We start from the raw sequence: 57,671 nt of genomic DNA, 5'->3' as shown, positions 1-57,671 counted from the left end.
CAGGACTTAGTTTTTCTCCATTTATCGCTACTAAATCTCCCTTTTGGAAATCAAGTTCTATAATTTCACTTTCATTTGGAGCGTCTTTTGGGCTTTTACTCCATCTCCACATATCTTCTTGGGGTGCGTGTGCAGGATCTTCTAAAACAAGTCCTTCATAAGAAATATGAAGTAAATTTGCGTCCATAGAATAAGGAGATTTTCCTTTTTTCTTAGAAATATCAATACCGTGTTTTTGTGCATAAGCAAGGAGTTTTTCACGACTGTTTAAATCCCACTCACGCCATGGAGCGATGATTTTTAAATCGGGATTAAAAGCAAGATAACCAAGTTCAAAACGCACTTGATCATTTCCTTTGCCTGTGGCACCATGACTTACCGCATCAGCACCTGTTTGCAGGGCAATTTGTGCTTGAGTTTTTGCTATAAGTGGTCTTGCTATACTTGTTCCTAAAAGATATTCTCCTTCATAAATCGCATTGGCTCTAAACATAGGAAATACATAATCTTTAACAAATTCATCTCTTAAATCTTTAATGAAAATATTTTCTTCTTTTATACCTAAAGAAAGGGCTTTTTTTCTTGCAGGTTCGAGTTCTTCGCCTTGACCAATATCTGCTGTAAAAGTTACAACTTCACAATTATACTCATCTTGAAGCCATTTTAAAATGATGCTCGTATCAAGCCCCCCAGAATACGCTAAAACTACTTTTTTTACTTCATTTTTCATAAGATATCCTTTGCTAAAATAGATTTGAAAATTGTAAAATTGTATCCAAATTTCATTAAAGAAAAGTTTTTACTTGCTATTTTCTTAAAAAATAAAGCAAAGGCGTAAGCAAATTTTGTTCCAAAAATTGATTTTTTTTGCTAAAATTGCTTTTATGAGAGTAGATAAATTTTTAAATGTAGTTAATATCACGAAAAGAAGAGCTATTTCTGAAGATATGTGTAAAAGTGGTATAGTGGGGATTAATGGCGTTATTGTTAAAGCGAGTAAAGAGGTTAAGGTGGGTGATATTATCACTTTACATTTTATTGAATACACTCAAAAATATAAAGTCCTAGCTATACCTAGCACGAAAAGCATTCCTAAAAATGCACAAAATGAATATGTGGTAAAATTATGAAAGAATTTATTTTAGCAAAAGATGAGATCAAAACGATGCTTCAAATAATGCCTAAAGAAGGTGTTGTTTTGCTTCAAGGAGATTTGGCTAGCGGAAAAACAAGCTTGGTGCAAGCTTGGGTTAAATTTCTTGGTCTTGATGCAAGGGTAGATTCTCCAACTTTTTCCACTATGCAAAAATATGAAAATCATGATATTTGCATTTATCATTATGATATTTATCAAGAAGGTTTAGAAGGACTTTTAGCGAATGGTTTATTTGAAAATTTTTTTGAAAAAGGTTTACATTTGGTTGAATGGGGCGGTGAAAATTTGAAAAAAACTTTAATGAAATTTGGAATTTCTACTATCCAGATTAAAATTAGCATTAAAGACGACAAAAGAAAGTATGAAATTTATGAGTAAATTAGAAATTGTAAATTTAGAAAAAATTATTAAAAAAACTAAGATTATACATGGAATTTCTTTAGAGGTTAATAGCGGAGAGGTTGTAGGACTTTTAGGGCCAAATGGCGCAGGAAAAACGACAACTTTTTATATGATATGTGGACTTATTTCCCCAAGCAGTGGAAAAGTTCTTTTAGACGGTTTAGATGTGACAAAAGATCCTTTAAACAAAAGAGCTAGATCAGGGATAGGTTATTTACCTCAAGAAAGTAGTATTTTTAAGGATTTAAGTGTAGAAGATAACCTGCTTTTAGCGGCTCAGATTTTTTATAAAGATAAAAAAATTTTACATGATAAAGTTGAGCAAATGCTTGAACTCTTAAGTATAGAGCCTATTCGTTTAAGGAAAGGTTTAAGTTTAAGTGGAGGTGAAAGAAGGCGTTGTGAGATCGCTAGAAGCTTGATGTGCGAACCTAAGTTTTTGCTTCTTGATGAGCCTTTTGCAGGTGTTGATCCTATAGCAGTGGCTGAAATTCAAACTTTAATTAAAGAGCTTAAAAGATTGGGGATTGGGGTTTTAATTACCGATCATAATGTGCGTGAGACTTTGGCTATTTGTGATAGAGCTTATGTTATAAGATCAGGTTCTTTACTTGCTAGTGGGAATGCTGATGAAATTGCAACCAATAAAGACGTGAAAAAGTATTATTTAGGAGCGGAGTTTAAACTCCTTGATTGATGTTAAAGCAAAAAATCACCCAAGCACCCAAGACTAAAATTTCTCAAACTTTACGCTCTTGGTTGCCGATTTTACAAGTAAATATAGAGGATTTAAAAGAAAATTTAGATAAATTTGCTGAGGATAATCCTTTCTTAAATGTTCAAGATTCGATACAAACTCATGATAAGGGTAAGAATTATTTTGATTTATTTTATAAACATAATGTAAATTCGGCTTTTGTGGATAGTAAAGGACTTGCCAAAAAAAGTGTTTATGAGCTTTTAAATGAACAGATTCTTCCTCCTTTGTTTCCTACAAACAAATCTCAAGAACTTGCAAAAAAAATTATAGAATGCTTAAATGAGGAAGGATATTTTGAATACGATGAAGAATTTTTAAAAGAGTATTCCTTAGAAGAAATTGAGCGAGTAAGAGCAAGATTTAAATTTTTAGATCCTGTAGGAGTAGGAGCTAAAGATTATAAAGAAGCGTTTTTATTTGCTCTTGAAAATATGGAGTTGGATGAAGATATTGATGAATTTTGTAGAATGTTAATTATGGATTTTGAAAATATGCAAAACTATACTAAAGAGCCTTTATATAAAGAAGCATTAGCTGTACTTAAGCGCTTTAGTACTCCTCCTTTTTTGGAATATTTTGAAGATTCTCGTATAATTGTTCCTGATATTTTTGTTTATAAAGAAAATGGTGAAATTAAAGTAAAAATCAATGATGATTATTATCCTGAAATTTCAATCCAAACTGATGGTTTAGAGCATGATTTTTTAAGTCATTACATCAAAGAAGCAAAAAATTTAGTCGATGCTCTAGCGATGAGAAAAGCTACTCTTTATAAAATAGGGCTTATGATAGTAGAATATCAATATGATTTTTTCATGGGAAAAGAGATAAAACCTATGACTTTTAAGGATTTAGCACTTGATTTAGAACGTAATGCTTCGACTATATCAAGAGCTGTGGCAAATAAATATTTAAGTTGTGAAAGAGGACTTATTCCCTTGCGTGATTTTTTTGCTTTTGCTCTTGATGAAGAGGGAGAGACTTCAAATGTAGGTGTTAAAGAATTTGTGGCAAATTTAGTAAAGAATGAAGATCGCAATAAACCTTTAAGCGATAGTAAAATTTTAGAATTAATCAAAGAAGAATTTAAGGTCGATATCGGACGAAGAACTATTACAAAATATCGCAAACATCTTAATATAGCAAGCTCTACAGATAGAAAAAAAATATATGAACTTGAAGGATAAAATTCTATCAATCTATCAAACCCATTACGCTTGTGTTTTATATTTAAATTTAATTTAAATAATTTAAAAAATTGTTATTTTTATTTTTATAAATATTATTCTTTAATTTAAAAATGTGATACAATAATAACTGTTTTTAAATATCAATTTTCAAAGGAGTTAAAATGGACTTTTTAACAAGCCTTAGTGAGGGAGGGCAATTTGCAATCCAAATCATTATCGTTTTAATTTGTCTTTTTTACGGTGCAAAAAAAGGCGGTATAGCGCTTGGTTTACTTGGTGGTATAGGTATTTTAATGCTTGTATTTGCTTTTCATATAAAGCCTGGAAAACCAGCCATAGATGTTATGCTTACAATTTTAGCGGTGGTGGTTGCGAGTGCAACTTTGCAAGCAAGCGGTGGTTTGGATGTTATGCTTCAAATAGCAGAAAGAATTTTAAGACGCAATCCTAAGTTTTTAACAATATTAGCGCCTTTTGTAACCTGCTTTTTGACCATACTTTGTGGAACAGGACATGTGGTTTATACTATTATGCCTATTATTTATGATATAGCGATTAAAAATGGTATTCGTCCTGAGCGTCCAATGGCAGCAGCTTCTATATCATCACAAATGGGTATTATTGCATCTCCTGTATCTGTGGCTGTTGTGAGTTTGACTGCTTTGCTTTTAAATGCTAATCATAAATTAGCAGGTTTTGATGGTTATATCAATCTTCTTCAAATTACCATACCTAGTACATTATTTGGTGTATTGTGTATAGGAATTTTTTCTTGGTTTAGAGGAAAAGATTTGGATAAAGATGAAGTATTTCAAGAAAAACTTAAAGATCCTGAATTTAAAAAATATGTTTATGGGGATTCTAAAACACTTTTAGGTGTTAAACTTCCAAAAAGCAATTGGGTTGCAATGTGGATTTTCTTAGGAGCTATTGCTTTAGTAGCTTTATTGGGTGTATTTGATTTTTTGCGTCCAAACTGGGGACAAGTTGTAAAAAATGGCATTCCTCAAGTAGATGCTTTAGGTAACCCTAAAATGGATGTTTTATCCATGGTTTCAGTTATTCAGATGTTTATGCTTTTAGCAGGTTCTTTGATTATCATCTTTACTAAAACAGATGCAAAGAAAATCGGCTCTAATGAAATTTTTAAATCAGGTATGATAGCGCTTGTTGCGGTTTTTGGAATTTCTTGGATGGCTGATACTATGTTTGCAGTTCACACTCCTATGATGAAAGCAGCGCTTGGGGATATAGTAAAAGAGCATCCTTGGACTTATGCTGTAATGCTTCTTTTAATTTCAAAATTTGTAAACTCCCAAGCAGCAGCTATTTCGGCTTTTGTTCCTTTGGCTTTAGGAATTGGTGTTGAACCTGGTGTAATTGTTGCCTTTGCGGCTGCTTGTTATGGGTATTATATTTTACCAACTTATCCAAGCGATTTAGCTACTATACAATTTGACAGATCAGGTACTACTCACATCGGTAAATTTGTTATCAATCATAGTTTTATTTTACCAGGTCTTATAGGTGTAATCACTTCTTGTATAGCAGGATATTTTATTGCTATGGCAGCGGGTTATCTTTAACAATTTTTAGCAGGATTTTTCCTGCTAAATTTTTCATTTGTCTTTTTATTTAATATAGATAAAAATTATAAATAAATCATAAAATTAGTATTAATCAAAATATAAGCTTAACAAGGATAGAATAAATCCTATTTTGAATCAATGAGAAAGGGCTATCCTATGGATGTTATCTTTGCTTTGCTTCTGCTTTTAGCTTTTGGTAGTTTATGGTTTTTTATCCGTTTTTGTGAAATTCAAATTAGGACACGCGGATGATATTTTTACTAGTTTTAAGCTTAATACTTGCTCTTTATTTATTTTATGCTCTATTGTATCCTGAAAAATTTTAAAGGAAAAATATGCTAGAAATTTTAATAACACTGATTATAGCTTTTATATTAGCTTTAATTTTTGGAAATTATCTTTATAAAATTGCAAGCTGTAAAAAAACTATTTTTGATTTTATTTTTAATCCAATTGATAACTTAATTTATAAAATTTGTGCGATTGATAGAAAAAATATGACTTGGCAAAAATATTCTTTGCATTTAATTGCTTTTAATGCCTTAGTGGCTATTTTTTCTTTCGTGATTTTTTATTTGCAAGATAAACTTTTTTTAAATCCCAATTCGATAAATTCTATGAAAGGGGATTTGAATTTAAATACTGTAATTAGTTTTATTACAAATACAAACCTTCAGCATTATAGTGGAGAGAGTGCTTTAAGTTTGCTTTCGCAAAATACAGGCATTTTACTTGCTATGTTTGTTTCAAGTGCAAGTGGATATTCTGCTTGTATGGCTTTTTGTCGTGCTTTATGTGGCATGCAAATGGGAAATTTTTATGAAGATTTTACGCGTATTATTACGCGTTTGATGTTGCCTTTAAGTTTTATTTTGGCTGTAATTTTTATCTCTGAAGGCGTAGTGCAAAACTATCACGCAAATTTTAGCGTGCTTACTTTAGAAAATAAATTTCAAAGTATTGCCACAGGTCCTGTTGCAGCTCTTGAGTCTATAAAACATTTAGGGACAAATGGGGGTGGTTTTTTTGGTGCTAATTCAAGCATGCCTTTTGAAAATCCTACTTCACTTACAAATTTTTTACAAATTTTATCCATGATGCTTATTCCTAGTGCCTGTGTTGTAGCTTTTGGATTGATGGTTTATCATAGAAAAGAAAGACAAGGTTTTGCTCTTATGGGAAAAGAAGGGGGAGTTATTTTTGGTGCAATGGGGATTATTTTTATCATTTCTTTGCTTTTAATTTATTTTAGCGAAAAAATGTCAAATCCAAATTTGGATTCTTTGGGTTTAAATGCAAATTTGGGAAATTTAGAAGGTAAAGAAATAAGATTTGGCACAGATGGTTCGAGTTTATTTAGTGCTGTAACTACTGCTTTTACTACAGGAAGCGTCAATAATATGCACGATAGTTTAAATCCTTTAAGCATCAGTGCTACTTTGTTAAATATGATGTTAAATGTAGCTTTTGGTGGCGAAGGAGTAGGGCTTATGAATATGATTATTTATGTGCTTTTAACCGTGTTTATTTGTGCATTAATGATAGGCAGAACTCCAGAATTCTTGGGTAAAAAAATAGAAAGCGCACAAATGAAGCTTATAGCTTTGGTAATTCTTATCCATCCTTTATTAATCCTTGTTTTAAGTGCATTAGCTGTTGTTTTTGCAAAAGATAGTATAAGCAATCCTAGCTTTCATGGCTTGGCTCAAATTTTGTATGAATTTAGTTCTTCGGCAGCAAATAATGGTTCAGGACTTGAAGGTTTAAAAGATGATAATTTATTTTGGAATTTAAGTACAGCTTTTGCTATGTTTTGTGGGCGTTATTTGGTTTTAATAGCTCAGCTTGCTATAGCTGGATCGCTTTTGGCTAAAAATACACAAGAAAATACTGCAAATTCTTTAAAAACGGATAATTTAACTTTTATGTTTGTGCTTGTTTGTATTATATATATTTTTGCTGCACTTACTTTTTTTCCAGTGCTTACTTTATCAAGCGTTGCAGAATATTTATCTTTATGGCATTAAGGAGAGTCAATGTCTAAAAAACAAAATAAACTCATTACAAAAGAAATTTTAAATAATGCCATAAAAGGAGCATTTTTAAAATTTGATCCACGCTTTATGATAAAAAATCCTGTTATGTTTATGGTGGAAGTTGGATTGATTCTTACTTTGATTTTAAGTATTTTTCCTACTTTGTTTAATGGAAATTCTGATGAAAGAATTTATAACATCTTAATCACTTTTATTTTATTTGTAACCTTGCTTTTTGCAAATTTTGCAGAAAGTATTGCAGAAGGAAGGGGTAAAGCCCAAGCAGCTACCTTAAGACAAAGTAAAAAGGATTCTAAAGCTAGACGCATAAAAAGTGATGGCAGTGAAGAAATGCTTAATTCTAGCGAGTTAAAAATAGGTGATATAGTTTTAGTTAAAGCAGGTGAACTTATACCTAATGATGGAGAAATTATAGAAGGTGCTGCAAGTGTTGATGAATCAGCTATTACAGGTGAAAGTGCTCCTGTTATGCGTGAAGCGGGCGGTGATTTTTCTTCTGTTACAGGTGGGACTACGGTTTTAACTGATTTTTTAAAGATTAAAATTTTAGTTGGAGCTGGGGAAAGTTTTTTAGATAAAATGATCAATCTTGTAGAAGGTGCTGCGCGTCAAAAAACTCCAAATGAAATTGCTCTTAATACTCTTTTAATTGTGCTTAGTTTGAGTTTTTTGGTGGTGGTTGTAAGTTTATATCCTTTTATGCAATTTTTAGGCGTGAGCTTGCCTATTTCGTGGTTAGTAGCATTGCTTGTATGTCTTATTCCTACCACTATAGGCGGGCTTTTATCAGCTATAGGAATAGCAGGTATGGACAGGGTAACGCGTTTTAATGTGATCGCGCTTTCAGGCAAGGCTGTTGAAAGTTGTGGTGATGTTGATACTATGATTTTAGATAAAACAGGAACGATTACTTTTGGAAACCGTTTGGCAAATGAATTTTATGAAGTTCAAGGTATAAGTAAAGAAGAAATGATTAAAGCTTGTGTTTTATCCTCTTTAAAAGATGAAACTCCAGAAGGTAAAAGCATAGTTGCATTGGCTCAAAAAATGGGTTATGAGTTAGAAGGTAATGATATTAAAGAATTTATCGAATTTAGCGCTCAAAATAGAATGAGCGGTGTGGATTTGCAAGATAATACAAAAATTCGCAAAGGTGCTTTTGATGCTATAAGAGCTTATATAAGCGAAATGAATGGAAAAATTCCTAGCGATTTAGAAACTAAGGTAATGGAAATTTCAAATCTCGGCGGCACTCCTTTGGTAGTGTGTAAAAATGAAAAAATTTTAGGAGTAATTTATCTAAAGGATACTGTAAAACCAGGACTTAAAGAGCGCTTTGATGAGCTTAGAAAAATGGGCATAAAAACTTTAATGTGTACTGGAGATAATCCTTTAACAGCAGCTACTATAGCCAAAGAAGCAGGGCTTGATGGATTTATAGCAGAATGCAAGCCTGAAGATAAAATAGAAGCCATTAAAAAAGAACAAGCTCAAGGTAAGATAGTAGCCATGACAGGAGATGGAACCAATGATGCTCCAGCTCTTGCACAAGCTGATGTAGGTATAGCTATGAACTCAGGAACTCAAGCAGCCAAAGAAGCAGCCAATATGATAGATCTTGATTCTAATCCTACTAAAATTTTAGAAGTAGTTGAAATAGGAAAAGGTTTGCTTATTACTAGGGGTAGTCTTACAACTTTTAGCATGGCAAATGATATTGCTAAGTATTTTGCTATTTTACCTGCTATGTTTAGTGTGGTTTTACCTCAAATGCAAATTTTAAATATTATGCATTTGGCTACCCCGCAAAGTGCTATTTTATCAGCACTTATTTTTAATGCTATTATTATACCTTTGCTCATACCTATTGCTATGCGTGGAGTTAAATTTAAGCCTATGAAAAGTGAGTATTTGCTTTTAAGAAATTTGAGTATTTATGGTTTAGGTGGTATGATAGCACCTTTTATAGGGATAAAAATAATTGATATTCCTACAGCTTGGATACTTAGAATTTTAGGAGTGTGATATGCTTAGAACTTTGCTTAGTTTTTTTGTGGTAATGCTAATATTGTGTACTCTTATTTATCCTTTTGCTTTAAATACAGTTGCAAAATTTATTTTTCCTTATCAATCAAGTGGAAGTTTAGTGGATAAAGAAGGTCGTCCGACTTTGGATATAAGCAAAGCGGTAGGTTCAAAGCTTTTGGGTCAAGATTTTAATAAGCCTTATTTTCTACATTCAAGAACATCTGTGTCAAATTACAATACAAGTGATACAAATGAAAGCAGTGTAAGTTCAGGTGGATTTAATTATGCTATGTCAAATCCTGCTTTGAAAGAGCGTGTGCAAAAAGATTTGCAAAAATTTTTAGATGAAAATCCGCAAATTACAAAAGAACAAATTCCTTTGGATTTGTTAAGCGCTTCAGGATCAGGTCTTGATCCTCATATCAGTCTTCAAGCAGCCCTAGTGCAAATTCCTAGGATAAGCCAATCTTCAAAAATCACCAAAGAAGAACTAGAAAAAATCATTCAAGAAAATACCGAGTCTAAATTTTTAGGGATTTTTGGGGAAGAAAAGGTTAATGTTTTAGCTGTTAATATAGCTATTGCTAAAGCCATGAAAAAAGAATAAACATGCAAAGACAAAGTCCTGAACAAATTCTTAAAAAACTTGAGGTTAAAGCCAAGGAAGAAGAAAAAAACAAACTTGCAAAATTAAAAATATTCTTAGGTTATGCTGCAGGTTCTGGAAAAACTTATGCTATGTTAAGTGAAGCTAGAACTTTAAGGGATAATGGAGTTGATGTTGTTTTAGGCTATATAGAGCCTCACGATAGACCTGAAACAATGGCTTTAACACAAGGTTTTGAAAGTATAGCTAATCTTGAAATTCCTTATAAAAATATAGTATTAAAAGAGTTTGATTTAGACGCTACCCTTAAGAGAAAACCTGCTTTGGTTTTAGTAGATGAGCTTGCGCACACTAATGCTAAAGGCTTGCGTAATGAAAAGCGTTTTCAAGATATAGAAGAACTTCTAAAAGCAGGGATTGATGTTTATACTACTTTAAATATACAACATTTAGAAAGTTTAAATGATTTAGTCGCTAATATCAGTAAGATAGAAGTTAAAGAGCGTATTCCTGATCGTATTTTTGATGAGGCTGATCAGGTTGAACTTGTTGATATTGAACCTAATAAGCTTTTAAAAAGAATGCAAGATGGTAAAATTTATAAGGAAAAACAAGCTAAACTAGCACTTGAAAATTTCTTTCGCCAAGAAAGACTTATAGCTTTGCGTGAGATTGCCTTAAGAAGACTTGCTTCAAGAGTGAATTTAAGAGCAAGTGAACAAAGGCTTATTAATGATGATTTAGCTTATCATACTGGAGAGCATATTTTAGTTTGTATTAATGCTTCAAATGCAAAGGTTATTCGTGCAGCTGCAAGACTTGCTTTAGCTTTTCATGCTAAATTGAGTGCGCTTTATATAAAAAATCCCAATATTAAAGAAGAAAAAGCCTTAGAAGAAAATATAGAACTAGCTAAAAGTTTTGATGCTGAAATCATTAGCGTATATGATGATGATATAGCAAGACAAATTGCAGAGTATTCAAGCCTTAGCAATGTTTCTAAAATTGTTTTAGGTAAAAATAAAGATAAAAAAAAGTTTAAAGAAGAGATTTTTGAAGCTGTTGCTAAAAAAGCACCCAATATTGATTTATATCTTGTTAATGAAAATCAAATTTCTACTCCTAAAATACGAAGTAAAAAAGGTTTTGATTTTTTAGGTTTTTTAAAAATCACAGGAGTTTTGCTTTTAGCAACTTTTATAGCTTTTGTATTTCATAAATTTAATACTCAGCCAAGTAATATAGTTATGATTTTTATTTTAGCAGTTTTTGCTTCTTCTTTTATTTCTGATAATAAAATTTTCGCCTTTTATTCTTCTTTGGTAAGTGTCTTGATTTATAATTTTTTCTTTTTAGAGCCTATTTTTAGTTTTAAAGTTCATGATAGTGGAAATATTATTACTTTTACAACTATGTTTATAGTTGGATTTTTAACAGCTGTTTTTACTAGAAGATTAAAATTGCAATCTAAAGAACTCACTAAAAGAGCTTATAGAACAGCTATTTTGCTTGAAAATAGTGAAAAGTTAGCAAGAGTAAAAAGCAAACAAGAGCTTTGGGAACAACTTGGAAATCAAGCTTTAAAATTATTAAATTTACCTATTATTATTTATCCTATAAATAAAAACAATATTTTATCGAAACCTTTGTTGTTTTTTAACGATGATAAGCAAATGTTAAAAAATTGTTTTAGTGCTGATGAGATTGCTATTGCTCAATGGGTTGCAACAAATAAAGAAAGAGCAGGTGTTTGCACAAATACCCTGCCTAATGCCAATGCTATGTATTTACCTATAGAAGATGGGGAAAAAACTAAAGGGGTCATAGGTATAGTTTTAAAAGAAAAACGTCCCTTACAAGACTTTCAGTATGAAATTTTAAGTGCTTTACTTAATGAGGCGGGAGTTAGAACAAGGGATATATTTTTATTATAAATCCCTTAATTTATTAATCTCATCTCTAATTGCAGCAGCTTTTTCAAACTCAAGTGCTTTTGCTGCTTCAAGCATTTGCTTTCTTAATTCCTTGACAAGTTTTGCTCTTTCGCTAGCAGGCATTTTTTCTAGTTTTTTACCTTTGCGATAAATTTCGCCTAAATCCTCTTCATTTTTCAAGCTTTCTTCAATATGGCGTTTGACTGAAGCTGGCGTGATATTGTATTTTTTATTATAAGCCATTTGAAGTTTGCGACGTTCATTGGTGGTATCCATAGCTTCTTGCATGGATTTTGTGATTTTTTTGCAAAAAAGCAAAACCTTACCATTGACATTTCTAGCTGCTCTTCCCATGGTTTGGATTAAACTTGTAGTACTTCTTAAAAAACCTTCCTTATCTGCATCCATAATGGCAATGAGTGAAACTTCAGGCAAATCAAGTCCTTCTCTAAGTAAGTTAATGCCAATTAGCATATCAAAAGCACCGCTTCTTAAACCTCTTATGATTTCATTGCGTTCTATAGCATCGATATCTGAGTGCATGTATTTGACTTTTATACCAAGCTCTAAATAATACCTTGTAAGTTCTTCAGCGAGTTTTTTAGTCAGTACGGTTACTAAAACTCGTTCGTTTCTTTGTATGACTTTTTTAACCTCGTCAAATAAAATTTCAACCTGATTATCACTATCTTTTAATTCTATCAAAGGATCAAGCAGTCCTGTAGGACGCATGATTTGATGAAAGATATTTTCTTTACTCAGTTCAAGTTCTAAAGGTGCAGGTGTGGCTGAAACAAAAAGAAATTGGCAATTTTTATGGATAAATTCATCAAACATTAAAGGACGATTATCCAAGGCTGAAGGCAAACGAAAACCATAATCCACCAAGGTTTGTTTTCTGCTTCTATCTCCTGCAAACATACCTCTAAATTGCGGTAAAGATACATGACTTTCATCGACTATAACAAGAAATTTTCTATCTTTAATCGCAAAATAATCAAAAAGTGTATAAGGAGTATCGCCTTCTTTAAGTCCTGTTAAATGCCTTGCATAATTTTCAACGCCTTTACACATTCCTGTGCTTGTAAGCATCTCAAGATCAAATTCAACCCTTTGTTTAAGGCGTTGATATTCTACGAGTTTATTTTCATGTTCAAAATAAGCAAGGCGTTCGTTAAGTTCTGCTTTTATGTCTTTTATCGCTTGTTTTAGTCTTGTTTCGCCCACGCTAAACTGGCTTGTAGGATAGAGTATGAAGCGTTTTAAATCTTTGCCTTTTTTATTTTCTAAAACATTGTAATGATACATAGCATCAAGCTCATCACCAAAAAATTCAAGCCTTACTACTTCATCTTCATAATAAGCTGGATAAATATCTATAATATCTCCTTGAACTCTAAAATCCGCACGATCAAAAAAATTATCATTTCTTTTATAACCCATATCTACAAGTTTTTTTAAAAGTTCTTTTTGTGAAATTTGCATACCTAGTTCAAAGATTAAAACCATACCTATGTATTCATTTGGATTACCAAGTCCATAATTTGCTGAAACACTAGCTATGCAAACTACATCTTCATAACTTAAAAGTGAAGCAGTAGCACTCAGTCTTAAACGCTCTAAGTCTTCATTAGTAGAGCTGTCTTTTTCTATGAAAACATCAGTGCGTGGGATATAGGCTTCAGGTTGATAATAATCATAATAAGATATAAAATATTCCACATGATTTTTAGAAAAAAAGCCTTTAAATTCGCTATAAAGTTGTGCGCAAAGGCTTTTGTTGTGACTCATGATAAGAGTGGGTATATTAAGTTCTTTAATGATATTTGCCATGGTAAAGGTTTTTCCACTTCCTGTAACGCCTAGTAAGGTTTGATATTTGTTGCCTTTTTTTATACTTTTTACTATGCCTTTTATGGCTTCTTGTTGATCGGGACTGGGTTTAAATTCGCTGGTAAGTTCTAACATTTTTCTACTTTATTTTTATTTTTGAAAAAATTTTAAAAGAAAATGCTTTAATTAAAAATTAATTGACAATAAAAACCTAAATTTAAATTTTTTTCTGCTACAATATCAAATAATATTTTCCATAAATTACAAATTTCTTAAGAAGGCAAAAATATGTTTGATGAAAAAATAATCAATACTATGACAGATAAAGTAAATGAATTAATTGAAAAATATAACGAAGTTTGCGAAGCCAATGAGGCTTTAAGAAATGAGCTTGTAAGCGTCAAAGCACAAAATGAAGCAAAAAGTAATCAAATCATGCGTTTAGAAGAAGAACTTAAATCTCGCAATATAGAAAGCGAAGATATTTATAAGAAAATAGAGGCTGTTCTTGGCAGATAATCTAAAACAAGTTATTGTTAATGTTAATGCAAAAGATTTCATTGTTAAGTGCAGTGAAGAATTTGCAAATTTTTTAGAAGATGATATCGCTTTGATTTCTGGCGGTACTAAAAAAATAGAACTTAAACGCTTTGTAGATGCATTTGTTAAAAAAAGTTATGAAAATTATATTTTAGAAAGAGAACTTAAGAAACTAATAAAAGCAATCAATGAAGAACTCCCGACAAAATGAATAAAGCTTTTACTCTGCTTGAGCTTGTTTTTGTGATTTTGATTTTGGGAATTTTATCAAGCTTATCTTTATCTTTTATCAATACTACAAAAGATGAGGTTAAAATTTTAAAATTAAAAATGGACTATGAAATGCTAAGCTCGGCTCTTGCTTTAATGCGTAGTCAAATGAGACTTAAAAATTTAAATTTTCCAGAAATTTTAGATAATGCGCAAAACAATCAAGCCAAAGAAAAACTCTTTTATTGTTTAAATGATTGTGATTATTCTTTGCTTGATACGCCTATTTATTCTGATTTTAAATCTTGGATAAAAATAGGTAAAAATCACTATAGATTTGCATTAAACGCCAAAGAGATGGTTGAATTTATTTATGATTCTAAAGAAGGTTTGTTAAAGTGTATAGGAAGTTCTAGATGCAAAGATTTGATATAAGATATTATGAACTTGCAATTTGTGGTTTGTATTTGGATAATTTAACTTTTCATAGTTTTGATGAAATCAAACCTTTAACACAAGTATTAGTGGATTTAAAAACTAAAAAAAACCTTAAAGCTATCGTGCTTAAAGAATGTCAAAAACCTGATTTTAAAACCGTAGAAATTAAAGAAATTACAGGGTATTTTCTAACTCCTTTGCAATTTGAATTAGCAAATTTTATTGTTTATTATTATGCTTCAAAACTTGGTTTTGTTTTGGGATTTTTTGAAACTAGTCCTAAGTATGAATGTCAAAAAATGTTTTTTAAAGATACCCCTAAGCTAAGCAATCAACAACAAAATGCCTTAAGTTTTCTTCAAAAAGAAAACAACTCCTTGCTTTTTGCTGATACGGGTAGTGGCAAGACTGAAATTTATATTTCTTTGATAAAAGAGTGTTTGGAACAGGGTAAGCAAGCTTTGCTTTTGATGCCAGAAATCGCACTTACTCCACAAATGAAAAAGCGTTTGGAAGTGTATTTTAAGGATAATTTTTTCCTGTGGCATTCTAAAATTTCAAAGAAAAAAAAGCAAGAATATTTAGAGCGTTTTTGCAAGGGAGAAGTGCTTTTAGTAGCGGGTGCAAGATCGGCTTTGTTTTTGCCTTTTAGAAATTTAGGACTTATTGTAGTAGATGAAGAACATGATAATTCTTACAAGGCTTCTAATCAGCCTTTTATCAATGCAAGAGATTTAGCACTTTTTTTGGGTCAAAAAAATAATATTAAAGTGGTTTTAGGTTCTGCAACCCCATCTTTGACGAGTTTTTACAAACAAAAAAGTTTTAGACTAAAAGGAACTTTTTTTGAGAGCAAAAAACATTTTTTATATGATGAAAATGAGCTTGGTATAACACCTATGCTTTTAAGCGAATTAGAAAAAAGTTTAAAACATCAAAAACAAGCTATAGTGTTTTTACCTACAAGGGCTAATTTTAGGCAAATCATTTGCAAGGATTGCGGAGAAACGATAAAATGTCCTTTTTGTTCTATTGCTATGAGTATGCATAAAAAGAAAAATGTTTTAAAATGTCATTATTGTAATTATACTTCTTTAATAGAGCAAAATTGTCCAAGTTGTAAAGGAGAAATGTTAGAAGCTAGAAAAATGGGGACTGCTGAACTTTTAGAGCTTTTGCAAAATGCTTTGCCTTTAGCAAAAATAGCAAAATTTGATAGCGATGAAATCACAAGCGTTAAAAAGCTTAATACTATTTTAAAAGACTTTAATGAAGATAAGATCGATATACTTATTGGCACCTCTATGCTTGCTAAAGGGCATGATTATCATAGTGTGGATTTGAGTGTGATTTTAGGGCTTGATGAATATTTGTTGCGTCCTAATTTTAGAGCGAGTGAAGAAACTTTAGCTTTAGCTATGCAAGTTGCAGGCAGGGCAGGGCGTAAAGGCGAAGCAAGAGTGCTTTTGCAAACAAAAAATAGAGCTTTTTTTGAAAGGTATATAGAGAATTATGATGCTTTTTTAAAAGATGAGTTAGAAAATAGAAAAGATCTTTACCCCCCATTTAAACGCCTTTTAAGAGTTCTTATAGAAGATAAAGATCAAAAAAGTGCACAAAAACTTTGTGAAAAATTTGCTTCTCAATTTAAAAATATCAAACAGGTAGAATTGGTAGGCTATGGAATTTGTGGAGTTGAAATGCTACATGGAAAATATCGTTTTTATTTATTACTTAGAAGTGAAAATCATAAAGTTTTAGTGGCAATTGAAAATTATATTTTGCAATTTAAAAATGTAAGTGCAGATATTGATCCTATTGATTTTGTGTAAGTAAGATAATTATTTATCTTTGTATATCTTTTCAAATTCTTTATAATATTTCCAAGAGTCAATAATATGAGGATGTGTTTGTTTTAAATGATTTAGTTCATTTTCAAATATATTAAAAAAAGTATAAATAAGTGATTTATTTTTTATAAAATAATCTATTACATCTTTTTCTTTCATCATTTTTGATTCTGTTTCATCTATGGTTATTTTAATTTGATATAAAAAATCATACAAATAATGTTTAATTGTTGAAAATAAAAGATTGTTTTGTTCTAATTGTTTAAAATCATTTTTATCAATATATACACCCATATCATTACATAGGTCGTTTTTTATAATTTCTTGTATTATGTCTATTTTTTCATGATTGATATGTTTTCTGTCTAAAATTATGGGAATGCTAGAAGTTTTATCAATATTGAAATTTTTATTATTTTTAGGAGTATTAAGATAAAAGGTGTTATTAATATCTTTAGAATTTGCATAGAGTGTGATAGGAAAAAGATAGCGAATATAACCTCTAAATTCTTTAATTTTAAATAAATCTAATTTATCTTTATGGGGGGGGGTAAAATTAAAATTTATAGCAAGTAAATTCATAGTATCGAAGGCCTTTGATTGGCGGATTTCTTCCATATCAAGATAGTATACATTGTCTTTGTTAAAATATTTTAATAAATAAGAGATGATAAAAACTCCTTGTTGTAGTTCGTTTATATCGATTTTAATTTTATGATTTTGATGAGTAAGATAGTCGATATAATAACGCCAATCATAAGTTAGATTAAATTCAGAGGGATAGTTTCTTAAAACTTTACTCCAATCTCTTCCCCAGTTATGCTTTAAAATTCCTATTGGATCGCGAACTCCGCAAATAATTTTAGAGTTAAAATCCAATAAAGATAGATATTTATCAAAATAAGGTAGATTGATTTCTGATATATTAATAGCATATTGAGTAATCGTATTGTCATTTAGACACATGTAATTAAGACAATATCTTTCTTTGGCATCAGGTGGTAAAACCCAGGAGGCAAAACAAGTTACATCGCAACATTGATTAAGGTATCTTAAAAATGCTGCTGCTCCAACGCCATGTGGAGAAATATAGATAAATTTATAGTGTTTAGGTAGGGGTAAATTTAAATCCCAGGCTAATTCTGCACAATGTCGACTAGCATCTATTTCTATAAAATTAGGATTGATTAAAGGTGGATAAGGATGTTTTATTGATAAATATCTATTCTTAAATTCGCTAGAATTGAGCCAAGTGCAAATTATTTCAATATTTTCCAAAACAAAGGTAAAAAATTTTTCATTATTCGAATTTTTTAAAGCTTGTAAAAGAATTTGAGCTAGGGTTGGAGTTAGGTTATTGTTTATATAGAGTAAAAGATTTTGCATATAACCTCTTTTAATTGTATTTAATTTATATATAATTCATAAATATTTAAATGTCATGAAATTTAAATATATTATCAAAAATAAACTTTAATTAAAGCAATAAAAAGTTAAAATTTGATATTAAAATTTTTCAAAGAGTGAAGTTATGGAGTATAAAAGATTTAAAACCAGACAAATCAAAGTAGGAGATGTTTTAATAGGCGGTGATGCACCTATTTCAGTTCAATCTATGCTTTTTACTAAAACAAGAGATATAGAAGGTTCTTTGGAGCAAATCAATCGTCTTTATTTTGCAGGAGCAAATATAGTGCGTTTGGCGTGCTTGGATATGGCTGATGCAAGGGCTTTAAAAGAGATTAAAGCTAAAAGTCCTTTGTCTTTAATCGTAGATATTCATTTTAATCATAATTTGGCTGTATATTGTGCTGAATTTATTGATGGAGTGCGTATAAATCCTGGCAATATAGGTTCTAAAGAAAATATCAAAGAAGTGGTAAAAGCATGTAAAGAACGGGGTATCCCTATACGTATCGGTGTAAATCACGGCTCCATAGAAAAACAATTTAGTGATAAATTTGGCTATGGTGTCGATGCTATGCTAGAAAGTGCGATGTATAATATCAAGCTTTTAGAGGATTTAGACTTTTTTGATATTAAAATTTCCATGAAGACTTCAGATGCTCAAAAAACTATAGAAGCTTATGAGAGATTAAGACCGCTTTGTGATTATCCTTTTCACTTAGGGGTGACTGAAGCAGGAACTAAATTTCATAGCACTGTAAAAAGTTCTATAGCTTTAGGAAATTTACTTCTTAAAGGTATAGGCGATACTATGCGTGTTTCTATGACGGGTGAGCTTGAAGAGGAAATTCGTGTAGCAAGAGCGATTTTGCAAGATAGTGGAGTGCAAAAAAGCGGAGTAAATATCATCTCATGTCCAACTTGCGGTAGGATTCAAAGTGATTTGTTAAGCGCGATTAAAATCGTAGAAGAAAAAACCAAGCATATAAAAGAACCTTTAAATATCAGTGTTATGGGTTGTGTAGTAAATGCTTTAGGTGAAGCTAAGGGCGCTGATGTGGCTATAGCCTTTGGGAAAAATCAAGGGCTTGTTATAAGACATGGTGAAGTTGTAGCCAAATTAAAAGAAAGTGAACTTGTAGATAGATTTTTAGCTGAAGTTGAAGATGAGGTTAAAAGTAGGGCTGTAAAAGAATAAAAGCCAAGAGGCAAGGTTTAACCTTGCTTTTAGAATGGCCATATCGCTTCTATAACTTTGCTACCCCAAGGTTTTCTTGTGCTTCTATCCACTTCACCTTCTGTTTTATAAAGAATTTTAGCATCTGCTATATATTTACTATCTATAGTATTGTCTTGACCGATGTCATAAGGACGAATAACACCGCTTAATTGTATGATTTGTTTCTCTCCGTTGATTAAAAGCTCTCTTGAGCCTTCGATAAAATAATTACCATTTGATAAAATTTTAATTACACGCGTTGAAATTGTAGTATTGAAACTTTCATTTCTGCTTTGTGAGCCTGTTCCTGTGTACTTGTTTGAACTATTGGTTTGAAAGCCTATATTAGAATAAGCATTGACTTTATTAAGAGCATTGGCTACCACTCCTGAACTTCCTGTTAAAGCACCTCCGCCTAAATTTGAGGTATTAGTTCTACTTGTTGCTTTATTAGCTTGTGTGCTTTGAGTGGTACTTTCTTGTATAACAACTGTAACTAAATCATTTACATTCATAGCTTTTTTATCTGAAAATAAAGGATTATCCCCTTTGCCAAAAAGTGATCCTGGTGCACTTTCTACATTATTACTTTGTTTTGGTGCAAGTTCTTCTACATAAGCAGGTGGTTTCATTGAAATTTGCGGATCAACCGTTGCAGAACAACCAAAAAATGCAAACGGTAACACATAAAATAAAACTTTTTTCATTTTCGTCCTTTAAAATATGAATTTTTATTTTTCTTTGTTAAAATTAGAAAAAGCAAAGAGTGTTCCACATTTATAAATTTAAGGAGAAAATGATGGCAAATCTTTATTTGATGAGATCTAGAAGTGATGAGTTAAATACTATTATTAGTACAAATTTGCTTAAAAATTATAGCAAAATTTACAAAAATATCGCAATTTATTGCCCTGTAATATACATACATCGCGTCCCTGTTTTGCAAGGTTGGTTGGAAGAATTTAATATCAATCAAACTGTAAAAAGCGCTTATGGTTTTACCTTTAGAGAGGCAATGGAGGAATTTAGCAAAGATCCTCATAATTTTTTTAATGTTATTTTAGAAGAATATGAAGAGTTAAAACGCAAATACGATTTTGTGCTTGTAAATAGCTTTTGCGAATTTGGAATACTTGATGGATTTGATCTTAGTATAAAATTGGCTAAAAATCTTAATACCCCTATCGCTGCTATTATTAACGATGAAGATAAACTTATAGCTCAAAAATATTTCGATCATGCCCTAGATGGTCGTAATTATGTTTTGATTAATGAAAAATTTAATTTTGAAGAAGTGCAAAAGCTTGAAGAGTATGATTTTATAACTCCGCATCGTTTTAAATATGAATTGATTAAACAAAGCGTAAAAAATAAAAAAACTGTTGTTTTGCCAGAAAGTAATGATGAGAGAATTTTAAAAGCTACTGAAATTTTATTAAAAAGTAAAGTTGTTGATCTTATTTTATTGGGTGATGAGGAAAAAATCAAACAAGATGCTGCTAGATTAAGTCTTGATTTAAGTACTATACAAATTATGAATCCGCTCAATTCAGAATATAATCAAGAATTTACTTCCATTCTTTATGAGGCAAGAAAATCTAAAGGAATGAGTTTAGAAGAGGCTAAGATGCTAGTTCAGGATAAAACTTATTTTGGAACTTTGCTTATACATACTGGAAAAGCTGATGCTATGGTTAGTGGAGCATCAACTACTACGGCTGAAACAATTCGCCCTGCATTGCAGCTTATTAAAACCAAAGAAGGTATTAGTTCTGTTTCGGGAATTTTCTTTATGGGGCTTGAAGATCAAGTTTTAGCTTTTGCTGATTGTGCTGTAAATCCAAGTCCAACTGCTGAACAGCTTGCAACTAGTGCTTATGTAAGTGCTATGACTGCTAAATCTTTTGGACTTGAACCAAGAATAGCTTTGCTTTCTTATTCTAGTGGTGATAGCGGTAAAGGGGAAAGTGTAGATCTTGTAAAAGAAGCATTAAAAATTGCTAAAGAAAAATACCCTGAGTTAAATATAGATGGTCCTATGCAGTTTGATTGCGCTTATGATCTAAAGACTGCGGCAAAGAAAATGCCAAATTCTAAGATAGCAGGCCATGCAAATGTATATATTTTTCCTGATCTTAATGCAGCAAATATTTGTTACAAAGCAGTTCAAAGAACCGCTAATGCTTTAGCAATCGGTCCTATTTTACAAGGTCTTAAAAAACCTGTTAATGATTTAAGTCGTGGATGTTTGGTAGATGATATTGTAGATACTGTTATTTTAAGTGCTATACAAGCTCAATAGAAAGGAATAATAAATGAAAATTTTAGTTTTAAATTCAGGTTCTTCATCGATTAAATTTAAATTTTTTGATAATAAAATCGTTAAAGCCAGTGGCTTAGTAGAGAAAATCGGAGAGCAAAATTCAAAAGTTATATTAAAAAATGTTTTAAATAATGAAAGTTTTGAAAGAGAATTAACAATAAATAATCACGAAGAAGGACTTAGTATAGTTAATGAGCTTTTTAAAGAATCAGGAATTTTAGCGGATTTAAATGCTCTTGATGGCTGTGGTCATCGTATAGTTCATGGGGGAAGAAATTTAAGTGAGCATTGTTTAGTAGATGACTATGTTCTTAAAGAGATAGATAGGGTTAGTATTTTTGCTCCTTTGCATAATCCTGCCCATTTAGCAGGTATAAAAACAATGATTAAAGCTGCACCTAGTGTTGCTAATGCAGCTATTTTTGATACAGCTTTTCATCGCACTATGCCTGATTTTGCTTATATGTATGCTTTGCCTTATGATTTTTATGATAAGCATAATATTAGAAGATATGGTTTTCATGGGACTTCCCATGCTTATGTTAGTTCTAGAGCGGCAAAATTTCTTCAAAAAGATCAAGATGAATTAAATGTTATCTCTGCTCATCTTGGAAATGGTGCAAGTGTATGTGCTATAGAAAAAGGTAAGAGTGTGGATACTTCTATGGGATTTACTCCGCTTGAAGGACTTATTATGGGAACGCGTTGTGGGGATATAGATCCTGCTATTTTACCTTTTATAAGTCATGTCAAAGGTTTAACTATAGAAGAAATAGACACACTGATGAATAAAAAAAGTGGAGTATATGGAATTTGCGGTTATAATGATTTTAGAGATATAGAAAGAGAGATAGAACAAGGTAATGATAAAGCACGCTTGGCTCTTGATATGTTTTGTTATCGTCTTGTTAAATATATAGGATCCTACTTTGCCGTGTTGCCAAAAACCGATGCTATTATTTTTACAGGTGGTATAGGAGAAAATGATAGTTTGGTTCGACAAAAAGTATGTGAGAGATTAGCTCATCTTGGTATCGAGTTAGATTTTGAACTTAACAAACAAAGGATTTCGGGCGAAAGAATGATAAATCATGCAAATTCTAAAGTTAAAGTGCTTGTTATTCCTACAGATGAAGAATTAGAAATCGCTAGAATTACAGAAGAATTAATAAGCAATTGAAAGAGGTTTATATTTAGTAAAAATTAATTTTCTTTAGATAAAATTTTAATTAAAAAATAAAGCATGGATTATGAAAAAATTTAAAGAATTTAGCCTTCGTTTTTTATTTAAAGTATCAGAACAACCTGTTTTAGTGAAGGATTTATTAGAGGCAAATGCACTTTTTAATGACGGTATGCTTGTAGATCCTTCTAAGCTAAATTTTAATTTCAAAATTCTAAATTCTTATATTTATTTTGGTGTTTTTTGTGCTGTGGTTTTGTTACCATTGCTTTTAATTACTCATTATTTTTTAACAAAACTTGACTTTCATATAAGCATAGTGAGTGCTGTTATGGTTACTGCTTGTGTATTTATAGGATATGATATTTTTAAAGTTTATACTCGCAAAATAATCTCAAAAAAAATAATACAAAAAGCCTGGGCTTTGCATTTCCCTTATTTTGCTTATGAAAAATACTCTATAATGGCAGGTGAAATTTATAAGGAAGCCTTAAAAGAGGAAATTCCAAAAGCAAATTTAGAGCAGTATGTTTTAGATAAGATTATTCATTCTAAATAGTCTAAAATTTGATTTTGGAATCGCATATTTTCAAGCCTTCTTTTTAAATCTTTATTTTCTTCGTTTAAAACGCTTTCTTCTGTTCTTAATGTAGCAATTTCTCTACTAAGATAATAAATTTGATTTCTAATATAAATTTGTGGAGCAAATAAAAATAACGCAAAACTAACAAGTAAAGCCGCAAAAAGAAGATGATTGAAATTTAGGTTTCTATCTTCTTTGGTGGCATTAGAGTAGCCTTCTAATAAAACATTTTTTGCCTTTTGAGCATCTTCATCATTTTGTTGTTTTTCTTGGGCTTGATTGGATGGTTTTGGAAGTTCTTGTTTATTTTCTTGTGGTGTTATCTTTTTTTGTAAATTTTCCAAACTTTGTTTAATATCGGGTTGTTTTTTAATATCAGGTCGTTTTTCTATAGTTTGGGAATTTTGTATTTTAGGCTCAGTTTTTTGAATTTTTTCTATAGATTTTATAGATTCTTTTTTTTCTTTTTTATCTTGGATAAGGTTTTGATCATTTTTTATTTGAATTTTTGGTTTGGTTTGAATATTTTTTATCTCGTTTATTTTTTTTCTTCCAAACGAAAAAATCTTTTTAGTTTTTTTATTTTCTTCTTTTTTTCTTTCTTTCATTTTGGAAAAAATTTTTTTAGCAAGAGATTGCTTTTCTTCTAATTTAACATTGATCAGATCTTCTTTTAAATATATATTTGATTTTTTAGTATGTTTTGACTCATACTCTTCATCGAGTTCTTCTAAGAATTTATTAGGAGTCTTTTTTTTAAAACGACGTCTTAAAATATCATCGCTAGAAATTTCATCTCTTAAATCATCATCAAGCGGTTTGCCTTGATTTATGGCGCGAGAAAATTTCAGCATTTTTTGGCGTATGTTTTGGCGTTCTTTTATAAAATCATCTTCTAGCATTATTTATTGTCCAAATTATTAAAATAAAAAGCCCGCATTTTAGCACAACTAGAGCGAGAATTTTTTAAAAGTTCTTCCTTGCTTGCACTTATAGCTTTTTTGGTTATTATTTGCCCTAGGCTATGGTTATTTCCACATTCGCAACGCATTATTTTTTCATCACAAATGCAGTTTTTTGACCATTTTTTGAAAAAATTTTTTACTATTCTATCTTCCAAAGAATGAAAACTAATGATTGTTAAAATGCAATTTTTTGGTTTTAAATTTTCCAAATGCCCAAGAAAATCTTTAAGCACTTTAAGTTCTTGATTTACTTCTATTCTAATGGCTTGAAATGCTAAAGTGGCTTTGGAAATTTTTCTATGATTTTGTTTGCCTTTTCCTATGATTTGATAAAGTTCCTTGGCGCTTTTGATTGGATTTTTACTTCTTTCTAGGCAAATTTTTTCAGCAATAAAATGTGCATCGTGCAATTCTCCATAGTCTTTAAAAATGGAAGTTAATTGCTCTTTTGTATAAGTATTAATAATCTCATAAGCCGATATTTTGGAGTTTTGATTCATTCTCATATCCAAAAAGTCAGAATTTACACTAAAACCTCTTTCGTTATTATCGAGTTGAAATGAAGAAACTCCAATGTCTGCTAAAATACCTCTTAATTCTTCTTTATGTGAAATTTTTTCTAAAACTTCACTAAAATTACTTTGTATAAAAGTTATCCTATTGTGAAAATCTTTAAGACGTTTTTTAGAAAATTCTAAAGCTTGTTGATCTTGATCACAAGCAATGAATTTAAGATCAGGATGATTTTTAAGCAAAGCTTCACTATGTCCGCCAAATCCTAAAGTGCAGTCTAAAAAATAACCTGTTTTAAGATTTTTAAAAATCTCTTGAACTTCATTAAGCAAAACTGGGATATGAGGAATTTCCAAAATCAATCCTAATAAATTTTTATAAGCTATAATTATAACTAAATTTCATTGTAAAAATCATAAAATTTAAAGAACAAATATTTTTTGGTAAAAATTTTATAATTAAACTCCACTTAAACACTTCTACGATACAATATCTAGTTTAAATTTAATCAAGGAATGATATGCTTACTTGGATGCAACATCACAAAAAATATCTTGTTGTTACTATATGGGTTAGTACTATAGCTTTTGTTGGCGCCGGCTTTTTAGGTTGGGGTGCTTATGATTTTAATCTCAATAGAAGTTCTAGTGTTGCAACCGTAGGAAATGAAAAGATAGGTTTTAGTGAATTTGATACTAGATATAGACAAATTTTAAGTTATTATAATCAAATTAGCAACGGTGCTTTAACTCCAGAAAATGCTGAGCAACTAGGCATTAAAAATATAGCCTTAAGCTCCCTTGTTGAAGATAAGCTTTTGTTAAATTTTGCCAAAGATTTGGGTATTGGCGTAAACGAGAATGAAATTTTACAAAAACTTGCAAATACTAGAGAATTTCAAGATCCTACAGGGGATTTTAACAAAACAATTTATTATGAACTTTTAAATGCCAATAATTTAACTCCAAAAGATTATGAAACACAACTTGCAAATGAAGTAATTACTGATAAACTTAATCAAATTTTTAATATTCCTAGCAAAGATGAGGAATTAAAAATGTTAGCTTCTAGTTATTTCATGCAAGATGCCTTAAGTATTGCAAAAATTGATTATGACAAAAAAAATATTAAGATTAATGAAGAGGATTTAAAAAAGCTTTGGAATGAACATAAAGAAGATTATAAAACTAAAAAAATATATGAAATTTCAACTTATTTTTTGCCAGTTAGCAATGAGAAAATTGACGACAAAGAATTAGAAAAATTTTATAATCAAGATGAAAATAAACTAAAATATAAAGATTTTGCAGGTAAAGTAATGGATTTTCAGTCTGCTAAAAATGAAGTTGCTAAAGATTACGCCTTAATGCAACTAAAGAATGTGGCTAATGCTAAATTTTTAGATTTAAAAAATGGGAAAGATAATTTTCAAAAAGATCAAAATATTAGTGAATCTGATGTTTATTATCCAATTGATCTTTTGAATAAAGCTAAAAATGGAGATGTTTTACGACCAGCACCTTATAATAACGGATATATCATAGTTAAACTAAATAAAGTAGATCCTATAAGAAATAAAACTTTTGAAGAAGCTAGAGAAGAAGTTTTACCTATGTATTTAAGCGAACAAGCTAGAAAAAATTTAGAAGAAAAAGCTAAAAATAGTTTAGTAAATTTTAAAGGCGATGATATAGGCTTTGTAAGTCGAGATAGTTCTCGCGAGAGTGTAAAGGTTAGCGATAAAATATTAAACGATTCTGAATTTGCTTATTTTTTAATGAATGTATTTAATACTGATCAAAATAGTTCTTATGTGGTCATTAATGACAATAAAGCAATATTATATAAAATAAATAAACAAAAATTAGATATGAACTCCGATAAATTTGAACAATACAAAACTATGCTTGAACAAAATTTGCAAAATTTAAAAGCAAATGAGCTTAAGCAAGAACTTGTTGATGAACTTAAAAAGATATATCCGATAAAAATTTATTATAAAGGGAATTGATTTTGAATATATTAGGAATTGACTTAGGCTCAACCCAGACTTGTGCCATTATTGCTCAAAAAGATGAAGATGGATTAAAAATTATTGGTTTTTCCAAGTCGAAAACCAACGGGGTTAAAAAAGGTGCCATTACCAATATAGAGCTTGCTTCTAAATCTATTGAAGAGGCTGTTAGAAGTGCTGAGATGATGAGCGGAGTTCATTATGATAAGGTTGTGGTATCTATATCAGGTGCTTATACTAAAAGCGTTGATAGCATAGGTGTTGTTAATATTCCAAATCATGAAATAGGCATTAAAGAAATTCATCGTGCTGTAAGTACAGCTAAGCATACTGCCAATCTACCAAGTGGTTATGAAATTATCCATGTTTTGCCTTATAATTTTAAGGTTAATGATCTTGAACATGTTGATGATCCTTTGGGAATGAGTGGCAATCGTTTAGAAGTTTCAACCCATATAGTGATTTCACAAGAATCTCATATTAAAAATCTTAAGAAAGCAGTTGAATTAGCTGATTTAAGAGTGGATAATATAGTTCTTTCAGGATATGCTTCAGCTATAGCTTGTTTAGATGATAGCGAAAAGGAATTAGGTGCTGTTTTGATTGATATGGGTGGAGCGATTTGCGATATGGTTGTTCATACTGGAAATTCAATTAGATATAATGATTGTTTGCAAATTGGCTCGATTAATATCACCCAAGATTTATCAATGGCATTGCATACACCTTTAAAAGAAGCAGAAAAAATCAAGCTTAATTATGCAGCTCTTTCGCAACAGCCTAATACCCTTATACAAATTCCTTCAATGGGTGATGAAAGAAAGGTTAATGAAGTTTCTTTGGATATTATTTCAAACGTAATTTATGCAAGAGCGGAAGAAACTTTGATGATTTTGGCAAAAATCTTAAGTGATAATCGTTATGCCAATGCTATAGGCGGTGGAGTTGTTTTAACAGGTGGAATGACTAAGTTAGCAGGTATTGATGAGCTAGCTCCTGCAACATTTGATAATCGCTCAGTTAGACTGGCTACTGCAAGAAAAGATTTGATTACTGGTTTTAGTGAAATTTTTAATGATCCTGAAAATACTTGTGCTATAGGACTTTGTTTATATGGAGCAGGGTATTTTACGCCTTATGAACTTGATTCTAATGAAAAATTAAGATATAAAGGGGAAATTGAAAATTTTAATCGTCAAATTAAACAAGATATTGTTTTGCAAAAAGATACAGAAAGTGAAATAAAATCTGATTTTTTTGATGAAAATTTGCAAGAAAATGATACAATTGCAATACAAGAACAATTAGATTTTAAAGAGCCAAAAGAAAAAAAACCTAGCGTTTTTTCAAATATCTGGCATAAAATTATGAATCAATTTTAACAAGGAGAAATTTTTATGAGTGAATTTTTAGTAGAAGAAATGCAACATAATAAAGGTGCAAAAATTAAGGTTATAGGCTGCGGTGGCGGTGGCGGTAATATGATCAACCATATGGTTAAAATGGGATTAAATGATCTTGATTTAATTGCAGCAAATACTGATGCACAAGCTATTTCAATTTCATTAGCAAAAACTAAAATTCAACTTGGCGAGAAAAAAACTAAAGGTTTAGGCGCTGGTATGCTTCCTGAAGTAGGTGCAGAAAGTGCTAGAGAAAGTTTTGAAGAAATAAAAGCAAGTCTTAGTCAAAGTGATATTGTATTTATTGCTTCAGGTTTTGGTGGAGGTACTGGAACGGGTGCCACTCCAGTTATTGCACAAGCAGCTAAAGAGATTGGAGCTTTAACTGTTTCTGTTGTAACTATGCCTTTTGCATTCGAAGGAAAACAAAGAAAAAAACTTGCTGAAAGCGGTCTCCTTGAGCTTAAAAAAGAAAGTGATTCTATTCTTGTAATTCAAAATGAAAAATTATTGAGCATTATTGATAAAAAAGCAGGCATTAAAGATGCTTTTAGATTGGTTGATGATATTTTAGCTCGTGCTGTAAAAGGTATGGTGTCTATCTTGCTTGATAATGGAGATATTAATGTTGACTTTGCGGATGTAAGAACCATCATGAGTCATCGCGGACTCGCGCTTATGGGTGTTGGTAGTGCTAGCGGTGAAAATGCTATAGAAGAGGCTCTTTCAAACGCTATAGAATCTCCTTTGCTTGATGGAATGGATATTAAAGGTGCCAAGGGAGTTATTTTACATTTTAAAACAAGTTCTAATTGCTCTTTGTTTGAAATTTCGGCAGCAGCAAATAGTATACAAGAAATTGTTGATGAAAATGCTAAGATTATTTTTGGTTCTACTACAGATGATAGCATGGAAGATAGAGTTGAAGTAACTATTATTGCGACAGGGTTTGAAGATAAAGATACAGTAGCTAAAAAATCTACCGAAGAAGCTCAAGCTTCTAAGAAAAATCCTTATTTAAGTCTTAAAAAGGTAAGCGGTGGTTACGATGAAGAGATAATGGCGCAAATTGAAACACCAACTTTCTTGCGTCGTCAAATGGATTAAAATTGATTTTTAAAGCAAGATTGAGTCAAATCTTGCTTTTTATAGTTTAAAATTCTCTCCTAATAATCTTTCAAATATTTATTTTTCTTTGTTTTTAAAAGTTGGAACACTCTTTGCTTTTATAGTTATAAAATCTTAAATTTATAGGTGAAAATATGCAAAATGGATATTATCAAGCAACTGGCGGAATGGTAACTCAGTTCAATAAACTTGATGTGATTACTAATAATCTTGCCAATATTAATACAAGCGGATACAAAAGAGATGATGTGGTTATTGCAGATTTTAAAAGGATTTTTAAAGAAACTCAGGATGAGTTGCCTATAGAAAATCACACAAGAGATGCATCTCGTTTTGTAAATACTACAATAGATGGAATCCCGCAAGTTTCTCAAGAATATACGGATTTTAGCCTAGGTTCTTTAAAGGCCACAAACAATCCTTTGGATTTGGCAATGACTAGAGAAGATGCTTTTTATTTGGTTCAGACCAAAGATGGAGAAGTAAGATTAACTAAAGATGGAAATTTTCAACTTGATGATGAGGGTTATTTGGTAAATAAGCAAGGATACAAGGTGTTAAGTAGTGATTATTTTAATAATCCTCAGAATGCTGGCATACGCATTCCTAATGGTGCTGTTCAAATTAGCGTTGATAAAAACGGAAGCATTGAAGTTGATGGAGTTCAAAATGCAAGATTATTTGTAGCGCAAGTAGATGATATAAGAGCTTTGCAAAAAGATGGAGATAATGTCTATAAAATAGATGATCTAACCCGCATTAGAGATTTGGAAAACTCCAATGCTATTCGCCAAGGTTTTTCTCAGGGATCAAATGTTAATCCAGTTACTGAAATGGTAGGACTGATTGAAGCAAACAGAATGGTAGAAATGTATCAAAAAGTTATGACAGCTCATATGGATGACTTAAATCAAGAAGCTATCAATAAGCTTGCAGCTGTTAAATAATTTAAAATAAAATAAAAAAAGGATTAAAAATGATGAGATCACTTCATACTGCTGCTACGGGAATGGTAGCGCAGCAAACACAAATTGATGTTACTTCAAATAACATCGCCAATGTTAATACAGCAGGTTTTAAGAAAAGTCGCGCAGAATTTGCTGACCTTATGTATCAAGTTATGAAGTATGCAGGAACTTCGACTTCGGCTACTACTCTTTCTCCTTCGGGTATAGAAGTGGGTGTGGGTGTGCGTCCAACAGCGGTAACTAAAGTTTTTACTGAAGGAAATTTAAAATCAACAAGTACTGATGGTCTTGATATGGCTATTGCAGGTAATGGGTTTTTTCAAATACAACTTCCTGATGGCACTATAGGATATACTAGAAATGGGCAATTTACAAAAGATAATGAAGGTAATATTGTAAATTCAGATGGTTATAGACTTTTACCTGAGATGACAATACCTGAAGGCGCAACAGCAATTAATGTTGCTACAGATGGAACCGTTTCTGTAATGCTACCAGGGGAGCAACAAGAAACTCAAATTGGCCAAGTGGAGCTAGTTCAGTTTATAAATCCAGCGGGTCTTCATTCTATGGGTGATAATCTTTATCTTGAAACAGGAGCAAGTGGTGCACCTGTTGCGGGTATAGCAGGACAAGATGGGCTTGGAACAATAAGACATGGATTTATAGAACTTAGTAATGTTCAGCTTGTTGAAGAAATGACGGATCTTATCACAGGACAAAGAGCTTATGAAGCGGGTTCTAAGGCAATTACAACAAGTGATGATATGCTAGGAATTGTAAATCAACTTAAGCGATAGTTGATATAAAATAAATATTTTTAATTCTTTTTTAATTTAATGGCGTGTTAAACGCCATTAAATTTTTTAGCAAGAGTAGCAAGTTTTAAATTCATAAGCAGTTGGACGGGCTTCTACTGGCCAAACTTGTGTTTCAAATTTTAAATGCTGATAGTCATCTATAAAAATATCGCTCATTACAGGTTTTAAATAAGAATTATGTCGAATTAAAGCTTCTAAACTTCCTCTTAGAGTATGCGGTAATTGCTCTATCCCTTTTTCACGTATTTCATCCAAAGTAAGATCAAATAAATTTTCATCCATAGGACCCACAGGAATGGTTTTATTTTTGATTCCATCAAGACCTGCCATTAAAAGACTAACAAAAGCTAAATAAGGATTAGCAGTGCTATCAGGGAAGCGAATTTCTATACGAGCTGAATTTTTACCTATGCCATAAGGAACGCGACAGCTTGCTGATCTGTTTTGACAAGAATAAGTTAAAATACAAGGAGCTTCAAAGCCAGGAACTATCCTTTTGTAAGAGTTGGAACTTGGATTTGTAAAAGCTGCGACACTTCTAGCATTTTTTAAAATTCCACCTATATAATTTATAGCAGTTTGACTAAGTCCACTGTATCCATCTTTATCGTAAAATAAATTTATCCCATCTTTCCATAAGCTCATATGAACATGCATACCATTGCCATTATCTCCGTATAAAGGTTTTGGCATAAAAGTGGCAGTTTTGCCGTTTAAATGAGCTACCATTTTTACAACATATTTATAAATTTGAACATTGTCAGCTGCTTCTACAAGCGTGCCAAAATTTACTCCTATTTCAGCTTGTCCTTGTGCAACTTCATGATGATGAACAAAAGTCTTAAGGCCTACTTTTTCAAGGGTTTGAACCATTTCAGAACGAATATCTACTAAAGAATCAATTGGCTGAACTGGAAAATATCCACCTTTGTTTCTTGGCCTGTGTCCAGTATTGTAGCTATCGGTAAATTCTCTATCATCATTCCACTCTCCTTCTTCGGTATCAACTTCATATTTAGAACAATGAGTAGTATCAACTATTTTTACACTATCAAAAACAAAGAATTCATTTTCTGGTCCAAAGTAAGCAGTATCAGCTATGCCACTATTTTTAAGGTGTTCCATTGCTTTTTTTGCTATGCTTCTTGGACATTTTTCATACATTTGTCCTTTGTAAATATCATACACATCACAAAATACTATGATAGTAGGATCAGCCGTAAAAGGATCTAAAAAAGCACTTTGAGCATCAGGTTTTAAAATCATATCTGATTTTTCTATAGGTTGCCATCCATGAATTGAGCTTCCATCAAATGGAATGCCAGTTTGAAATGTTTTTTCATTGATTGCATGAAGATTATAGGTAATATGATGCCAAGTTCCTATCATATCTGTAAAACGAAAATCAACAAAAAGCACTTCATTTTGTTTGCAAAATTTGAAAAAATCATCTATATTATTAACAAATTTTCCCATATTTTTACTCCTTTACGTAATTAAATTTATAAAATTATATCATAAAATTTTTAATTAAGATTTAATTAATATATTTTTTTTAATAAATTTAAAAATTTAATTTAAAAAGATTAAAAAATAAAAATTTATATTTTTGTTTTAGATAAAATTGATTATAATTTTGAGCAATTATTGAAAATCTAGATTTAAAAAAGGGAAAAAAATGACTCAAGAAGAGCTTGATGCTTTGATGAATGGTGATGTTGATCTTGATTCAGAGACAGAAGCAGAGATAAAAACCGAAGAATCGAATACCGAAGAAGATGCTTTGATGTTAGAAGATGTCAAAATAGCTGATTACAAACCTAATCCTAGTGTAGTATGGCCACCACCCCCACCAAATCAGGAGCATAAAGTTGTACATCAGTTAGATGATGTTACAAAAGATAGCGAGCTTAAAGCAACGGAAATGATGGATAAGCTTGAAAGTATTAATAATTTTTTTGCGGATTCTGAAAGTTTACTCAAAGAAATAAATAAAGCAATAGAAAAAAATATTGATATTTTTTCTAAACTTAATGAAAAATTTCCTAATGTGGAAAGTTTCAGTGAAGCTTTAGAATTAAACAATCAAGCTAAAAAAAGTTCTAAGGAGATTGTCGGAAATCTTCAAAGCGGACAAGATGAAGTGATGATGGCAATGGATGCAATGCAGTATCAAGATATACATCGTCAAAAAATCGAACGTGTTATTAATGTAATGCGTGCTTTAAGCCGTTATATGAGTTCTTTATTTGAAGGTAAAATTGATGATAAAAAACGTGTAAGTTCTGCAGTGCATATTGAAGGTGATAGTACTGCTGATGTTGTAAGTAATGATGATATAGAAGCTTTAATTGCAAGTTTAGGGCAAAAATGATCATTCCTGAAATAGTAGCTCCTGCAGGAAATTTCACAAAATTAAAAATTGCTTTAGCTTATGGCGCAGATGCGGTTTATGCGGGTGTGAATAATTTTTCTTTAAGATCGCGCACTGCAAGAGAATTTAATTATGAAAGTTTTGAAGAAGCTATCAAATATACTCATGAGCGTGGTAAGAAAATTTATGTTACTTTAAATGGTTTTCATTTAAGCTCTCAAATTGAAGGCTTAAAAAGACATATATTAAAATTACGTGAGATGAAACCCGATGCTTTTATTGTAGCTTCTGTTGGAACTATGCGTCTTGTTAAAGAGCTTGCACCTGAAATTTCTTTACATGTTTCTACTCAGGCGAATATTTTAAATTATTTAGATGCTCAAGTTTATAAGGATATGGGCGCTAAAAGGGTTGTAATTGCGAGAGAATTAGGGCTTAAAGATGCTAAAGCTTTAAAAGAAAATTGCGATATTGAACTTGAAGCCTTTGTGCATGGTTCTATGTGTTTTGCTTATTCTGGGCGTTGTTTAATAAGCTCTGTGCAAAGTGGAAGAATGAGTAATCGTGGATCTTGTGCAAATGATTGCAGATTTAATTATGAGCTTTATGCTAAAAATCCAGAAAATGGTACTTTATTTCGTTTAGAAGAAGATGAAAATGGTACTCATGTTTTTAATTCCAAAGATTTAAATCTTTGTTCTTATATAGAAAAAATCATGCAAGAAAATTGTATCAGTGCTTTTAAGATAGAAGGACGCACCAAAAGCGAATATTATGTTGCGCTTACAACAAGAACTTATAAAATGGCTATACAGGATGTTTTAGAGGGTAAGTTTGAGTCAAACAAGTATGAAAAAGAGATTGCTACGCTTAAGAATCGTGGTTTTACAGATGGCTATCTTGTTTCGCGTCCTTTAGAAAAAACCGACACACAAAATCATAATACAAGCATAGAAGAAGGTTCTTATCAAGTGCATGCTATAAGCGAAGATGGAAGCTTTTTTAAATGTAAAGGGAAAATCGTTTTAAACACGCCTTATGAAATTTTAGCTCCTTTAGGCGATGTGATTCAAACTTGCGATAATGAACTAGGTAAAATTTATCAAAAAGAGGATAAATATTTTATAGAGTTTAAAAAACTCATTGCTAAAAACAATAAAGAATTTAGTGAAATTCATAGCGGCAATGAACATGAAATTCAATTACCAAGTAAAATCAGTGCATTAAGTTTTTTAAGAAAGGAAATATAGATGAATTTTGTTTCTATTTTAATGGGAAGCAAGAGTGATTATGAGACTATGAAAGAGGCTGCTAAAACTTTAGAAAGTTTTGGGGTAAAGTATGAACTTATTATCTCATCAGCTCATCGTAGTCCAAAAAGAACAAAAGAGTATATTGCAAATGCTGAAGAAAAAGGTGCGAAAGTTTTTATAGCAGCAGCTGGAATGGCAGCGCATTTAGCTGGAGCTGTTGCAGCTTATACAACAAAACCTGTTTTGGGAGTGCCTATGTCAGGAAGCAATCTTGCAAGTATGGATTCTTTATTTTCTACGGTGCAAATGCCTAGTGGAATTCCTGTAGGAACTTTAGCTATTGGTAAGGCTGGAGCAATCAATGCTGCTTATTTGGCTATGCAAATTTTAGCTATTTATGATGTTGATTTAGCACAAAAGCTTAAAGAAGATCGTCTTGAAAAAGAAAAAAAACTTGTATCTGATTCAAAAGAAGTAGAAGTTTTATTATAAGGGATAAAAATGCAAACCTATCTTGAACTTGAAGAATTTTGTAAACTTGTGCATTTAAATGAAGATGTGGTTAAGGGTATGATGGCTAATGGGGCTTTAAATTTTAAAGAAGAAGAGGGTAAAATTTACATCGAAGCTCATCAAGGTACTTTTAGTGTGGTGCCTAGTGCTGCAAAATCTCAACCTGCAATGGTAAATTCAATGACTTTAGCAGGGGAAAGTTTTGTTGAAAAAACAATAGGAACTATTTTAAATTTACATGAAAAAGTTTTAGATGCTAAAGATGAAACACTTGAAGCATTAAAAAATGAGAATAAATTTTTAAAAGATGCTCTTTATTCTATGCAAGAACTTTATGATGAAGATAGAAAAACTATAGAAACCTTAAACAATGAGCTAAAACATGCGCGTGAAGAGATAGAATTTCTCAAGCGTAAATATAAATTAATGTGGAGTAAAACCGCAGAAATTTTTGGAGCTAAGACAGAGCCTGATTTGGAAATGAATAAAAATTTAGAAAAACCTATTGAAAATATGGAACAATAAAGAGAGATACAATGACTTTTTCACAAATGATACTTAATTTACAAAATTATTGGCAAGAGCAAGGTTGTGCGATTATGCAACCTTATGATATGCCAGCAGGTGCAGGAACCTTTCATCCAGCAACTTTTTTAAGAAGTTTAGGAAAAAAACCTTGGGCAGCTGCTTATGTAGCTCCAAGTAGAAGGCCTACTGATGGACGTTATGGTGAAAATCCTAATCGCTTAGGTGCTTATTATCAATTTCAAGTTTTGATTAAACCTAGTCCTGATAATATCCAAGAATTATATCTTAAAAGTCTTGAAAATTTGGGTTTTGATTTAAAAAGTCATGATATTCGTTTTGTTGAAGATAATTGGGAGAGTCCAAGTTTAGGTGCTTGGGGTTTAGGCTGGGAAGTATGGCTTGATGGTATGGAAGTTACTCAATTTACTTATTTTCAGCAAGTTGGCGGTATAGCAGTAGATTTAGTAAGTGCTGAAATTACCTATGGTCTTGAAAGAATAGCCATGTATCTTCAAAATGTTGATAATGTTTATGATATAGTTTGGAGTGAATTTAATGGAGAAAAAATTAAATACGCAGATGTGCATAAGCAAAGTGAATATGAATTTAGTAAATACAATTTTGAAGTAAGTGATGTTAAAATCTTGAATGAGCAGTTTGAAAATTCTTACAAAGAATGTAAAAATATTTTAGAACAAGGACTAGCTTTACCTGCTTATGATTATTGTATGCTTGCTGCACATACTTTTAATCTTTTAGATGCAAGAGGAGCAATTTCTGTAGCACAAAGACAAGATTATATGTTAAAAATTCGTGAGCTTTCAAAAAATTGTGCTGAAATTTATAAGAAAAATTTAAATGAAACTGAGTGAAATTTATAATTTTTTAGATCAATTAAGTCCTTTTAATACTCAAGAATCATGGGATAATAGTGGAATTTTGCTTGGAGATAAGGATAGCGAAATTTCAACTGTTTATTTAAGCTTAGATATTGATGAAAATATCATTAAAAAAGCGAGTGAAAATTCTTTAATTATCACACACCATCCTTTGATATTTAAAGGTTTAAAAGATTTATATGACAAAACTTATCCTAGGGCTTTTGTTAAAGAAATGATTTGTAAAAATATTTCTTTAATCAGTATGCATACAAATTATGATTTAAGTCATTTAAATACTTATTTTACGAAAGAAATTTTAGGTTTTAAAATTTCTTTTAAAGACGAATTTTTGATTTATGTAGAAAATTTTATGTCTTTTGAAGCTTTGTGTGACCGGGTGAAAAAAAGGTTAAATTTACAAATTTTACGTGTAAGCGATTGTGGTAAAAAAGACATTAAGCGTATTGCTATATGTACTGGAAGTGGTGGAGATTTAATTTCTAAAGTAGATGCGGATTGTTTTTTAAGTGGAGATTTTAAATATCATCAAGCTTTAGAGGCGCTTAGTAATCAAATCAGTCTTATTGATTTGGGTCATTTTGAAAGTGAGAGATATTTTTCTCAATGTTTAGCAAAAGACTTGAAAAATTTGCCGCTACAAGTTATAATAACAGTTTCAAAAAATCCATTTCAATATTTTTAAGGAAAATAAATGAATAAATATCTTGAACAATTAGTGCTTTTATCAAAAATAGATCAAGAGATTGATAGTTATGAACCAAAAATAGACAGTATTAATAAGACTTTAAAAGATGCTGAGTTAAAAATAGGAAAAATCAACACAGATTTAGAAAAAATTGATGAAGAAATCAAAGATATAGAAAATCAAAAAGTACAAAATAATGCTCATATTTCCGAGTTTTCAGCAAAAATTAAAGATCTTTCTAAAAAAAGTGGTGCGGTAAAAACAGAAAAAGAAGCTAATGCTTTAAAAATTGAAGAAGATATCGCAAAAGAGCAATTAGACGCTGCAAATGATGAGATTGTAAGACTAGATAAAATTTTAGAGAATAAAGAAACTTATAAAAAAGAACTCGAAGAAGAAAAAATCAAACAAGAGCAAAATATTAACGAGATTAGAGTAAGTATTAAATCTGAAATGGAAGTTCTTGAAAAAGATAGAATGAGTGTTTATGATAAAAAAACTAAACTTGTGAGTGAGATGAATCAAAAAGTTTTAAGTTTTTATGAGAAAATTCGCAAATGGGCGAAGAATACTGCTGTAGTTCCTGTTAAAAAACAAGCATGCTATGGATGTTTTATGAAAATTTACGATAAGACTTATCTGTCCGTTGTAAAAGGTGAAGAGATTGTAACTTGTCCTCATTGCGGAAGAATTCTTTATAAAGAGCAAGAAGAACAAAATTGATCTTTTTTTATTATTTTTTAACTTGGACGGCATTTTTATTTTGTGCCGTCTTTATTCTTTTGCTTTCTTTTTTAAAATCCAAATACAAAATTAGTTTAAAATCTCGATTTTTTCTTTATAAAAATTTACATCAAGAAAAAGCTGATGTACATTTTCATGCTTGTTCTTACGGGGAGGTAAGAAGTATTAAAGCTTTGGTTTTGAAATTTGATTCAAGAATAACTACTATTACTCAAACAGGTTTTGAATGTGCAAAAGAATTTTGTAAAAAGGTAAATTATCTTGCTTTTGAAAATTTTTTGCCTTTTTGGTTTAATCCTTGTAAGGTTTTGGTAATTTTTGAAGCAGAATATTGGCTTATGCTTGTTTTTATGGCACGTATTTATAAGGCTAAGATTATTTTGCTTAATGCGAGAATATCTGATAAATCTTATCATTCTTATCAAAAATTTTCTTTTTTTTATAAAAAAATTTTTTCTTATATTGATGAAGTTTTTGCTCAAAGTGAATTAGATAAAGTAAGACTTGAAAGTTTGGGAGCTAAAAATGTTAAAATTTTTAAAAATATTAAGGCAAATTTAGAAATTAAAAATAATAAAATTTATACCAAACCTAAGGAAAAACTTATCATTTTTGCTAGTACTCATAAAGATGAAGAAGAGCTTTTACTTGATCATTTTAAACTAGAAGAAAATGAAAAACTCATTATCGCCCCACGACACCCTGAGCGTTTTAAAGAAGTTGAAAATTTACTTTTAAACAAAGGTTTAGAATTTGAAAAATTTAGCTCTTTAAAAGATGAAAATAAGAAATTTTCTAAAAAAATTTTACTTTTAGATACTTTAGGGGAGCTTGTAAATTTTTATGCAATTTCTGATGTTGTTGTACTTGGAGGTTCTTTCATAGAAGGCATAGGAGGACACAATCCTATAGAAGTGGCATATTTTGACAATGTATTAATCAGCGGGAAATTTATTCACAATCAAAAGGCTTTGTTTGAAGAAGTGGAAAATGTATATTTTTGTGAAAATTTAAAAGATTTAAATGATAAAATCCATTATTTAAATTTAAAAGCTAAAATTTCCAAAAAAGAAAATTTAGATCTTATCATGCAAACTATACAAAAGGGAATTGATGCAAGAAAAAGCTTATAAACTCTTAGCTTTGCAAGAAAAAATTTCAAATCGTGAAGCTAAAGATTTGATTGATAAGGGTTGTGTTTTTTCACATGGAAAAAAAGTTGTGGTTGCTAGAGCTTTGATGAACGATAAGGCAAGATTTAATGTGATAAAAACCAAAAATCCTCAAATTATTTTTGAAGATGATAAGATTATTGCTATTAATAAACCTTACGCTTATGTGAGTGAAGACTTGGAGAAAAAATTTAATGCCAAGCTTTTAAATCGTTTAGACAAAGAAACAAGCGGTGTGATTTTGCTTTGCAAAGATGAAGATTTTAGAAAGCTTTGTATAGAAGAATTTAAAAAACACAGAGTTTATAAAAGTTATATTGCGGTTTTAGATGGGGTTTTGGCTGAAGAGGTTGAAGTGAATGAGCCTATTTTTACCATAAAAGCAAAATGTGGAGCATTAAGTAAAGTTTCAAAAGATGGTTTAAGTGCCTTAAGTATCATTACTCCTATTATGTTGCAGTCAAAAAAAACCTTAGCAAAAATAGTCATTCAAACAGGTAGAACTCATCAAATCAGAGTGCATGCTAAATTTATAAAACATGGCGTTGTAGGTGATGAAAAATATGCTAAAATTTCAAGCGATAGAATGTATTTACATAGTTATGAAATTAAAATTTTTGATTATTATTTTAAGGCTGAGCTAGATAATAGTTTTGCAAAAGTTGGCTTTGAGATAAAAAATTTAGATTTTTAAAGCCATTTAAGAAAAAATTTTGTATAATGCAAGGTTTAATTTAAAAATTTTATAGAAAGGTGATAAAGTGTTTGAGTTAGTTAGCGAATCTTTTAAATCAGCGATTAATAAATTACGTTTTGTTGATGATGAAAAAGCACTTAAGAACGCTTTAGAAACCTTAAAAAAAGCTCTTTTAAAAGCAGATGTTCACCATAAGGTAACTAAAGAGCTTTTGACTTCGATAGAAGAAGATGTAAAGCAAAACGGAATAGGTCAAAAACAATTTTTAAATGCCATTAAAGTAAATTTAGAAAATATTTTAAGTGTCAATGGCAAAAATCAAGGTTTTGTTTTTGCTTCTAAACCCCCAACAGTAGTTCTAATGGCAGGTTTGCAAGGGGGCGGTAAGACTACAAGCACTATCAAACTTGCAAATTATTTAAAATTACGCAATAAAAAAGTTTTAGTTGCAGCTTGTGATTTACAGCGTTTAGCGGCAGTGGAGCAGCTAAGACAACTTTGTGAAGCTAATGAAATTGAACTTTTCTTCATAGAAAATGAAAAAGATCCTATTAGGGTTGCTAAAGAGGCTTTAAAAAAGGCTGAAAGTTCTATGGTGGATGTTTTGCTTGTGGATACTGCTGGGCGTTTGGCTATAGATGAGACTTTGATGAATGAATTAAAAGCAGTTAAGGATGTTTTAAATCCTGATGAGATTTTCTATGTTGCTGATGCAATGAGTGGTCAAGATGGGGTTAAGACTGCGGCTAGTTTTAATGAAGTTTTAGGTATCAGCGGGGTAATTTTATCAAAATTTGATGCAGATACTAAAGGTGGAGTAGCCTTAGGTATAGCAAAACAAATCGGTATTCCTTTAAGATTTATTGGTGTAGGTGAAAAAGTAGCAGATTTAGAAGTTTTTATACCAGATCGCATAGTAAGTCGTATCATGGGCGAGGGTGATTTGGCTACTTTAGCTGAAAAAACTGCTGCAGTGATTGATGAAAAAGAAGCTAAAAAACTCAATCAAAAAATCAAAAAAGGTGAATTTAATTTTAATGATTTTCTTAACCAAATGGAAAGTATTAAAAAATTAGGAAGTATGAAGTCTTTAATCGGTATGATACCAGGGCTTGGCGGAATGGCAAATGCGGTAAAAGATATAGATTTGGATAATTCTAAAGAGATTATACATATTAAGGCAATGATTTCTTCAATGACTCCAAAAGAAAGAGAAAATCCTGATTTGTTAAATAATGCTAGAAAACGTCGTATAGCAGAGGGAGCAGGTCTTTCTCAGGTAGAAGTCAATCGTTTTTTAAAACAATTTAGTAATGCAGCAAAACTTGCAAAAAGATTTTCAGGCAAAAAAGGAATGGAGAATTTGACACAAATGATGAGCCAAGCTAGAAGACAATTTTAAATTTTATTTATAAATACTTTTTATAGTATCTATAAATAAAATTTTTAATTTTTAAGGAGTATAAATGACAGTTATTAGACTTACAAGAATGGGTAGAACTAAAAGACCATTTTATCGTATTGTGGTTACAGACAGTAGAAAACGTCGCGATGGTGGTTGGATAGAAAGTATTGGATATTATAATCCTATGGTAGAACCTGAGGTAATTAAAGTTGATGCAGAGCGTTTAGCTTATTGGAAAAGTGTTGGTGCAAAACTTAGCGATAAAGTTGCTTCTATCACTAGCAAATAATCATGGTAGAGAATTTTCTTAGGGAATACGCAAAATTAATTGCAGATTATCCTGAACAGATTAACACTCAAAAAATTGAATTAAGTGAAAATTTTTTTGAGATTGTTCTTTTTGCACATAAGGTTGATACAGGTAAGCTTATAGGTAAAAATGGAAAAATGATCAATGCTATAAAAACCGTAATCTCTGCTTATAAGAGCAAGGATGCAAGTTCTTATAGGGTAACGGTAAAAGCACTTGAGTGAAAAAGATTTTGTTCAAGTTGCAAAACTTGGTAAAACTGTGGGTCTTAAGGGTTATGTAAAATTGCATAACCTGAGCGACTTTTCTTCTCAATTTAAAAAAGATGCTACCTTTTTTATAAAAAATACCAAAGAAATATTAAAGATTAAGCATTATAATGCAAGCAATTCTACTGTTTTATTTGAGAATTATGAAGATATAGAAAAAGCTAAAGAATTAACCAATCTTATTCTTTTTCAGAGTATCGAGAAAAGCAGACAAACTTGTAAATTAAAAAAAGATGAGTTTTTTTATTTTGATATTTTAGAGTGTGAAGTTTTTGAAGAAGATAAAAGATTAGGTAAAGTTGTTGATATCTTGGAAATTGGAGCTTCTTATTTATTTGAAATTCAAAGTGATGAAAAATGGGTGAATAAAAAATATTCTAAAATATTTTTTATTCCGTATCTAGATAAATTTGTTAAAAATATAGATATAGAAAAACGACAGATTTTTTGCACGCAAGATGCTTTTTTAATTTTAGAAAATTCATGAAATTTAGTTTCGTTTCTTTATTTCCTAATCTTATGAAATTTTACTTTCAGGATTCTATACTTGCAAGAGCAAAAGAAAAAAAACTTTTCAAACTTAATTTTTATAACCCAAGAGATTTTTCTAAAAATTCTTATCATAAAGTCGATGATTATAAAATAGGTGGTGGAGCTGGACTTTTGATGCAAGTTGAACCTATGTATGAGGTGTTAAAAAGTATTCAAGAAAAAAAAGAAAATCCCTATTTTATTTTTTTAAATCCAAGTGGTAAAACTTTTAATCAAAAAGACGCCAAACGCTTAAGTAAAAAAGAACACATAGTTTTTGTATGTGGGCGCTATGAAGGTATAGATGAAAGAGTGCTTGAAATTTTTGCGAATGAAGTTTTTAGCATAGGGGATTTTATTTTAACAGGAGGAGAATTACCTGCGCTTGTAATGTGTGATGCGATTTTAAGAAATGTTAACGGGGTTTTAGGGAATATGGAAAGTTTGGAAGAAGAAAGCTTTGAAAATAATTTACTCGAAGCACCTGCTTTTTCAAAACCTTTTATTTTTGAGAAAAAAAATCAAAAATTTTATACTCCTTCAGAGTTTTTAAAGGGTAATCACGCTAGAATTGCAAGTTTAAAAACTACTTTGGCGTCTTGCAAAACGAAATTTTTTCGTCCAGATTTATTTTTAGAGCATGAACGCAAAAAATAAGGGATTTTTATGAAAAATAAATATATAGAACAATTTGAAGCAAAACAAATTGAAGGTAAAAATGTTCCAGATTTTCGTGCTGGTGATACTTTAAAGCTTGCAATTCGTATCAAAGAAGGAGATAAAACAAGAATCCAAAATTTTGAGGGTATTTGTATTGCTAGAAGAGGTAATGGCGTAAGCGAAACTTTTATCGTACGTAAAATGGGTGCTAATAATGTTGGCGTTGAGAGAATTTTCCCTATTTATAGTGAGAGTTTGGAAAGTATTATTGTTTTGCGTCGTGGTCGTGTACGCCGTGCAAGATTATTCTACTTAAGAGATAGACGCGGTAAAGCAGCACGTATTAAAGAGCTTAAAAAATAATTTATAATTATTTTTTATTATAAGTCTAACAATTAAATAATTATAATTAATTTATAATTTTTATTATTTGATTTTAATTATTAATAATGCTCTTATATAATATTCCTTGTAAATATTATATAAGGAGAGAAAATGTTTTCTATTAAAAAAACTTTATTAATATTAGCAAGCGTGCCAATGTTTTTGAGTGCTACTGAATATCAATTAAGCACTCATGTCTTGGATATTACTTCTGGACAACCCGCTCCTAAGGTAAAAGTTGAGCTTTATAAGTTGGAAGCAAATCAACAGTGGAAAAAAGTAAGTGAAGAATTTACCGAAGAAAATGGTAGAATAGGGGATTTATTACCATATGAAAAAGCTGAAAATAGGGCTTTTGGAATTTATAAGCTTAAATTTTTTACAAAAGACTATTACACATCACACAAAATAAATACTTTTTATCCTTTTGTAGAGGTAAGTTTTGAGCTTTCTAAAGATCAAAAACATTATCATGTTCCAATAACCCTTTCTCCTTTTGGTTATTCAACTTATAGAGGAAGCTGATCAATAAAACGAAAGAAAAAACCATGTGGACTAAGAATTCTTGGAAAAACTATCCCATAAAACAGCAACCTATCTATCCAGATCAAGAGGAAATGAATAGAGTTTTAGCAAGACTTGAGAAACTTCCTCCTTTGGTTTTTGCTGGAGAAGTGAGAAATCTTCAAAAGTCTTTAGCAAGAGTTTGTAAAAAAGAAGCTTTTTTACTTCAAGGTGGAGATTGTGCTGAAAGCTTTGAAAATTTTGGCGCTGTAAATATCCGTGACATGTTTAAGATTTTACTTCAAATGGCTATAGTGCTTACATTTGCCGGTGGATGTCCTGTTGTAAAAATTGGTCGTATTGCAGGGCAGTTTGCCAAGCCAAGAAGTAGTGATTTTGAAGAGTTAAATGGTATAAGTCTTCCTAGTTATCGTGGTGATATTATTAATGGTTTTGAATTTAGCGAACAAGCGCGCATTCCTGATCCTCATAGAATGCTTGAAGCTTATTATCAAAGTGCAACAACGCTAAATTTGTTGCGCGGATTTGCTAAGGGTGGTTTAGCAGATTTGCATGAAGTGCATCGTTGGAATTTGAGGTTTTTAAAAAAGAGTGAACTCCATAAGCAATATACTGATATCAGTGAAAAAATTTCACAAGCTTTGGCTTTTATGGAAGCTTGTGGGATTAATACAAGTAATACTCCGAGTCTAAGAGAAGTTAGTGTTTATACTTCACATGAAGCTTTGCTTTTGCCTTATGAAGAAGCTTTAACTAGAGTGGATAGTTTAAGTGGAGAAATTTACGATTGTTCAGCTCACATGCTTTGGATAGGTGAAAGAACAAGGGCGCTTGATGAAGCTCATGTACATTTTTTAAGAGGAGTAAAAAATCCTTTAGGGGTTAAAATAGGACCTAGTGCAAGTGCTGATGATATCATAGCTTTAGCAAATGTTTTAAATCCGAATAATGAAGAAGGAAGATTAAATATTATTATCCGCATGGGTGCAGATAAAATTATCAATAATTTGCCAAAAATTTTCTCCAAACTTAAAAGTGAAGGTTTAAATTTAGTATACAGCATAGATCCTATGCATGGAAATACAGTAAAAGCAGGTAATTTTAAAACACGTGAGTTTGATAAAATCATGCAAGAAGTGGGATCTTTTTTTGAGATTGCAATAAGCGAAGGGATTTATCCAGGTGGAGTGCATCTTGAAATGACCGGAAAAGATGTAACAGAATGCACAGGTGGTGCAAGCAATGTTACTGCTCAAAGCTTAGAAGATCGTTATGAGACTCAATGCGATCCAAGGCTTAATGCGGATCAAGCATTAGAGCTTGCTTTTTTAATTGCAGATTTAGTAAAAAAGGCTAGAAAATGAAACTTTATGGTATTAAAAATTGTAATTCTGTAAAGAAAGCTATGGATGCTTTAACACAAAAAGGTGTTGTATTTGATTTTATGGATATTAAAAAGATTAATCAAGATATTTTATACACATGGTTAAAACAAAAATCTTTTGAAGATCTTATCAATACTGCTGGATTAACTTCTAAAAAACTTGGTTTAAACAAAGAAAAAGTTAAAAGTTTAAATGAAAAAGAACTTGAGAAAATTGTATTAGAAAATCCAAGCTGTATTAAGCGTCCTATTATCGAGTATGAGCAAAACATATATATTGGCAAGGAATATGAGAAAATATTATGATAGAGTGTTTGATTACACTCTATTTTTTATTAATTGATTAATTTCATTTTGATATGGAAATCTTTCACTTTCGCAATTAATAAGTTGTGTTTTAGAGAAGATAACTTTTCCGTCTACTTCAACGATAAAATCACCTCTGTCGCCAATTTCAAATTCTACTTCAACATCTTTGAAATCGCTTTGTAGTTCTTCTGCAACCCTTGCAGCTTGTGGGCGATAATTTCAAAGATTGCAATAAGCAATTTTTACTTTCATCATTTCATCCTTTGAAAAGTTTATTTTATTTAAGATTAAAATCTTAAATTTTTATTATAGTTTATTTTGGCTGAATTTTTGCCTTTTTTGTAAAATTTAAGTTGAAATTTAGGGTCAATTTCTTTCAAATTCAGCGAGAAAAATTTATAATTTTTATCAAAATTAAAATAAGCCTTAAAAAACTAAAGGAAGAAAATGAGTCAATTTACACACTTGCATTTACATACAGAATATTCTTTGCTTGATGGAGCTAATAAGCTTAAAGAATTAGCTTTGACTTTAAAAGAGCAGGGTGCTACAAGTGTTGCTATGACAGATCATGGAAATATGTTTGGGGCAATTGATTTTTATCAAACAATGAAAGCACAAGGTTTAAAACCTATCATTGGTATGGAAGCGTATTTACATAATCACGATGAATTAGATGATAAAAGTTCTCGTCAGCGTTTTCACCTTTGTTTGTATGCAAAAAATGAGATCGGATATCAAAATTTAATGTATTTAAGTTCTCAAAGTTATATTAAAGGTTTGTATTATTATCCGCGTATCAATAAAAAGCTTTTAGAAAAATATAGCGAAGGTCTTATTTGTTCTTCTGCTTGCTTGCAAGGTGAAGTAAATTGGCACTTAAATACTTATAGTGAAAGAAATGTGCGTTTTGGTGCAAAAGGCTATGAGGCAGCAAAAGAAGCGGCATTATGGTATAAAAAAGTTTTTAAAGATGATTTTTATTTTGAAATCATGCGTCATGGTATAAGTGATCAAAGAATGATAGATGATGACATTATCAGACTCTCTAAAGAATTAAATATAAAAATTATTGCTACAAATGATACGCATTATACTTTTAAAGAAAGAGCGGCTGCCCATGAGGTTTTTATGTGTATAGCTATGGGAAAAAAACTTAATGATCCTGATAGAATACGTCATAGTGTGCATGAATTTTATGTTAAAAGTCCTGAGCAAATGAGTGAGCTTTTTGCAGATATTCCAGAAGCTATAGAAAATACACAAGAAATTGCACAAAAATGTAATTTAGAGCTTAATCTTGGCAATCCCACTCCACCGAATTTCAAATTTACAAGAGAATATGCTAAAGATCATAATATTACCTTGCCTGAAGAAACAAAAGAATTTAGCTTTGATAATGATGACATAGTTTTTGAAGAGCTTTGTAAAAAGGGACTTGAAGAGAGATTAAAATTTATCGATGAAAGCAAGCATAAAGAATATAAACAAAGACTTGAAGTAGAAATTAATATCATTAAAAATATGAAATTTTCAGGTTATATGCTTATTGTTCATGATTTTATTAAAGTGGCTAAAGATAAAGGCATTCCAGTAGGTCCTGGAAGAGGATCAGCTGCAGGAAGTTTGGTTTCTTATTGTTTGAGGATTACGGATTTAGATCCTATTCCTTATAGTCTACTTTTTGAGCGTTTTTTAAATCCTGAGCGTGTGAGCATGCCTGATATTGATGTGGATTTTTGTCAAGACAGACGTGCTGAAGTGATTGATTATGTGATTGATAAATATGGAGCAGATAAGGTTGCACAGGTTATTACCTTTGGTAAGCTTTTGGCTAAAGGAGTGATTCGTGATGTGGCTAGAGTTTGTGATATGAGTATTCAAGATGCTGATGAGCTTGCTAAACTTGTGCCTGAAGAGCTTAAAATCACTCTTGATGCTGCTTATGAAAAAGAACCTAAAATCAAAGAATTTATTGATCGTCACCCTAAAGGTCCTGAAGTTTGGGAATATGCAAGAGCTTTAGAAGGATTAAATCGCAATGCCGGTATGCACGCAGCAGGTGTTGTAATTTCTAATGAAAGTTTATGGAAGAAAACTCCGCTTTTTAGACAAAGTAAAAATGATGAAAGACATTTAGTAACGCAGTATTCTAAAGATCATTTAGAAGATGTAGATTTGATAAAATTTGACTTTTTAGGTCTAAAAACTTTAACAGTAATCAATAATGCAATCAAGCTTATTAAAAAGCGTTATAATAAAGACATTATTTGGGAAACCATAGATGTAAATGATAGCAAAGTTTATAAAACCATACAAAGTGGAAATACTTTAGGGATTTTTCAAATCGAATCAGACGGTATGCAAAGCTTAAATGCACGCTTAAAACCAGAGCGTTTTGAAGATATCATTGCGGTTCTTGCGCTTTATCGTCCAGGCCCTATGGAATCAGGAATGCTTGATGATTTTATCGATAGAAAGCATGGTTTAAAAAGTATAGAATATCCTTTTGACAGTTTAGAAAAGGTTTTAGAGCCTACTTATGGGGTTATTGTTTATCAAGAACAGGTTATGCAAATTGTTCAAATTATAGGTGGCTTTTCTTTAGGAGGTGCTGATGTAGTGCGTCGTGCTATGGGTAAAAAAGATCCTGAGAAGATGAAAAAGCTTAAAACTGATTTTGCAGATGGAGCAGAAAAACAAGGATATGATAGAGCAAAAGCTGAGGATTTATGGGAGCTTATCGTAAAATTTGCAGGATATGGTTTTAATAAATCTCACTCTGCAGCTTATGCGTTGATTACTTTTCAAACAGCTTATTTAAAAACTTATTATCCTAGTGAATTTATGGCAGCGCTTTTAACAAGCGAAGAAAACAATGTGGATAAAATTGCTGTTTATATTGATGAGATGAAAAAAATGAATATTAAACTTTTACCTCCATCGATTAACAAAGCGATCCGTGAATTTAGTGCTTTAGAGCAAGATGGCAATGATGCTATTATATACGGACTTGGGGCTATAAAAAGTGTGGGTATTCCTGCAGTTGAAAATTTACTTGAAGCAAGACAAGATGGAGAATTTAAGGATATTAATGATTTCTTAGGTAAGATAGATCCTACCAAAATAAACCGTAGAACATTAGAAAGTCTTATTAAGGCAGGGGCTTTTGATGAGTTTGGTTTTACTAGAAAAGCTTTGTTTGATAATATGGAAAATCTTAGCGAAGCATCGCGTAAAATGGCTGAAGTAAGAAAAAATGCTGCAAGTTCTCTTTTTGGTGAAGAGGAATTAACTTCAGGTGTTCAAGTAAATTTTACTCCCAAAAATGAAGAATTTGAAGTGATGGAAAAATTAGGATATGAAAAAGAAATTTTAGGAATTTATGTTTCAGGCCATCCTTTAGATCGATTTTATGAACAAATTAATGCCATAGATTATGTTAAAAGTTTAGATTTTGAAAGTTTAAAAAACAATGGAGAAATTTTAAGTATAGGTAAAATTGAAGATTTCAAATCCATGATGAGTAAAAATAATAAGCGTTATGGTAGAATTGAAATTTTGGATTATTATTCTTCGTTTGATGCTACTGTATTTGAAAGCAATGTAGAAGAAATAGAAAACATCATCAAAGATGAAAATTTAAAAAATAATGCCTATGGTTTTGTATTGGGATTTAAAGCTGAGGGAGGGGAGAAGCCTAGCTTTTTTTTAAAAGCAATTAAAGATTTACAAAGTCTTGAAGATGGCGAGATTAAAGCTATAAAAAAATTTGGAGCAAAAAAAGATTTCAAAAATAAAGAAGAAAATCATTTTACCGCAGAACCTAAGGAATTTGAAAAAAATATCATAGAGCTAGATTTGACAAGGTTAAATAGAGAATTAATCTATGAAATTCATGAAATTGCTAGAAATGCACATAATCCTAATGAAAAAAACAATAAAAAACTTGTTTTAAAAGTTATTAGCGCGGGATCTTGCTTGCTTTATCATACAGATTTTATTATCTCTGATAGTATAGTAGAGGAAATTTCTAATAAATATGCTTAAGTAAGATTGTTCTTACTTAAGATTTTTAAATAAAATGCTTCCAAGTCTTACTAAGTTGGATCCGCATTTTATAGCAATTTCAAAATCATTACTCATCCCCATAGAGCAAATTTTAGCCCCATGTTTTTGAAGAATTTCATAAATTTTAAATGTAGTTTCAAAGCTTTTGATAATACTTTCTTTATCTTGGCTGTGTGATCCTATGCTCATTACGCCACAAAGATTTAGATTAGAGCATTCTTCTTGTATTTGTAAATATTCTTCTACAGCTTGATTTGGATCTAGACCGCTTTTGCTATTTTCATTTGCACTATTGATTTCTAATAAAGTATTTAATTTATAATCAAGTCTTTTGTCCATAGCTTTAGCTATTTTAATACCATTGCAAGAGTGCCATAATATAGGTTTTTGTTTGATTAAGAGATTGATTTTGTTGCTTTGTAGCGTTCCTATAAAATGCCATTTTATATCTAGTTTTTTTTCATCAAGATTTTCTTTTTTTTGTGCTAGAGCTTGGACTTGATTTTCTCCAAATTCTACTATACCTTGATCAAAAAGCTTTTCAATTATACTTGCATCGACATACTTGCTTGCGGCTACAAGACGAACGTTTTTGGTTTTTTCTAAAATTTGCTCTAAAGTCATTTTGATAAAGAAATAAGCCCTATTTAGGGCTTATATTATTGTAGTAAATTAGCAATTTTGCTTTGAAGCTGCATGTTGGATTGCGCAGCAACAAAAGCAGCAGCATTTTCTTTTAGATAATTGGCATTAAAATCATTAACATTTTTTGCTATGTCATTATTTAGTAAATTATTTTCAGCTGCTTTTGAGTTGATGCTGTTTTGAACACTTGCATTAATATTTGATGTGATGGCATTGATACCTGAGCCTATTTCACTTCTTAAACTTCCAAGTTGATCCATAAAATTTGTAATACTATCTTGATTATCTATGCTTAATCCACCTGTTGCTAATGGATTTAAATTTGTAGTTTCAGTTCCGCTACCTACTACAAAATTCATAGTTTGAAAGACATTTTTTCCATTATAAGTTGCATTATTAAAAGAATCATTGATGGATTCTTGTATGCGTGTTGCTTCTGTTCTTAGCATTCCTTTTTGAGAATCATTAAGTGCAGCATTGTTCATTTTTACTGAAAGTTCATTAAGTCTATCTGCACTTTGAGAGATATTAGTAAGGCTAGCATCTGCAATTTGTAAAACCCCTATAGCATCATAAGCATTTGCGATACCTTGATCTATAGTGCTTGATTGAGATCTTAAAGAGTCAGCAATAGCTAAATTGGCACTATCAACTCCACTTATTGCGCGAACAGCTGCAATATTTTCTAAAGCTTTATCGCTAGCTTTTTGTGCATTGTTTAAATAGTAATTTTGTTGCATCATAGTTGCATCAGAGATCATCATGGCCTACTCCTTCTCTTTTTGGATTTATTTAATATTCTATCATTTTTTTGCTATTTTAAAGCTTAAGAAATACAAAAAAACTTGCATTATCAAGATGATTTTAATCACCACTTCACTTGCATTATGGATACTGATAAATTCTTGAGTTTTTGTAGCGTTTTCACCTAAGTTTTGAAGTTCAATTATGGTATTAGTAAAATAAAAAACAAATATTAAGCTTAAAATCAAAATAAGCAAACTCAGCATAAATTTTGAAAATTTTATTTGAAATTTTATTTCATCTTTTATAAGAGAATAAATTTCATATAAAAAATTAACCACTGAAACAAAAATCAGTAAATATCCCATTTTAATAAAAATTTGCGTCATTATTAAGCCACTTTGAAAATGGCTCAACACTCCCTCCCCTATAAGATTCTGAGGAAAAAAAATTGTTGGTGCAACAACTATTCCTAGTATGAGTTCAACCCCTATGATGGAGGCAAGTAAAAATAAATTAACAGCTTTCAAAAGTTTCTCCTTTTATTTTTTATCATAACGCATATTTGTAAATTTAGCTATAAAAGCACGATTATAACCTTGTTCATCTTTGAAAAAATCAACAATGAAATTATTTTGATATAAGATTTTTTCCAAAATTTCTTTTTGATCATAGCCAAATTCACAAGCTAAAAATTTAACTTTTTTATCGAGGGAAAAATGTATGATTTCTTCTAGAATTTCATATCCTTTTTCTCCGCCAAATAAAGCTTCTTTGGGTTCTTTTTGTACCCAAATATCTATAGGATATGAATTTTTAATATAAGGTGGATTTGAAAAAATAAAATCATAATTTTCTTTAATTTGCTTAAAATTACAAAGTTTAAAGTCAATCAAGTGATCGACTTTGTGTAATTTGGCATTCTCTAAAGCTAATTCTAAGGCTTTAGGATTGATATCACAGGCTGTGATTTTTAACCCAAGTTCTTTGGCTAAAACAATGCTTAAAATTCCGCTTCCAAATCCTATTTCTAAAATCTTATTAAAAGTATTTTTTTTGCATAAATTTAAAATTTGAAAAAGTAAAATTTCACTATCGTAACGAGGGATTAGAACGCCTTTTTTTATCTTAAATTCTAAGCCCCAAAAATCCACTTTTTCAAATATATATTCAAAAGGTTCTCCAGATTTAAAACGTCTTATAAGCTCAAAATAAGGTTTGTGATCTATTTCTATATCTTGGTTTAAAAATAACCAAGCTTTATCTTTTTTTAGATATTCACAGAGTATAAATACTGCTTCATTTTCATAACCTTTTAAGCTAGATTTAGCTTCTATAAGAGCATTTTTTATAGTCAAGAAAGAGCCTTGATTCTATCGCTAATACTTGGATGACTGAGATAAAAAAATGTATATATTTTACTTGTTTTGATAAAAGCTTTATTTTCTCTTGCTAGAGCTATCAACGCATTTTTCATATCTTCTTTGCTTGTAACTTTAGCTCCGTGTTGATCAGCTGCAAATTCATTTTTTCTACTTAAGGCATTAAGTATAGGAGAGATTAAAAAGCTAAAAATATTTGCAAAGATAAATAAAAGAGCAAATACACCGCCATTTACTCCTTCTAGATGACTTTCTAAGTAAACAAATTCAGGTAAATTTGCAAAAACAAAAAAAAGTAAAAACATAGTTATAGCACCGTTAAATAAAGCTTTGATAATATCCTTATGAACAAAATGTCCAAGCTCGTGTCCTAAAACAGCTAAAAGTTCTCTTTCATTTAAAGCTTTTAATAATGTATCAAAAAGAACCACTCTTTTGCTTTTAAAAAGTCCACCAAAATAAGCATTTAAACGTTTATCTCTTTTGCTTGCATCAATAACATAAACCCCATTTGCATTAAACCCACATTGTTTCATTAAAGAGCTGATTTTTTTCAGCAAATTTTCATCGTTTAGTTTTTCCATTTTATTAAAAATAGGTGCTATCAAGGTAGGGTAAATGAGATTTATAATTACTATAATACAAAAGGCAAAAATAAAGGCCACAATCCACCAAAAAGTTCCAAAAAAATCATAGCAAAAAAGCAAAGCATAAAGGATTAAAAATCCAAATATTAAAGTTAAAATAAGACTTTTTACAGTGTCTTTGATAAAAAGTTTTACAGTCATATTTGAAAAACCATGGGCTTTATCTTTGATAAAACTTTCATAAATACTTAAAGGTAGATTTAAAATGCTTGTGATTATTAAAAAAGATAATAAAAATAAAGTATTTTCAAAACGAGTGTTATTTGAGATAAGTAATTCTTTAAGATATAAAAATCCAAAACCTATCCATGCAATATTGATGATTAAATTATAAAAATTGGAAAATAGTTTAAATTTTTCATTTTCGATGGCAATGTCTGCTGCATTTTGATAGTCTTTTTCGCTTAAAATTTGAGCTTGTTTGTCTTTTTCTCTTTCTAAGAAACGAATTTGAGTATAGGAAATCCAAGATAAAAGTGCTGTGTAAAGACATAAAATTGCAATTAAAGTCATTATTTTTCCTTGATTGGTTTTTTGCGAATTCTAGCTTAAAATAATGAAATAAAGTTAATAGCTTAAAATCTAAAATAATATTCTTTTCAACTAAGTTGATGTATATTTATAAAAAAGGATTAAAGAATGTTTTTTAAGAAAAAGATTTCACAAAAGCAAAAAGAAAAGCCTAAAATTCCAATCAATGATATGATTTTAGATGACAGACTTTGTAAGTTTAAAAATAAAGTGCAAAAGATAAGTAAAGATGAAGCTTCGGCAAGTCTGCTTGCTAGACAATTAAGCAGACTTATCAGAGCTAATAAATTTTAATTTTGACATTTTTTCTTAGGGCGAAAAACCTTAATAACTTCATCATTTGCTTCTATATAAGCACCTTCTATTAAATCAATACAATAAGGTATAGCTGGAAAAACAGGCTCTAGACATTCTTTTATAGCTTTAGGATTTCCTGGTAAATTAATAATAAAAGATTTATTGCGAATTCCTGCATTCTGTCTTGAAAGTATAGCTGTTGGGACATATTTTAAACTTTCTAAGCGCATAAGCTCTCCAAAACCTGGCATCATTTTATCACACACGGCTTCCGTGGCTTCTGGGGTTACATCACGAAGCGCTGGACCTGTACCTCCGCTTGTAACAATCAAATCGCATTTTTTTTCATCTGCTAGATAAAGTAATTTTTTAATGATCAAATCATAATCATCAGGGATTAATTCTTTATGATAAATAATATCATTTTTTATATATGAATTTAACACTCTTTCAATTTCAGCAGTAGCTTTATCTTCGTATATGCCACTACTTGCTCTATCGCTTAGGGTTAAAATTCCTATGTTTATCGTATCCATTGTTCCTCCTTAATAAATTTTTATAACCATCCTTTTTTCTTGAAAACAACCAAAGGTAAAATGATAGAAATTACCATCACGCCAAGCACTATGGGATAAGCATAGTGAAGTTCAAGTTCTGGCATGAATTTAAAATTCATACCATAAACAGTTCCTATTAAAGTAGGAGGCATCATGGCAACAGTTGCAACGGTAAAAATTTTAATGATTTTGTTTTGTTCTATGTTGATTTGGCTGGCTAAAATGGTTTGAATATTGTCTAAGATATTAAGTTGTGAAACACTAAATTCAACCAAAGAATTTAAGTCTTTTAAAACTATAGTGAGATTTTGTTTTATATCTTTATCGATTTTATCGCTTTTTAGCAAAGAAGTCATAGCACGACGTTTATCAAATAAAGAATCTCTTACACGCATATTAAGCTCTTGTAAGCTTGAAATATCCTTTAGCATTTCATCATAACTATATTCATCTTTTTTTTCTAAAACACTTGTTCTTAAGCGTCTTGCTTCTTTGTCTATCCATTCTAGTAAATCCGCATCTTTTTCAACGCGCACTTCAAACATTTTATCAATAATATCAAAACCATCTTCAAAATTCTTCGGACTAGCTAAAATCCTTGCTTGAATTTCTTCAAAAGTGCTAAATTCGTTATATCTTATAGTAAATAAGATATTTTTAGCTGTAGCAAAAGTAACAATTTCTGTGCGAAGCTTGATTAAATTCCTATCTTCTTCATCGCTTTTAAGATCTCTTACTAAAAAGTGAGCATTGATGGTTATTGTCGCATTGTCTTCCCAATATTTTGCGCTAAGTTCTATTTCTTCTCTTTCTTCTTTTGTAGGAAACTCAAGATTAAATTCACTTGATATAAAAGCAATTTCCGCTGCACTTGGATGAAGTAAATCAATCCATAAAATATTTTGTGGTAGTTCTTGACTATCGAGATTAAAGTTGATTCTTTGAACTAAAGCATTTTGAGTTTTAATATAAACATAGAGCATAGTTATTCCTTATTTTTAACTTTAAAATTATACCTTGATTAGTTTAAAAATCAATTTTTTAATTTTTGCAAATCAAAAACCAAATTTTCCACCTAAAGCTCTTAAACTAAGCTTTAGTTTAAAATATCTTTAATCAGTTTTTGCAAATTCCTTTTTGTTTCTTCTTGTTCTTTTATGATAAAACATTTTGCTTTTGGCCAAAAATAACTTTTAGGATTTTCAAATTTTCCCCAACGCCAATCAAACCTAGGATGTAAAAGAACTATAGTAGGAATATCCATAGCTAAACTTAAATGCGCTATAGCACTATCAATACTAAGCATACAGTCAATATCATATAAATAATTTAGAGTATCATTCCAATTTTTTATAAGCTTGCTTCTATCTTCTATTACCTTAGGTAATTCTTCTTTTAATTGCATTTGAAAAGAAATGATTTCATAATCTAAGTCTTTTAATACATCAAATAAAAATTCAAATTTTACATTTCTTAATAAATCAGAATTTTCAGCATTAGGAGTAGCATAAAAAATACCAAGTTTTTTTCTTTGATTATGCGGTTTTTTCTGTGGCAATATAGGTGTTTTTAATCGTAAAATCTCATCAAGCTTAATATCAATAAAAAAAGGCAAAGAACAAATAGGAATAGCATAATCAAAATTTGTAGGTAGATTTTTTAAAACCTTTACATTTTTAAAAATATCATCATTTTGATTTAAAAATTTGATTTGATTTTTAAACATTTCATACATGGCACTTTGAGGAGCAAATAAAACCTTTGAAGCGATTTTGCAAAGTTTTTCTAAGCATCTTGCATACATTATAGTATCGCCAAAGCCTTGCTCGCAAAATACTAAAACTTCTTTATTTTTAAAAGCATCAACGCCAAATTTATTAAAAGCTTTTAGGCTTTCATTATAATGATAAGTAGAAAAAGTTTCATTATGAGCATAAAATAATCTGCTTTCATAATATTTCTTGCCCTCTTCAAAATTATCATCCACTCCCATACGCATCAAAAGATAAGCCAAATCAAATTGATAGGTTGCATGAGAATCCAAGCTAAGACATTTTTTATAAGCATGATAAGCTTCTTGATAGTTTGAGTTAAATTCTAATACCTTAGCATAGTTTTGCCAAAACTGTGCATGGTGTTGATTGGCTTCTTGTAGTGATTGAAAAAGTTCTAAAGAATCAGATATTCTAAAAAGCTTAAAAAGCAAGTATGCTTTTTGGGGTAAAATTTGATGAGTTAAAAAATCTTCTATTTTAGAAATGGTAAGATTTTCTTTGGTTTTACTGTGAAGCCTATCTTCGAGTTTGACTAAATTAAGATTGGTTTGTTCAGCAATGATTCCTTTTTGTAGTTTATCAATCAAATCTTGCATAAAATGACACAAGTGCTCATGTGCATTTAATGCCTTCGTAAAATCATGTTTAAAATAAATTTCTGCATAATTTTTCCATAGATTAAGATTATACATATCTTTAGAAAGTAATTCTTTGAAAATTTGTTCAGATTCTTCTAGTTTATTACTCAGTTTATAAATAAAAGCCAATTCTAACTTAAGTTCATCTTCTAAATCATCTTTGCGAGTTAAAAGTGTTTGTAATAAATTCAAGGCTTCATCAAGTCTTAAATTTTCAATATAGCTTTTAGCAAGCATAAGACCATTAAAACTTGTAGGATTTAAAGAAAAAAGCTCTTGAGCATAATATAAAGCTTTTTGAAAAAGAGAAAGTTTATAAGAAGAAAGCGTAGCAAATTCTAAAGCAAATTTTGGACTTTCTTTTAAAAATTGCTCACTCAAGTTTAAACATTTTTCATAATTAGCATTAAAATAATAATAATGAATTTTATCAAACATATTTTTCCTTGATAGTTACATTAAAATCTAATATTATCTTATAAGTTGCATAAAAAGATAATTATATTTTTATAAAATTAAATAATAAAACAAAAATAAAAAAATAAATACAATAAAAACATCCATCCTAATAATTTTAAAATTATCAGGATGAAATTTTAACAAGCTAGGAGAGTAAAC

At 30.5% G+C, this 57,671-nt stretch carries 58 protein-coding genes and 1 pseudogene (1 of these 59 running past the window's edge); 43 read left to right on the top strand and 16 right to left on the bottom strand.

The window, feature by feature from the left end; all coding sequences use genetic code 11:
* Positions 1-730 carry the 5' portion of an argininosuccinate synthase gene (locus AJ888_RS00805; RefSeq protein ID WP_002861361.1) on the bottom strand. The gene continues 491 nt to the left of window position 1, outside the view, so 730 of the gene's 1,221 nt are visible here — the first part of the coding sequence; its start codon is at positions 728-730; its stop codon lies beyond the left edge, outside the window.
* Between the two features lie 154 nt (positions 731-884).
* Here AJ888_RS00805 and AJ888_RS00800 point away from each other — a divergent pair, with 154 nt between their 5' ends.
* From AJ888_RS00800 to AJ888_RS00760, 10 genes and pseudogenes are all read left to right on the top strand, one after another.
* A complete protein-coding gene (locus tag AJ888_RS00800; RefSeq protein ID WP_032603407.1) occupies positions 885-1,130 on the top strand; it encodes an RNA-binding S4 domain-containing protein in 246 nt (81 codons plus the stop codon).
* Positions 1,127-1,534 carry a tRNA (adenosine(37)-N6)-threonylcarbamoyltransferase complex ATPase subunit type 1 TsaE gene (gene tsaE / locus AJ888_RS00795; protein ID WP_002854905.1) on the top strand — a complete coding sequence of 136 codons (408 nt, stop codon included), beginning with the start codon at positions 1,127-1,129 and terminating at the stop codon, positions 1,532-1,534. The genes AJ888_RS00800 and tsaE overlap by 4 nt, the downstream gene beginning before the upstream one ends.
* Positions 1,527-2,255 (top strand): LPS export ABC transporter ATP-binding protein, encoded by a 729-nt coding sequence (gene lptB, locus AJ888_RS00790; protein WP_002855252.1) that lies wholly within the window; start codon positions 1,527-1,529, stop codon positions 2,253-2,255. Before tsaE ends, lptB begins: the two co-directional genes overlap by 8 nt.
* Positions 2,255-3,505, top strand: a complete 1,251-nt coding sequence (locus AJ888_RS00785) for an RNA polymerase factor sigma-54 (RefSeq protein WP_002861363.1) — start codon at positions 2,255-2,257, stop codon at positions 3,503-3,505. The genes lptB and AJ888_RS00785 overlap by 1 nt, the downstream gene beginning before the upstream one ends.
* 164 nt (positions 3,506-3,669) lie before the next feature.
* Positions 3,670-5,094: an anaerobic C4-dicarboxylate transporter gene (locus AJ888_RS00780; RefSeq protein WP_002856715.1), complete on the top strand. Its 1,425-nt coding sequence runs from the start codon at positions 3,670-3,672 to the stop codon at positions 5,092-5,094.
* A 141-nt stretch (positions 5,095-5,235) separates the two neighbouring features.
* Positions 5,236-5,423, top strand: a pseudogene (kdpF, locus tag AJ888_RS08860) (K(+)-transporting ATPase subunit F).
* Positions 5,424-5,432: 9 nt separating this feature from the next.
* Positions 5,433-7,124, top strand: a complete 1,692-nt coding sequence (gene kdpA / locus AJ888_RS00775; RefSeq protein ID WP_002861365.1) for a potassium-transporting ATPase subunit KdpA — start codon at positions 5,433-5,435, stop codon at positions 7,122-7,124.
* A gap of 9 nt (positions 7,125-7,133) precedes the next feature.
* Complete coding sequence (gene kdpB, locus AJ888_RS00770; protein ID WP_002861366.1) at positions 7,134-9,179, top strand: potassium-transporting ATPase subunit KdpB; 2,046 nt, start codon at positions 7,134-7,136, stop codon at positions 9,177-9,179.
* Position 9,180: 1 nt separating this feature from the next.
* The gene (gene kdpC / locus AJ888_RS00765) at positions 9,181-9,789 is read left to right on the top strand and encodes a potassium-transporting ATPase subunit KdpC (protein ID WP_002861367.1); all 609 of its coding nucleotides are present in this window, start codon (positions 9,181-9,183) and stop codon (positions 9,787-9,789) included.
* A gap of 2 nt (positions 9,790-9,791) precedes the next feature.
* Positions 9,792-11,723, top strand: a complete 1,932-nt coding sequence (locus AJ888_RS00760) for a sensor histidine kinase (protein ID WP_002861368.1) — start codon at positions 9,792-9,794, stop codon at positions 11,721-11,723.
* Here the strand turns inward: AJ888_RS00760 and uvrB are convergent.
* The gene (gene uvrB / locus AJ888_RS00755) at positions 11,718-13,691 is read right to left on the bottom strand and encodes an excinuclease ABC subunit UvrB (protein ID WP_070296083.1); all 1,974 of its coding nucleotides are present in this window, start codon (positions 13,689-13,691) and stop codon (positions 11,718-11,720) included. The genes AJ888_RS00760 and uvrB overlap by 6 nt on opposite strands.
* Positions 13,692-13,844: 153 nt before the next feature.
* Between uvrB and AJ888_RS00750 the strand changes: the two genes are divergently transcribed.
* The 4 genes from AJ888_RS00750 to AJ888_RS00735 are packed head-to-tail and all read left to right on the top strand — an operon-like array spanning position 13,845 to position 16,576.
* Positions 13,845-14,075 (top strand): hypothetical protein, encoded by a 231-nt coding sequence (locus tag AJ888_RS00750; RefSeq protein ID WP_002852327.1) that lies wholly within the window; start codon positions 13,845-13,847, stop codon positions 14,073-14,075.
* The gene (locus AJ888_RS00745) at positions 14,065-14,307 is read left to right on the top strand and encodes a hypothetical protein (protein WP_002854947.1); all 243 of its coding nucleotides are present in this window, start codon (positions 14,065-14,067) and stop codon (positions 14,305-14,307) included. Before AJ888_RS00750 ends, AJ888_RS00745 begins: the two co-directional genes overlap by 11 nt.
* Positions 14,304-14,741: a prepilin-type N-terminal cleavage/methylation domain-containing protein gene (locus AJ888_RS00740; RefSeq protein WP_002852324.1), complete on the top strand. Its 438-nt coding sequence runs from the start codon at positions 14,304-14,306 to the stop codon at positions 14,739-14,741. The genes AJ888_RS00745 and AJ888_RS00740 overlap by 4 nt, the downstream gene beginning before the upstream one ends.
* Positions 14,723-16,576 (top strand): primosomal protein N', encoded by a 1,854-nt coding sequence (locus tag AJ888_RS00735; protein WP_002861370.1) that lies wholly within the window; start codon positions 14,723-14,725, stop codon positions 16,574-16,576. Before AJ888_RS00740 ends, AJ888_RS00735 begins: the two co-directional genes overlap by 19 nt.
* A gap of 9 nt (positions 16,577-16,585) precedes the next feature.
* Here the strand turns inward: AJ888_RS00735 and AJ888_RS00730 are convergent, their stop codons facing one another.
* On the bottom strand, positions 16,586-17,980 hold the full coding sequence (locus tag AJ888_RS00730) for a DUF2972 domain-containing protein (protein WP_002861371.1): 1,395 nt from the start codon (positions 17,978-17,980) through the stop codon (positions 16,586-16,588).
* 145 nt (positions 17,981-18,125) lie between these two features.
* On the opposite strand from AJ888_RS00730, the gene ispG reads away from it, so the two are divergent.
* The gene (gene ispG, locus AJ888_RS00725) at positions 18,126-19,199 is read left to right on the top strand and encodes a flavodoxin-dependent (E)-4-hydroxy-3-methylbut-2-enyl-diphosphate synthase (RefSeq protein WP_002861372.1); all 1,074 of its coding nucleotides are present in this window, start codon (positions 18,126-18,128) and stop codon (positions 19,197-19,199) included.
* Between the two features lie 29 nt (positions 19,200-19,228).
* Here the strand turns inward: ispG and flgH are convergent, their stop codons facing one another.
* Positions 19,229-19,927: a flagellar basal body L-ring protein FlgH gene (gene flgH / locus AJ888_RS00720; protein WP_002861373.1), complete on the bottom strand. Its 699-nt coding sequence runs from the start codon at positions 19,925-19,927 to the stop codon at positions 19,229-19,231.
* A gap of 89 nt (positions 19,928-20,016) precedes the next feature.
* Here flgH and pta point away from each other — a divergent pair, with 89 nt between their 5' ends.
* The 3 genes from pta (at position 20,017) to AJ888_RS00705 (ending at position 23,285) form a co-directional block, all read left to right on the top strand.
* The gene (gene pta, locus AJ888_RS00715) at positions 20,017-21,522 is read left to right on the top strand and encodes a phosphate acetyltransferase (protein WP_079860909.1); all 1,506 of its coding nucleotides are present in this window, start codon (positions 20,017-20,019) and stop codon (positions 21,520-21,522) included.
* A 13-nt stretch (positions 21,523-21,535) separates the two neighbouring features.
* Positions 21,536-22,723, top strand: a complete 1,188-nt coding sequence (locus AJ888_RS00710) for an acetate kinase (protein WP_002861375.1) — start codon at positions 21,536-21,538, stop codon at positions 22,721-22,723.
* 70 nt (positions 22,724-22,793) lie between these two features.
* Complete coding sequence (locus AJ888_RS00705; protein WP_002855147.1) at positions 22,794-23,285, top strand: hypothetical protein; 492 nt, start codon at positions 22,794-22,796, stop codon at positions 23,283-23,285.
* Here AJ888_RS00705 and AJ888_RS00700 read toward each other — a convergent pair.
* Positions 23,273-24,211 (bottom strand): hypothetical protein, encoded by a 939-nt coding sequence (locus tag AJ888_RS00700; RefSeq protein ID WP_002861376.1) that lies wholly within the window; start codon positions 24,209-24,211, stop codon positions 23,273-23,275. The two genes, AJ888_RS00705 and AJ888_RS00700, sit on opposite strands and share 13 nt — an antisense overlap.
* Entirely contained in the window at positions 24,211-25,149 is a 939-nt protein-coding gene (gene rsmH / locus AJ888_RS00695) for a 16S rRNA (cytosine(1402)-N(4))-methyltransferase RsmH (RefSeq protein WP_079861056.1), read from the bottom strand. Before rsmH ends, AJ888_RS00700 begins: the two co-directional genes overlap by 1 nt.
* A 158-nt stretch (positions 25,150-25,307) precedes the next feature.
* On the opposite strand from rsmH, the gene AJ888_RS00690 reads away from it, so the two are divergent.
* From AJ888_RS00690 to flgG, 5 genes are all read left to right on the top strand, one after another.
* On the top strand, positions 25,308-26,798 hold the full coding sequence (locus AJ888_RS00690; protein WP_057096036.1) for a peptidylprolyl isomerase: 1,491 nt from the start codon (positions 25,308-25,310) through the stop codon (positions 26,796-26,798).
* On the top strand, positions 26,795-28,183 hold the full coding sequence (ftsA, locus tag AJ888_RS00685) for a cell division protein FtsA (RefSeq protein ID WP_072223311.1): 1,389 nt from the start codon (positions 26,795-26,797) through the stop codon (positions 28,181-28,183). Before AJ888_RS00690 ends, ftsA begins: the two co-directional genes overlap by 4 nt.
* A gap of 15 nt (positions 28,184-28,198) precedes the next feature.
* Positions 28,199-29,311 carry a cell division protein FtsZ gene (gene ftsZ / locus AJ888_RS00680; RefSeq protein WP_002852071.1) on the top strand — a complete coding sequence of 371 codons (1,113 nt, stop codon included), beginning with the start codon at positions 28,199-28,201 and terminating at the stop codon, positions 29,309-29,311.
* Positions 29,312-29,466: 155 nt separating this feature from the next.
* Positions 29,467-30,279, top strand: a complete 813-nt coding sequence (locus tag AJ888_RS00675) for a flagellar hook-basal body protein (protein WP_002861380.1) — start codon at positions 29,467-29,469, stop codon at positions 30,277-30,279.
* Between the two features lie 29 nt (positions 30,280-30,308).
* Entirely contained in the window at positions 30,309-31,100 is a 792-nt protein-coding gene (gene flgG / locus AJ888_RS00670) for a flagellar basal-body rod protein FlgG (RefSeq protein ID WP_002852142.1), read from the top strand.
* Between the two features lie 66 nt (positions 31,101-31,166).
* Here the strand turns inward: flgG and glnA are convergent, their stop codons facing one another.
* On the bottom strand, positions 31,167-32,597 hold the full coding sequence (gene glnA, locus AJ888_RS00665) for a type I glutamate--ammonia ligase (protein ID WP_002861381.1): 1,431 nt from the start codon (positions 32,595-32,597) through the stop codon (positions 31,167-31,169).
* A 202-nt stretch (positions 32,598-32,799) separates the two neighbouring features.
* Here glnA and AJ888_RS00660 point away from each other — a divergent pair, with 202 nt between their 5' ends.
* The 18 genes from AJ888_RS00660 (at position 32,800) to AJ888_RS00575 (ending at position 45,763) form a co-directional block, all read left to right on the top strand.
* Positions 32,800-33,495, top strand: coding sequence for a chemotaxis protein (locus tag AJ888_RS00660; RefSeq protein WP_002861382.1), 696 nt, complete (start codon positions 32,800-32,802; stop codon positions 33,493-33,495).
* Complete coding sequence (locus tag AJ888_RS00655) at positions 33,492-34,745, top strand: peptidase U32 family protein (protein ID WP_002861383.1); 1,254 nt, start codon at positions 33,492-33,494, stop codon at positions 34,743-34,745. The genes AJ888_RS00660 and AJ888_RS00655 overlap by 4 nt, the downstream gene beginning before the upstream one ends.
* On the top strand, positions 34,746-35,240 hold the full coding sequence (purE, locus tag AJ888_RS00650; RefSeq protein WP_002861384.1) for a 5-(carboxyamino)imidazole ribonucleotide mutase: 495 nt from the start codon (positions 34,746-34,748) through the stop codon (positions 35,238-35,240).
* A gap of 9 nt (positions 35,241-35,249) precedes the next feature.
* Positions 35,250-35,786, top strand: a complete 537-nt coding sequence (locus AJ888_RS00645; protein ID WP_002861385.1) for a DUF3972 domain-containing protein — start codon at positions 35,250-35,252, stop codon at positions 35,784-35,786.
* Positions 35,787-35,797: 11 nt separating this feature from the next.
* Positions 35,798-36,661, top strand: a complete 864-nt coding sequence (glyQ, locus tag AJ888_RS00640; RefSeq protein ID WP_002861386.1) for a glycine--tRNA ligase subunit alpha — start codon at positions 35,798-35,800, stop codon at positions 36,659-36,661.
* Entirely contained in the window at positions 36,648-37,373 is a 726-nt protein-coding gene (locus tag AJ888_RS00635) for a Nif3-like dinuclear metal center hexameric protein (RefSeq protein ID WP_002861387.1), read from the top strand. The genes glyQ and AJ888_RS00635 overlap by 14 nt, the downstream gene beginning before the upstream one ends.
* 9 nt (positions 37,374-37,382) lie before the next feature.
* A complete protein-coding gene (locus AJ888_RS00630; RefSeq protein ID WP_002861388.1) occupies positions 37,383-38,099 on the top strand; it encodes a zinc ribbon domain-containing protein in 717 nt (238 codons plus the stop codon).
* Positions 38,096-39,253, top strand: coding sequence for a lipid IV(A) 3-deoxy-D-manno-octulosonic acid transferase (gene waaA / locus AJ888_RS00625; protein WP_004305574.1), 1,158 nt, complete (start codon positions 38,096-38,098; stop codon positions 39,251-39,253). The genes AJ888_RS00630 and waaA overlap by 4 nt, the downstream gene beginning before the upstream one ends.
* A complete protein-coding gene (locus AJ888_RS00620) occupies positions 39,234-39,986 on the top strand; it encodes an RluA family pseudouridine synthase (RefSeq protein ID WP_002861390.1) in 753 nt (250 codons plus the stop codon). The genes waaA and AJ888_RS00620 overlap by 20 nt, the downstream gene beginning before the upstream one ends.
* A 67-nt stretch (positions 39,987-40,053) precedes the next feature.
* Entirely contained in the window at positions 40,054-41,391 is a 1,338-nt protein-coding gene (gene ffh / locus AJ888_RS00615) for a signal recognition particle protein (RefSeq protein ID WP_002861391.1), read from the top strand.
* A 64-nt stretch (positions 41,392-41,455) separates the two neighbouring features.
* The gene (gene rpsP, locus AJ888_RS00610) at positions 41,456-41,683 is read left to right on the top strand and encodes a 30S ribosomal protein S16 (protein WP_002852274.1); all 228 of its coding nucleotides are present in this window, start codon (positions 41,456-41,458) and stop codon (positions 41,681-41,683) included.
* Positions 41,684-41,685: 2 nt separating this feature from the next.
* Positions 41,686-41,928, top strand: a complete 243-nt coding sequence (locus AJ888_RS00605) for a KH domain-containing protein (RefSeq protein WP_002861392.1) — start codon at positions 41,686-41,688, stop codon at positions 41,926-41,928.
* Positions 41,921-42,460, top strand: a complete 540-nt coding sequence (gene rimM, locus AJ888_RS00600; RefSeq protein ID WP_004305577.1) for a ribosome maturation factor RimM — start codon at positions 41,921-41,923, stop codon at positions 42,458-42,460. Before AJ888_RS00605 ends, rimM begins: the two co-directional genes overlap by 8 nt.
* The gene (gene trmD, locus AJ888_RS00595; protein ID WP_004305579.1) at positions 42,457-43,161 is read left to right on the top strand and encodes a tRNA (guanosine(37)-N1)-methyltransferase TrmD; all 705 of its coding nucleotides are present in this window, start codon (positions 42,457-42,459) and stop codon (positions 43,159-43,161) included. The genes rimM and trmD overlap by 4 nt, the downstream gene beginning before the upstream one ends.
* Before the next feature lie 9 nt (positions 43,162-43,170).
* Complete coding sequence (gene rplS, locus AJ888_RS00590) at positions 43,171-43,527, top strand: 50S ribosomal protein L19 (RefSeq protein ID WP_002861395.1); 357 nt, start codon at positions 43,171-43,173, stop codon at positions 43,525-43,527.
* Between the two features lie 132 nt (positions 43,528-43,659).
* Entirely contained in the window at positions 43,660-44,073 is a 414-nt protein-coding gene (gene uraH / locus AJ888_RS00585; protein ID WP_002852246.1) for a hydroxyisourate hydrolase, read from the top strand.
* A 23-nt stretch (positions 44,074-44,096) separates the two neighbouring features.
* Positions 44,097-45,437: a class II 3-deoxy-7-phosphoheptulonate synthase gene (locus tag AJ888_RS00580; protein ID WP_002861396.1), complete on the top strand. Its 1,341-nt coding sequence runs from the start codon at positions 44,097-44,099 to the stop codon at positions 45,435-45,437.
* Entirely contained in the window at positions 45,434-45,763 is a 330-nt protein-coding gene (locus AJ888_RS00575; RefSeq protein WP_002861397.1) for an ArsC/Spx/MgsR family protein, read from the top strand. Before AJ888_RS00580 ends, AJ888_RS00575 begins: the two co-directional genes overlap by 4 nt.
* Before the next feature lie 12 nt (positions 45,764-45,775).
* On the opposite strand, the gene AJ888_RS08855 is transcribed toward AJ888_RS00575, so the two are convergent.
* The gene (locus AJ888_RS08855; RefSeq protein WP_257841545.1) at positions 45,776-46,018 is read right to left on the bottom strand and encodes a SelT/SelW/SelH family (seleno)protein; all 243 of its coding nucleotides are present in this window, start codon (positions 46,016-46,018) and stop codon (positions 45,776-45,778) included.
* A 195-nt stretch (positions 46,019-46,213) separates the two neighbouring features.
* Between AJ888_RS08855 and dnaE the strand changes: the two genes are divergently transcribed.
* Positions 46,214-49,816, top strand: coding sequence for a DNA polymerase III subunit alpha (dnaE, locus tag AJ888_RS00570; RefSeq protein ID WP_002861398.1), 3,603 nt, complete (start codon positions 46,214-46,216; stop codon positions 49,814-49,816).
* 12 nt (positions 49,817-49,828) lie between these two features.
* Here the strand turns inward: dnaE and AJ888_RS00565 are convergent, their stop codons facing one another.
* From AJ888_RS00565 to AJ888_RS00545, 5 genes are read right to left on the bottom strand one after another with little or no spacing between them, the layout of a single operon-like run.
* Entirely contained in the window at positions 49,829-50,461 is a 633-nt protein-coding gene (locus AJ888_RS00565; RefSeq protein ID WP_002855231.1) for a YggS family pyridoxal phosphate-dependent enzyme, read from the bottom strand.
* Between the two features lie 35 nt (positions 50,462-50,496).
* Positions 50,497-51,246, bottom strand: coding sequence for a flagellin C (gene flaC / locus AJ888_RS00560; RefSeq protein ID WP_004305585.1), 750 nt, complete (start codon positions 51,244-51,246; stop codon positions 50,497-50,499).
* A gap of 39 nt (positions 51,247-51,285) precedes the next feature.
* Positions 51,286-51,756, bottom strand: a complete 471-nt coding sequence (locus AJ888_RS00555; protein ID WP_002861400.1) for a DUF4149 domain-containing protein — start codon at positions 51,754-51,756, stop codon at positions 51,286-51,288.
* Between the two features lie 12 nt (positions 51,757-51,768).
* On the bottom strand, positions 51,769-52,584 hold the full coding sequence (locus AJ888_RS00550) for a HemK/PrmC family methyltransferase (RefSeq protein ID WP_002861401.1): 816 nt from the start codon (positions 52,582-52,584) through the stop codon (positions 51,769-51,771).
* Positions 52,581-53,768, bottom strand: coding sequence for a M48 family metallopeptidase (locus AJ888_RS00545; protein ID WP_002861402.1), 1,188 nt, complete (start codon positions 53,766-53,768; stop codon positions 52,581-52,583). Before AJ888_RS00545 ends, AJ888_RS00550 begins: the two co-directional genes overlap by 4 nt.
* 126 nt (positions 53,769-53,894) lie before the next feature.
* On the opposite strand from AJ888_RS00545, the gene AJ888_RS00540 reads away from it, so the two are divergent.
* The gene (locus tag AJ888_RS00540; protein WP_002861403.1) at positions 53,895-54,080 is read left to right on the top strand and encodes a hypothetical protein; all 186 of its coding nucleotides are present in this window, start codon (positions 53,895-53,897) and stop codon (positions 54,078-54,080) included.
* Here AJ888_RS00540 and mog read toward each other — a convergent pair.
* The 3 genes from mog to AJ888_RS00525 form a co-directional block, all read right to left on the bottom strand.
* Positions 54,077-54,619: a molybdopterin adenylyltransferase gene (gene mog / locus AJ888_RS00535; protein ID WP_002861404.1), complete on the bottom strand. Its 543-nt coding sequence runs from the start codon at positions 54,617-54,619 to the stop codon at positions 54,077-54,079. The two genes, AJ888_RS00540 and mog, sit on opposite strands and share 4 nt — an antisense overlap.
* A gap of 20 nt (positions 54,620-54,639) precedes the next feature.
* A complete protein-coding gene (corA, locus tag AJ888_RS00530) occupies positions 54,640-55,623 on the bottom strand; it encodes a magnesium/cobalt transporter CorA (protein WP_002861405.1) in 984 nt (327 codons plus the stop codon).
* A gap of 113 nt (positions 55,624-55,736) precedes the next feature.
* Positions 55,737-57,491, bottom strand: coding sequence for a hypothetical protein (locus AJ888_RS00525; protein ID WP_002851245.1), 1,755 nt, complete (start codon positions 57,489-57,491; stop codon positions 55,737-55,739).
* Between the last annotated feature and the right edge of the window lie 180 nt (positions 57,492-57,671).

Origin of the sequence: Campylobacter sp. BCW_6467, assembly GCF_001762855.1 — a bacterium.
Taxonomy (GTDB): domain Bacteria; phylum Campylobacterota; class Campylobacteria; order Campylobacterales; family Campylobacteraceae; genus Campylobacter_D; species Campylobacter_D jejuni.
Note: the sequence above shows the minus strand (reverse complement) of the source record. Positions and strands in the feature narration are given on the sequence as shown.

Excerpts from the sequence above, each read along its gene's own strand:
- AJ888_RS00705 (WP_002855147.1), top strand. The coding sequence starts at position 22,794 with ATGAAAAAATTTAAAGAATTTAGCCTTCGTTTTTTATTTAAAGTATCA.
- glyQ (WP_002861386.1), top strand. The coding sequence starts at position 35,798 with ATGACTTTTTCACAAATGATACTTAATTTACAAAATTATTGGCAAGAG.
- AJ888_RS00800 (WP_032603407.1), top strand. The coding sequence starts at position 885 with ATGAGAGTAGATAAATTTTTAAATGTAGTTAATATCACGAAAAGAAGA.
- rplS (WP_002861395.1), top strand. The coding sequence starts at position 43,171 with ATGAAAAATAAATATATAGAACAATTTGAAGCAAAACAAATTGAAGGT.
- AJ888_RS00730 (WP_002861371.1), bottom strand. The coding sequence starts at position 17,980 with ATGCAAAATCTTTTACTCTATATAAACAATAACCTAACTCCAACCCTA.
- dnaE (WP_002861398.1), top strand. The coding sequence starts at position 46,214 with ATGAGTCAATTTACACACTTGCATTTACATACAGAATATTCTTTGCTT.
- uvrB (WP_070296083.1), bottom strand. The coding sequence starts at position 13,691 with ATGTTAGAACTTACCAGCGAATTTAAACCCAGTCCCGATCAACAAGAA.
- uraH (WP_002852246.1), top strand. The coding sequence starts at position 43,660 with ATGTTTTCTATTAAAAAAACTTTATTAATATTAGCAAGCGTGCCAATG.
- AJ888_RS00675 (WP_002861380.1), top strand. The coding sequence starts at position 29,467 with ATGCAAAATGGATATTATCAAGCAACTGGCGGAATGGTAACTCAGTTC.
- AJ888_RS00660 (WP_002861382.1), top strand. The coding sequence starts at position 32,800 with ATGACTCAAGAAGAGCTTGATGCTTTGATGAATGGTGATGTTGATCTT.
- kdpC (WP_002861367.1), top strand. The coding sequence starts at position 9,181 with ATGCTTAGAACTTTGCTTAGTTTTTTTGTGGTAATGCTAATATTGTGT.
- pta (WP_079860909.1), top strand. The coding sequence starts at position 20,017 with ATGATGGCAAATCTTTATTTGATGAGATCTAGAAGTGATGAGTTAAAT.
- kdpA (WP_002861365.1), top strand. The coding sequence starts at position 5,433 with ATGCTAGAAATTTTAATAACACTGATTATAGCTTTTATATTAGCTTTA.
- trmD (WP_004305579.1), top strand. The coding sequence starts at position 42,457 with ATGAAATTTAGTTTCGTTTCTTTATTTCCTAATCTTATGAAATTTTAC.
- AJ888_RS00635 (WP_002861387.1), top strand. The coding sequence starts at position 36,648 with ATGAAACTGAGTGAAATTTATAATTTTTTAGATCAATTAAGTCCTTTT.
- ispG (WP_002861372.1), top strand. The coding sequence starts at position 18,126 with ATGGAGTATAAAAGATTTAAAACCAGACAAATCAAAGTAGGAGATGTT.
- AJ888_RS00580 (WP_002861396.1), top strand. The coding sequence starts at position 44,097 with ATGTGGACTAAGAATTCTTGGAAAAACTATCCCATAAAACAGCAACCT.
- AJ888_RS00655 (WP_002861383.1), top strand. The coding sequence starts at position 33,492 with ATGATCATTCCTGAAATAGTAGCTCCTGCAGGAAATTTCACAAAATTA.
- glnA (WP_002861381.1), bottom strand. The coding sequence starts at position 32,597 with ATGGGAAAATTTGTTAATAATATAGATGATTTTTTCAAATTTTGCAAA.
- AJ888_RS00540 (WP_002861403.1), top strand. The coding sequence starts at position 53,895 with ATGTTTTTTAAGAAAAAGATTTCACAAAAGCAAAAAGAAAAGCCTAAA.
- AJ888_RS00525 (WP_002851245.1), bottom strand. The coding sequence starts at position 57,491 with ATGTTTGATAAAATTCATTATTATTATTTTAATGCTAATTATGAAAAA.
- AJ888_RS00700 (WP_002861376.1), bottom strand. The coding sequence starts at position 24,211 with ATGCTAGAAGATGATTTTATAAAAGAACGCCAAAACATACGCCAAAAA.
- AJ888_RS00750 (WP_002852327.1), top strand. The coding sequence starts at position 13,845 with ATGTTTGATGAAAAAATAATCAATACTATGACAGATAAAGTAAATGAA.
- AJ888_RS00710 (WP_002861375.1), top strand. The coding sequence starts at position 21,536 with ATGAAAATTTTAGTTTTAAATTCAGGTTCTTCATCGATTAAATTTAAA.
- AJ888_RS00605 (WP_002861392.1), top strand. The coding sequence starts at position 41,686 with ATGGTAGAGAATTTTCTTAGGGAATACGCAAAATTAATTGCAGATTAT.
- AJ888_RS00785 (WP_002861363.1), top strand. The coding sequence starts at position 2,255 with ATGTTAAAGCAAAAAATCACCCAAGCACCCAAGACTAAAATTTCTCAA.
- flgG (WP_002852142.1), top strand. The coding sequence starts at position 30,309 with ATGATGAGATCACTTCATACTGCTGCTACGGGAATGGTAGCGCAGCAA.
- flgH (WP_002861373.1), bottom strand. The coding sequence starts at position 19,927 with ATGAAAAAAGTTTTATTTTATGTGTTACCGTTTGCATTTTTTGGTTGT.
- purE (WP_002861384.1), top strand. The coding sequence starts at position 34,746 with ATGAATTTTGTTTCTATTTTAATGGGAAGCAAGAGTGATTATGAGACT.
- AJ888_RS00780 (WP_002856715.1), top strand. The coding sequence starts at position 3,670 with ATGGACTTTTTAACAAGCCTTAGTGAGGGAGGGCAATTTGCAATCCAA.
- AJ888_RS00565 (WP_002855231.1), bottom strand. The coding sequence starts at position 50,461 with ATGACTTTAGAGCAAATTTTAGAAAAAACCAAAAACGTTCGTCTTGTA.
- AJ888_RS00735 (WP_002861370.1), top strand. The coding sequence starts at position 14,723 with ATGCAAAGATTTGATATAAGATATTATGAACTTGCAATTTGTGGTTTG.
- AJ888_RS00690 (WP_057096036.1), top strand. The coding sequence starts at position 25,308 with ATGCTTACTTGGATGCAACATCACAAAAAATATCTTGTTGTTACTATA.
- AJ888_RS00645 (WP_002861385.1), top strand. The coding sequence starts at position 35,250 with ATGCAAACCTATCTTGAACTTGAAGAATTTTGTAAACTTGTGCATTTA.
- tsaE (WP_002854905.1), top strand. The coding sequence starts at position 1,127 with ATGAAAGAATTTATTTTAGCAAAAGATGAGATCAAAACGATGCTTCAA.
- AJ888_RS00630 (WP_002861388.1), top strand. The coding sequence starts at position 37,383 with ATGAATAAATATCTTGAACAATTAGTGCTTTTATCAAAAATAGATCAA.
- AJ888_RS00545 (WP_002861402.1), bottom strand. The coding sequence starts at position 53,768 with ATGACTTTAATTGCAATTTTATGTCTTTACACAGCACTTTTATCTTGG.
- lptB (WP_002855252.1), top strand. The coding sequence starts at position 1,527 with ATGAGTAAATTAGAAATTGTAAATTTAGAAAAAATTATTAAAAAAACT.
- rpsP (WP_002852274.1), top strand. The coding sequence starts at position 41,456 with ATGACAGTTATTAGACTTACAAGAATGGGTAGAACTAAAAGACCATTT.
- AJ888_RS00760 (WP_002861368.1), top strand. The coding sequence starts at position 9,792 with ATGCAAAGACAAAGTCCTGAACAAATTCTTAAAAAACTTGAGGTTAAA.
- AJ888_RS00575 (WP_002861397.1), top strand. The coding sequence starts at position 45,434 with ATGAAACTTTATGGTATTAAAAATTGTAATTCTGTAAAGAAAGCTATG.
- mog (WP_002861404.1), bottom strand. The coding sequence starts at position 54,619 with ATGGATACGATAAACATAGGAATTTTAACCCTAAGCGATAGAGCAAGT.
- AJ888_RS00620 (WP_002861390.1), top strand. The coding sequence starts at position 39,234 with ATGCAAGAAAAAGCTTATAAACTCTTAGCTTTGCAAGAAAAAATTTCA.
- AJ888_RS00740 (WP_002852324.1), top strand. The coding sequence starts at position 14,304 with ATGAATAAAGCTTTTACTCTGCTTGAGCTTGTTTTTGTGATTTTGATT.
- kdpB (WP_002861366.1), top strand. The coding sequence starts at position 7,134 with ATGTCTAAAAAACAAAATAAACTCATTACAAAAGAAATTTTAAATAAT.
- ftsZ (WP_002852071.1), top strand. The coding sequence starts at position 28,199 with ATGAGTGAATTTTTAGTAGAAGAAATGCAACATAATAAAGGTGCAAAA.
- corA (WP_002861405.1), bottom strand. The coding sequence starts at position 55,623 with ATGCTCTATGTTTATATTAAAACTCAAAATGCTTTAGTTCAAAGAATC.
- flaC (WP_004305585.1), bottom strand. The coding sequence starts at position 51,246 with ATGATGATCTCTGATGCAACTATGATGCAACAAAATTACTATTTAAAC.